Source organism: Kitasatospora sp. NPDC001225, from assembly GCF_053597855.1.
Genome location: NZ_JBSFJC010000028.1, coordinates 1 through 57,671, shown reverse-complemented (window position 1 = coordinate 57,671; position 57,671 = coordinate 1). Strand labels below are relative to the sequence as shown.

Below are 57,671 nucleotides of genomic sequence, written 5' to 3'. Positions count from 1 at the left end.
ACCAGGGTGTCGCCTCGCTGGAGGAGCACAAGGCGTACCTGGCCGGGCTGGGCGGGGCGATGGCGGAGCCGCGGGAGTTTCTGGAGGGCTTCGGCCGGGGCGCGGGCAGCCGGCTGGGGACGCGCTTCGCGGTGCCGTTCGAGGTGTTCCCGCTGCGTTGACCTCCGGCTACCCGGAGCCGGAGCCGGAGCCGGAGCCGGCGTCGGGGTCGGAGTCGGCGTCGGCGTCGGTGCCCGCGCGGCGCCGGCGCCGGTAGCGCAGCACCTGCCGGAGCAGGAGGGCGGCGACCAGCACGCCCAACCCGACCGCGAACCAGACCTGGTAGCGCAGCGCCGTGTGGTAGACGGCGCCGATGTTGGCGCCGGCGAGGTAGCCGAAGGTGCCCCAGACCGCCGTCCACAGCACCGCGCCGAGCAGGTTGAACGCCAGGAACCGGCGCCAGGGCATCTCCGTGGTCCCGGCGATGATCCCGTTGTACTGGCGCAGCCCGTCCACGAAGCGGGCGACCGCGACCACCTTGCCGCCGTGCCGGGCGAAGAAGCCGTCCGCGCGCTCCATCCGGGCCGGGGTGAGCAGCACGTAGCGGCCCCAGCGGTGGACGAAAGCGCGTCCGCCGGTGCGGCCGATCAGGTAGCCGAGGCCGTTGCCGAGCGCGGCGGCGCCGGTCGCGATCAGCAGGACGGCGGCGAGGTCGAGGTGCCCGGTGCCGGCGTACACCGAGGCCAGCACCAGGACGGTCTGCCCGGGCACCGGGACGCCGCAGTTGTCCAGCAGGACGAGCACGGCCACCGCGAGGTACCCGTAGTGGTCCAGCAGTGGCGCGAGTCCGGCGAGTGCCCCGGGCAGCGGGGTCGTGGGGGCGGACACCGCTCCTCACCACCTCGCGCGGGGCGGGGTGGCGGGGGAGTGGGTCAGCGTCCCGCCTGGCGCTGTTCGATGTTGCAGTCGGGGCCGGGGTAGATCAGGCCCTCGTGGCCGTCCTCGAAGCGGACCACGTACGGCGGTTCGCCGTCGGTGCCGCGCACCTCGACGATCTCGCCCTTCTGGTCCACCATGCCCACCGACCTGCTGTGGATGTGGAGCCGGTCACCTACCGCCGCGTGCATGGTCTGCTCCCTCGGGTCGTGTGCCGGGCCGCCTCCGCGGACGGTTCCCGCTATCCACTGTGCTGCGGGGGCGGCGGGCGCGCAACGCCTCGGGCGGGCGGGGCCCGCGGGGCCGGGCCTCAGCGGGCGGACGGCTGTTGCGCGAGGTAGCCGCGGACCAGCCGCTTGCACTCGGCGATCAGCGCCGGATCGCCGTCCGGGGCCTCCCGGAAGGCCAGTTTGAGCACCGCGTCGGCGGCCTCCAGGGCCACCCGCAGGGTCAGCATGACGGCCGTCGGGTCGCCCGCCCGGAACAGTTCGCCGCCGAGCGCCTGGAGCCGCAGGGCGACGGCGGTGTTGTTGTCCACGCCCGCGTCCAGCAGGTACCGGTCGTCCCGGACGCCGGTGGGGACGGCCGGTCCGGCCAGGCCGAAGTCCAGCTGGCCGAAGCCCGGCACCGCGCGCTTCATCGCCACGAACTCCTCCACCGCGAGATCGGTGAAGACGGCGGGGCCGACCGGCGCGGCGGCGGCCAGCCGGGCGTCCAGGCGCTGGAGGTAGTGGTCGAGGTTGCGGGTGGCGAGCGCCGCCAGCAGGTCCTCCTTGCCGGCGAAGAACTGGTACAGGGTGCCGATCGGCACCTGGGCGCGCTGGGCGACCTCCTTGGTGGTGAGCGCGGTCGCCCCGACCTCGTCCAGCAGCCCGGCGCAGGCGTCCAGGATGCGGCCGTACCGCTCCAGGCTGCGCTGCTGGACCGGGCGGCGCCGGACCGGTCCGGGGGCGGGGTGACTCCTGTCGCTCATGACCTCACTGTGCCGCATCCGCTGTTGCGGCGGCGAATCACCGGGGCGCGAACGGACCGGAGTTCCCCGTGGGACGGGAGACGACTGGTGGCCGGAGCTGAACGGCACGGTGGCGGGAAGGTGTCCACGGGTTGGCATTGGTCTTGTCGTGGACGCGAAGACAGGTTCATACTCCTGAGGCGGACTACCTTGCGTGATCAACGCATGCCTCTTCGTGGTGATCACGATTCAGCTGTGGCGGCCGAGGCGCCTGTGACGGACGCTCCGCCGCCACCCGAGGTCTGGATGACGCCGTGTGCCCCCACTGCCCGCGCCACGTCCCGTGGCGCCGATTCCCTGTGTGTTCCCCGCCGAACGGAAGGAGGGGATCGGTTCGGTGACGCCGTCCTCCGGAGGGCGTGAGGCCCTCGACACCGAGCACCGCCGCCAGTTCCTGGAGTCCGGGTACCTGGTCCTGCCCGGCCTGCTGCCGGAAGCGCTGCGCGAACGGCTCGCGCCCGAGGTGGACCGGTGGGTCGACGAAGGCCTGCGGGCCCGGTCGATCGCCGCGTGCGCCGACCCCTTACGGCACGGACCGCCCCCGCTGCTGGAACTGGAACTGCCCGCCCACGGCGAACTCCTCACCCACCCGCCCCTGTTGCGCACCCTGACCCGCCTGCTCGGGCCGGACTTCGTCTTCCACCACCTGCACAGCGACCGCCAGGACCCGGGGATCCCGGGCAAGGCCTGGCACCACGACTGCGAGCCCAACGACCGCTCCGACCCGTCGCTGCTGATGGTCCACGCGCTGCACTACCTCGGCGGACTGGACGAGAAGGTCGGCAGCCTGGCCGTGCTGCCCGGCTCGCACCTGCGCACCGTCGGCAAGTCCGCCTACGCCCACCACGGCACCGGCGAACTGCCCGGCGAGGTGGTCATCGACCGGCTGCCGCCCGGCTCCACCGTGCTGCTCAACTCGGCGCTGTTCCACACCCGCCGGCCGGCACCCGAAGGGCCGGGCCGCCCCCGGTACTTCGTCGACGCCTCCTACTGCCAGGTGGGAGCGCGCTGGCGCCCGGTGAAGCCGTACTGGCGGCAGATGCTCGCCCGGGCCCGCGAACTGGACCTGGCCGACGGCCAGTGGCCCGAGCTGTTCGCGGAGCGGCACTTCACCGAGTACACCGGCAGCGAACACGCCCGCACCGAGTACACCGGAACCGTCTGAGGAGCACTGCCGTGGAGATCGTCACAGCCGTCGCCTACCCCGAGGTCCACGACGCCTACCTGCGGGACCACCCGGTGGATCGGGCCCACGAGGCGAACAGCAACATGTACGGCGAGGAGAACCTCGACCGTGCCGACCGCATCCCCGGCGGCTGGTGGCGGATCCGGCTCTCCCGGACGGACGTCCTGGGCATCGTGCTGCCCTGGCACCTGAGCGAGGGCGGGGAGCTCGAACTGGTGCCGCGCTCCGGGCTGACGGTGGGCGAGGCGGCCGAGCGGATCCGCGCGGGCGGAGCGGCCTGGACCGCCGCCAACCCGGTCTGCGCGGCGAAGCTGCGGCTGCTGAGGTGGGCCCCGCTCACGCCCGTCTTCCTCAGCACCGCCCCGGTCGACCACTCCGACTACGGGGACCTCGTGCTCCGGTCGGGACTGATCCACCTCGACGGCCTGCACCGCATGCTGGCCTGGGAGTTGGCCGGACGGCTGCCCGAGCGGGAGCTGCTGGACGGCTACCTGGTGGGCGACCCGGGAGTGGCCGCCGGGCCCGCCCGGGCGGGCCGGACGGGGGACGAGTCGGCGTGACCTCCGCGACGCAGCACCTCCGGTCCGCGGCCTGCGGCCATTCGGCCGACCCCGCCCACCGGGCCCGCTCGCTGCCCGACCTGCTCGCCCACCACGCCCGGGCGCACCCCGACCGGCCCGCCCTGGGCGACGGCGTCCGCACCTTCGACTACCGCACGGTCGACACCGCGGCCGACCGGATCGCCGCCCGGCTGGCCGCCGCCGGCACCCGCCGGGGCGACCGGGTCGCCCTGCTCGGGCCCCGGGACGCCCGGATACTGGTGCTGCTGTACGGCGTGCTGCGCGCGGGCGCGGCGGCCGTGCTCGCCGATCCGGACTGGTCGGCGGCCGACCTGGCCCGGCGGCTGGCCTCCGTCCGGGTGGCCCGGGTGCTCGCCACCGAGGGCGGCCTCGGCGGGGAGGTGGTGGACGTCGAGGCGCTGCCGGAGCTGCCCCCGGTGGCCACCGAGGTACGGGGCGAGGACCTCGCGTACCTCTCCTTCACCTCCGGGTCGAGCGGCGAGCCCAAGGCGGTGGCCGTCACCCACGCCAACGCCGTGCACTACGCCCGGGCCCTGGCCGGGCGGCTCGACCTCACCGAGGCCGACGCGCCCCGCGCCGCCCACGTCACCACCCTGGCCGCCGACCTCGGCCACACCGCCTGGCTGCTCGCCCTGGCCACCGGCGGCTCGGTGCACCTCGTGCCGGACCGCGAGGTGCGCGACCCGGAAGCCTTCTGGGCCTCGCTGCGGCGGGCCCGGGTGGACGTGCTGAAGACCACCCCCTCGCACCTGACCGCCCTGCTGGAGGGCCGCCCGGCCGACTCCCCGCCGCTGCACACCGTGCTGCTCGGCGGCGAGGCGCTGCCCCGCCCGCTCGCCGCCGCCCTGCTCGACGGCGGCACCACCGCGCGGCTGGCCAACCACTACGGACCGACCGAGACCACCGTCGGCGCCACCTGCCTGCTCGTCACCTCCGCCCGCCAACTGCCCGCCGAGGAGCCGACCGTACCGATCGGCACCGCGATCGGCGAGGTGCTGCTGACCGTGGTGGACGGCGACGGCCGGGCGGTTCCGGACGGCTCGGTGGGCGAACTGCTCATCGGCGGCCGGGGCGTGGCCGCCGGGTACTTCGGCCGGCCGGACGAGACCGCCCGCGGCTTCGTCCGGCGCGACGGCCGGCTCGTCTACCGCACGGGCGACCTGTGCCGGCGGCGGCCGGACGGCAGCCTGGTCTTCCTGGGCCGGGTGGACCGCCAGGTCAAGGTCCGCGGCTACCGGGTGGACCTCGCCGAGGTCGAGCGGGCGATGGACGGCCACCCGGGCGTCGCCCGCTCGGCGGCGCTGCTTCGGGAGACCGCGCTCGGCAACCAACTTATCGGTGTCGTCCGGCTGTTGGACGGCGCGGACGGGACGGGGGGCCTGGACGGGGCTGGGAGCCTGGACGGGCTGCGGGCGCACCTGCGGGACCGGCTGCCCGGCTACTCCGTGCCGCAGCCGATCCTGGTGCTGCCGCGGTTCCCGGTCGGACCGAACGGCAAGCTCGACCGGCAGCGGCTGGCCGAGCTGGCGGCCGAACTGGTCGAGGCCCGGGCTGAGTCGGGCGACACCGGGTCGGACGGCACCGAACCGGACGACACCGGGGTGAACGGCGGCGCGGGGAGCGGACCGGCCGGGGAGATCGCCCGGTTCTGGGCGGGCGCCCTGGGCCTGCCCGCCGTCGGGCCGCGCGCCGACGTGCTCGGCCTCGGCGGGGACTCCATCCTCGCCATGCGCACCATCGCCCTCCTGCGGCGTTCCGGCCTGCGGGTCGCCTACGAGGACTTCTACCGGTACCCGACGGCGGAGGGCCTGGCGGCGGTCGCCGTCCCGGTCGCGCCGTCCGTCCCGGCCCCGCGCGGCTCCACGAGCGGTCGCCGACTCGCCCCGGCCCAGCGGTGGTTGTACCGGCAGCGGACGGTGCGGGACCTGCGGCACTGGAACCAGTCGGTGCTGCTGCGCTGTCGCACCGCCGTCGACCCGGAGGCGTTGTCGGCGGCCGTCGCGGCCGTCCTGGAACGGCACCCGGCGCTGCGCCGGCCGGTCGCCCCGGACGGCTGCGGCGAGGTCCGGGCGGTGGCCGAGCTCGACCCGGTCTCCTTCTCCCGGATCCCGCGCGCGGCCGGGGAGATCGCCGACACCGTCGCCGGGGTCTGCACCGAACTCCACCGCAGCCTCGACCCGTCGGCCGGCCGGCTGCTGCGCGCCCACCTGTTCACCGGCCCGCCCGGCACCGACGACCGGCTCGCGCTGATCGCGCACCACCTGGTGGTCGACGGGCTGTCCTGGCGGATCCTGCTGGACGACCTGGCGCACGCGTACCGGGCGGTGCTCGACCGGAAGCCGGTCGACCTGCCGCCGACGGCGGACTTCTACGCCTGGGCGGCGGTCTCGTCCTCCGACGCGGCGGAACCCGTCGCCGGGGACGCCGCTGTCGGGGAAGCCGGGGAGGTCGGGGAGATCGGAGAGGTCGAGGAGCCCGCCGCGCTCAGCTGGGCGCTCGACCCGGACGCCACCGCCCGGCTGATCGCCCGGCACGGTGCCGGGGCCGGGCTGGAGGCCGTACTGCTGGCCGCCTTCGCCGAGGCCGTCACCGGTGACGGCGGCCGCCCCCGGCTCGCGGTGGAGGTCGAGACCCACGGCCGGGACGCGGTCGGCGATCCGGGCGAATTCCTGGACACCGTCGGCTGGTTCACCGCCGTCAAGCACGTCGAGCTGGACGCCGGGGCCACTCCGGACACCGTGGCCCGGCGGCTGCGCGAGGCCCCCGTCCGGCCGATGGACGGGCCCGGCGGACGGCCCGCCGTCGGCTTCAACTTCCTCGGCACCTTCCGGCTGCCCGAGGAGCCCGCGCTGGACTGGACCGTCGCCGCCGAACAGGCCGGCACGGCCCGCTGTACGGGCGGCGACCCGCTGTACGAACTGCGGCTCACCGCACGGGTGGTGGAGCAACGGCTGGTCGCCGACCTGGTGTACGGCCGGCCCGGCCTGTCGCACCCCGCCGCCGAGCGGATCACCGGGCGGTTCGCCCGCGCCGTGGCGGCCGAGGCGCGGGCCGAGGTCGTCGGCCAGGCCGACGCGCGGGCCGACGCCGAGGCGCCGGAGGCCGCACCGCCCGTCCGGGCACCGCTGTCCACCTCCGGCCAACTGCTGCACCCCGGTGTCGCCCCGACGGCCCGGGCGACGGTGCGCGAACCCGCCCGGGTGCTGCTCACCGGCGCCACCGGCTACCTCGGGCGGCACCTGCTGGAGGCCTTCCTGGCACGCGGCGCCGAGGTCACCTGCCTGGTGCGGGCCGCCGACGACAACGAGGCGCTGAAGCGGCTCGGCACCGGCCCGGCGGGCACGGTCCGGCCCGCCCGGGCGCTCGCCGGGGACATCGACCGGGACGGCCTCGGCCTCTCCCCGGCCGCACTGGAACACGCCCGGGGCGCCCACCTGGTGGTGCACGCGGCGGCGGACGTCCGACTGGTGGCCTCACCCGACGAGCTGGAGCGCACCAACCACACGGCGGTGCGCCGACTGCTCGACTGGGTCGGGGAGCACGCCCCGGACGCCCGGGTCCACCACGTCTCCACGCTGGCCGTCTCGGGCGGCGTCGACGGCCCGCCGCGCCGCTTCAGCGAGGCGGACCTGGAGATCGGCCAGCACTTCCGCACCCCGTACGAGCGGACCAAGTACCGGGCCGAACAGGCCGTCCGGGCCTGGGCCGCCCGCGGGCACGCCGCCTACCTGCACCGCAGCGGCCACATCGCGGCGCACAGCCGGACCGGCGCGTTCCAGGCCAACGCCGGCGACAACCGGATCTACCAGCTGCTCCGTGGCTACCTGCTGGCCGGCACCGCGCCGAGCCGGCCGGGCACCGCCTTCGCGTTCTCGTACGTGGACACGGTGGCCGCCGGGATCGCCGCGATCGCCCTCGACCCGTACGCCGCGCCCGGCGCGTACCACGTGGAGACGCCGCACGCCGTCCCGCACGACGAGCTGGTGCGGTGGCTGGCCGGGCACGGCCACGCCGTACGGCTCACCGACGAGGCGGCCTTCGCGGCCGCCCTCGCCCGGGCCGAGCGCCGCCACCCGACGGCCGCCCGGGTGGCCGCGGCCTGGGCGGCGCAGGAGGAGCGCCGCGTCCTGGTGGACAGCTCGTACACCACCGCGGTGCTCGACCGCCTGGGCGTGCGGTTCGCCGCGCCGACCCCGCGGTGGTGGTCGGCCGCGCTCACCTGGGCCGCCGAGGCCGGCTACCTGCCGCCCGCCGGCCCGACACCGCCCACCTGCGACGACGTCCGTGACGACGCCGGCCATGACACCCGAGACGACACCCGTGACGACGTCCGCGACGGCGCCGGTCACGACCCCCGAGACGACATCCGTGAAGGCAGGACCAACCCGTGAAGGCAGGCCCCGTGTCCCAGCTCTCCCCGGCGCTCAAGCAGGCCACCCCGGTCGTCGCCGTACGCGGCGAAGGACTGAACCTCTACGACGCCGACGGCCGCCGCCACCTCGACTTCACCTCCGGCGTGGGGGTGACCAGCACCGGCCACTGTCACCCGAAGGTGGTCGAGGCCGTCCGGGAACAGGCCGGCCGGCTCATCCACGGGCAGTACACGACCGTGCTGCACGACCAGCTCCTCACGCTCACCGAGCGGCTCGGCGAGGTCCTGCCGTCCGGCCTGGACTCGCTGTTCTACGCCACCGCCGGCACCGAGGCGGTGGAGGCCGCGCTGCGGCTCGCCCGGCACGCCACCGGACGGCAGAACGTGATCGTCTTCGAGGGCGCGTTCCACGGCCGCACCATGGGCGCGGCCTCGCTCACCACGGCCGGCACCCGGTTCCGGGCCGGCATCGGCCCGCTGATGCCCGGGGTCGCGGTGGCGCCCTTCCCGGCCGCGTTCCGGCTCGGGCTGTCCGAGGACGAGGCGGTGGCGCACGCCCTGCGCGGACTGGACGAGGTGCTCGCCACCGTCTCCGCGCCCGCCGAGACGGCCGCGATGTTCGTCGAGCCGGTGCTCGGCGAGGGCGGCTACGTCCCGGCCCCGCCCGGCTTCCTGGCCGGGCTGCGCGAGCGGGCCGACCGGCACGGGATCCTGCTGGTGGTGGACGAGGTGCAGACCGGCTTCGGCCGCACCGGCCGGTTCTGGGCGCACCAGTACGAAGAAGGGGTGCGCCCCGACGTCCTGATCACCGCCAAGGGCCTGGCCAGCGGCTTCCCGCTGTCCGCGATCGCCGCGCCCGCCGAGCTGATGGGCCGCGCCTGGCCCGGCTCGCAGGGCGGCACCTACGGGGGCAACCCGGTGGCCTGCGCCGCCGCGCTGGCGACCCTGGACGTGCTGCGCGAGGAGCGGCTGGTCGAGAACGCGGCCGAGCAGGGCGCCCGGCTGCTGGCCGGGCTGCGGGCGGTCGCCGCCGAGGCGCCCGGGATCGCCGACGTCCGCGGGCTCGGGCTGATGGCCGCCAGCGAGTTCTGCCGCCCGGACGGCACCCCGGACCCGGAGGCGGCCCGGCGCGCCCAGCAGGCCGCGGCCGAGCACGGCCTGTTGCTGTTGCTGTGCGGGATCCACCTCAACACGGTCCGGATGATCCCCGCGCTGGTGGTCACGGCCGAACAGATCGACGAGGGCCTGGAACTGTGGGCGAAGGCCGTCGCGGCCGGCGGCCGGTAGGGAGGAGAGGACATGGACGCGGTGACCGAAATCGGCTGGAGCAGCCTGGAGTTGGACGCCCGGCGGGAGCTCTGGTCGCTCCCGCTGGAGGAACGGGAGCGGCGGCTGCTCTGGGCCGACGCGCGGGCCGGGCGGTGGGGCGCGGGTGAGCAGGTGCGGACCAGGCTGCGGGAGTTCGTCCGGAACGCGGCCGACTCGGTGGGCATCACCCATGTGAGCGGCCTGGTGGACGCGACCCGCCCGGAGCAGGAGATCACCGAGGTGCTCTCCTTCCTGCTGGGGGACTTCGGCCGGATCGTCCCGCAGAACGGGCGCGGCGACCTCACCTCGGTGCTGCACGACCAGGACGGCGACGGAAACACCGAGCTGGGCTTCCACTGCGACACCTGCGACCTGCTGGTCCTGCTCTGCCTGCGGCCCGCCTTCGACGGCGGCGGGCTGACCAAGCTGGCGAGCGCCCGGCACGTGCACGACCTGATCGAGCGGGAGCGGCCGGACGCGCTGGCCACGCTCCGCGAGGAGTGGACCTTCGAGCGCAGCGGCCGGGCCGGTCCGCAGGTGGTGGTCACCCCGATCCTGTACGACCGCAAGGACGGGACGATCGGGTGCTACTACCAGACCCGCACCGTCCGCTCCTCTCCCGACCGTGGCGGACCGGAGTTGACGGACCGTCAGTGGGAGGCGCTCGGCGTGCTGGACGAGGTGCTCTACCGGCCGGAGATCGCCTTCGGGCTGCCGATGGCCGCCGGTGACCTGCTGATCATCCGCAACAGCCGTGTGCTGCACGGGCGTTCGCCGTTCATCGACGAGCCGGGCCCGTACGCCCGGCGGATGCTGCGGGTCTGGGTGAACGAGGGGGAGGAGTGGACGCCGTGACCGCTGGAGCCGAGAGCACGGGAGCCGTGACCGCCGGAGCCGGCACCGGAGGCGCGCCCGCACCGCACGGGCGGGTGGCGATCGTCACCGGCGGGGGCAGCGGCCTCGGCCGGGCCTCGGCACTGGCCCTGCTGGCGGCCGGCTGGACCGTGGCCGTCGCCGGTCGGCGCAAGGACGCGCTGGAGGAGACCGCCGCCCTGGCCGGGCCCGGGGCCGCCCGGGTGCTGCCCGTCCCGACGGACATCCGCAGCCCGGAGGAGGTCGCCCGGCTCTTCGACACCGTCCTCGACCGCTACGGCCGGGTGGACCTGCTGTTCAACAACGCGGGCGCCGCCGCCCCGCGCCGGCCGATCACCGAGACCCCGTTCGAGGACTGGAACCGGGTACTGGACACCATCGTCACCGGCGGCTTCCTCTGCGCCCGCGAGGCCTTCCGGGTGATGAGCACCCAGACCCCGCAGGGCGGGCGGATCATCAACAACGGCGCGCCCTCGGCCTACGTGCCGCGCCCCAACTCCATCGCGTACACCGCCGCCAAGCACGCCGTGCTCGGCCTCACCAAGGTGCTCGCCCTGGACGGCCGGGCGTACGGCATCTCCTGCGGGCAGATCGACGTCGGCAACGTCACCCCGGTGGACGGCGGCCCGCAGCCGGCCGCGATGCAGGCCGACCGGACCATGGCCGTCGAGGCGACCATCCCGGTGGACCGCTTCACCGAGGCCCTGGTGCTGATGGCCTCGCAGCCGCCGGACACCACCATCCAGTCCCTGGTCGTGCTGCCGACCACCATGCCGTTCGTCGGAAGGGGCTGAGCCGTGCTGGTCAGCGCACGCTCCTTCGCGGAGTACCGGGCGATGTTCGCGCTCACCGAACGCGACCTGGAGCAGCGCGTCCTGGACTGCCCGGCCGGCGCCGCGAGCTTCGTGGCGGAGGCCGGGCGGCGCGGCATCGACGCCGTCGCCGTCGACCGCCAGTACGCCGAGCACCGCGAGGAGCTGGGCCTGCTGGTGGAGCGGGAGACCGGGTTCAAGCGCGAGCGGCTGGTGAAGGAGACGGCCGACCACGTGTGGTCCTGGTACACCGACGCGGACGACATGATCCGCCAGTGGACCGCCAACGCCCGGGACTTCCGCGCCGACATCGCCGCCCGCCCGGACCGCTACGTGGCCGGCTCGCTGCCCGAACTCCCCTTCGCCGACTGCTCCTTCGACCTGGTGCTCAGCTCGCACCTGCTGTTCTCGTACGGCAACCGGCTGGACGGGGACTTCCACCGGGCGGCCCTGCTGGAGCTCGCCCGGGTGGCGCGGCACGAGGTGCGGGTGTTCCCGCTGATGGTGTACGACACGCGGGAGCGCTACCCCGGGCTGGAGCCGCTGTGCGAGGAACTGGCGGACCTCGGCGTCCCCAGCCGGGTGGAGCGGGTGGCCTACGAGTTCCGGCCGGGGGAGAACGAGATGCTGGTGCTCGCCACGGCGGGCTACCGGACGCCGGCCCGGACCGCGGCGGGCGCCGCGGTGGCCGAGGACCCGGTGCGGTGGCGGCACCGGGAGGCCGGGGACTGACCGCTGCCGGTCGCCCGCTCGCGCCCCGGGCCGGAGCCGTACGAGCTCAGGCCCGGGGCGGGCCCGGTCGGGTCGGTCGGTGGGTCGGTCGGCGGCCCGGTCGGCGGCCCGCGGAAATCCGTACCGGTTCGTTGTCGTCCGTTTCCGGTGGGTGCCGCGTCCTGGTGGTATGAACCACTGTCCAGTCCGACCCGAACCCGACCTGCGCCCCGGCCCCCAGGAAGCCGCGCCGGAACGAGGGGCCCCGCCTCCACGCCGGGCCGATCCGGTGGTGCCGGTGCCGGTGCCGGTGCTGGTCGCGGTGGCGGCGGTGGCGTCCGCGCTCCTGCTCCGGGGCCTGCTGCTGCAGTACGAGTCGTCGGACTGGTACTACTTCCTCGGCCCCTGGTACCGGTACATCGCGGCGCACGGCGGATTCCAGGCCCTCGGCGACACCGGCTTCTCGGACTACAACGTCCCCTACCTGTACCTGATGGCCGCGCTCGGCCGGCTGCCGGTGCCCGCGCTGGCGGCGGTCAAGTGCCTGTCGGTCCTCTTCGACCTGGCGCTGGCCTACTACACCCACCGCATCGTCGCGCTGCGGTGGCCGCACCGGCCCTGGCGGCCCTTCGCGGCGGCGGTGACCGTGCTGTTCCTGCCCACGGTCGTGACCAACAGCGGGTGGTGGGCCCAGGCCGACGCGATCTTCACCGCCTTCCTGCTCGGCGGCGTCCACCACCTCCTGCGCGGCCGGCCCTGGTGGACCTGCGCCTTCTTCGGGATCGCCCTGGCCTTCAAGCTCCAGGCGGTCTTCCTCTTCCCCCTGCTGCTCGTCGTGGTCCTGGCCCGGCGGATGCCGTGGCGGTGCCTGCTGGCCGTCCCGGCCGCCTACCTGGCGCTCGACGTCCCCGCCGTGCTGCTCGGCGCCGACCCCTGGCAGCTGCTGACGGTGTACGCCCGGCAGACCGGGACCTACCGGGACCTCACGCTCAACGCGCCGTCGGTCTACCAGTTCGTCTCGGTGCCGCCCGGCGAGGACGACCCGGTGCGCCGGGCGGGCGTGCTGGTCGCGGGCGCGTTGGTGCTGGCGCTGATCGCCCTGGCGGTCCGGGCCCTGCGAAGCACCGGAGGCGCGGCCGGAGAGTCCCTTGCCGGCAGGTCCACGGCCGGGGGTGGACGGGCGGGGCTCACCGGGACGGGGATCCTGCTGCTGGCCACCGTCTCCGCGATCGCGGTGCCGTTCCTGCTGCCGTCCATGCACGAGCGCTACTTCTACGTCGCGGACGTCCTCAGCGTGATCGTCGCCTTCCACCTGCCCCGGCGGCTCTGGTACCTGCCGGTGCTGGTCCAGCTCGCGTCCTTCGGCAGCTACCTCAAGTTCATCGCGCCCGGCGTGGCGCCGTACCTGTCGATGCCGGCCCACGGCGCGCTGATGCTGCTGGCACTGGTCGCCGTACTCCGGGCCGCTGCCCGGGAGTTCGGCCTGCTCCGGGTCTGACCGGAGCCGGGGTGGGCCCGGCGGCGCTGCCGCACCCACCCCGACTCCCTCGCGGGTGCGGTCAGTTGACGAAGACCGCAGGGCTTCCCGACTGGCTGGTGTCCGCGACCGGCCCGTACGTCGCGGAGAAGTAGCCGTCGGCCGGGCAGAGCGTCGAGCCGCCGCTCTTGGCGAAGTGCTCGATGCGGAAGGCCAGGCTGTGCGCGGTGTTGTCGGCGCTGCCGGTGAACGCGCCGCTCAGCTGGTAGGAGCAGGTGATGGTACCGAACCAGGTGTCCAGCACGGCGGTGGCCTGGATCGTCCCGGCGGACCCGCCGGTCAGGGTGACCGGCAGGCCGGGCGCGTCGGAGACGGTGACGCCGTACGGCAGGTTGCCGACCGTCAGGCTGCGCACCGAGGTGACCCCGGTGACGTTGGCGGTGCACGAGCCGAAGGTCAGCCCGGTCAGCGACGCGGTCGCGCTGCCCGGCGCCGCCGGGTTGCCCAGCACCGAGGCGGAGAGCTGCGAGGTGGCGCAGGTGACACCGGTGGTGCTGGTCGCGGTCGAGTAGAAGGTGGCCTTGGTGCCCGGGGCGAGCGGTGCGGCGAGCGCGTCGCCGACGGCGACGGCGGTGCCGCCTGCGCTCCCGGCGGTGAGCACCGGGCCGGCGGCGAGGGGCTCGGGCGACGCGGAGGCGGGTACGGCGGCCAGCGCGAGCGCGGCGGTCGCGCAGACGGCGGCGGCGGTGGCGGGGAGGCGGCGGCTGAAGCGCATGGGAAAACCTCTTCCTCGGTGAGGGGCGAGAAGACGTCCTCTCGCGCGTTCCCGAGCGGTGGGGACCGGGGAGCGCGCGGCGTTTCCGGGTCCACAGGGTCCAGCCGTGACCGCATGCCGTCAAGGCGATCGGACGAACTTGCTGACATTTCGTCAACAAGACCGTCCTCGCCGACGACGCCACGACGCCACGGCGCCGCGACGCCACGGCGCCCGGGGCTTGCGGCGCGGGTCTTCCCTCCACCCGCCGGGAACCGCCACTGTGGTGGACGCGGATCCCTCGGACGGGGTGGGTGGAGTGGGCGACCAGCACGAGACGCACAACAGGATCAGCCAGAGCACCATCCACGGCAACGTGTTCATGGGCGGCGTCCTCACGCTGATGGGCGGCCGCAGACCGCGCCTGCGGCTGCTGATCGCCGTGCTGAGCGTGCTGGCCCTGCTGGGCGCCGGCACGACGTACTGGGCACTGACCGCGACGGAGGGCGGCAAGGGGCCGGAACTCGGTGCCCACTACGACCCCGAGCACGCCGACGCCGACTCGACCACGGTCGTCCCCCGGGTCGTCAAACCGACCGACCCGCCGGCCGTCACCGGCTGCGAAGCCGCCCGGACGTGGGCGCACGCGCAGGGCGGTACGGACGTGGGCGCGTCGCCGCTGTCGGTCTCGATGGTCGGCAACGGCCACACCGTGGCGATCGAACAGGTGCGGGCGACCATCGTGGGCGAGCCCCGCGACCCGCTGTCCGGCACGGTCGTGGACTGCGCCGGACAGGGAGAGGGCAAGAAGATCGACATGGGTGTCGACCTGGACTCCCCGAATCCGGTCGCGCTGATCGGGGCCGCCGGACCGGTGTCGTTCGCGCCCTACTTCACCGACAAGTACCTCTACCTGGAGGACCGGAAGCCCGAGATCGTCAGCCTCACCGTGCTCGCGACCCGGCACAGCTACGACTACGTGCTCACGGTCGAGGGCACCGTCGACGGCAAGCGCCGCACCTGGACGCTGAAGGACGGCGACCGCCCGTTCCACGTCTCCGGGGTGCGCAGGGAGTCCGGCACCGAGCTGTCGACCCACGGCAGGGGCTGGGAGACGAGCTACGGCACCGGCTCCGGCGAGCGCATCCGGTGCAACCCCTGCTACGACCAGGACCAGCAGGAGATCCCGGGCACCACGGTCGCCGTCGCTCCGGCCGGCTACAGCTTCCCCTCCAAACCGGGATACCAGCCGGGGGATCCGATCGCCCCGCCGAAGGACCGGCCGACCGCGCAGACGCCGCCGCTGACGGTGGACGGGCACGACGCGGAGTCCGTCGCGATCGCCTGGGCCGTCACCTCGGGCACCTTCGACACCTCCCGCGGCGACACCGGGCCGGCGGCCGTCCTGAGCCGGTCGCGCCGGTACCTGACCTCCGAACTGGCCGCCGCCGGCGGCGGGTTGACCGCCTGCGAGGAGAACGGGTCGGCCTGGCCCGCCGACCTGACCGCACGCCGGGGCTGGTCGCTGGTCAGATGGGTGGTCGCGGGGCCCGCGGCGGGCCGCTTCGATCCGCGCGACCTCACCGGCGAGGTGGTCGAGCTGGAGGTCGCCGCCTACTGCACCTACGCCGCCGCGGAGGGCTGGTTCCGAACGCCCAGGCAGTCGTACACCCCGCGACTGACGCTCCGACGCGGGCCCGACGGCGGCTACCTGATCTCCGACATCGGCAAGGTGACCTACGACATCCCGGCGCTCACCGACCCGGCCCCGCAGCCCTGAACGGCCCGACCCGGGCGCCGCGCCCCGAGGGCCTGTCTTCGAACTCGCGTCTGCGAGAATCCCGGCATGGCTGAGCACGAGAGCGACCACGGCTACCTCCTGGACAACCGCCAGTCGGAGGCGGGCATCCGCTTCGGCGCCCTCGCCGAACTCTTCGACCCGGTGACCTTCCGGCACGTCGACGCCCTCGGGATCGGCCCCGGCATGCGCTGCTGGGAGGTCGGCGCGGGCGGCCCCTCAGTGCCGCTCGGGCTCGCCGAGCGGGTCGGCCCGACCGGCGCGGTGGTCGCCACCGACATCGACGTCTCCTGGACCGCCCCCGCCGCCGGCGGCGTGATCGAGGTGCTGCGCCACGACGTGGCCGCCGACCCGCCGCCGCCCGGCGGCTTCGACCTGGTGCACGCCCGGCTGGTCCTGGTGCACGTCGCCGACCGCGCCGAGGCCCTGCGCAGGATGGTGCGGGCGCTGCGCCCCGGCGGCCGGCTGCTCCTGGAGGACGCCGACCCGGCCCTGCAACCGCTGCTCTGCCCCGACGAGTCCGGCCCCGACGAGCGCCTCGCCAACCGGCTGCGGACCGGCTTCCGCACCCTGATGGCGGGCCGCGGCGCCGACCTCGCGTACGGGCGGACGCTGCCCAGGGCGCTGCGCGAGGCGGGCCTGGTCGACGTCCAGGCCGACGCGTACTTCCCGATCACCTCGCCGGCCTGCGCGGTCCTGGAGGACGCGACCGTCCGGCAGATCCGCGGACTGCTGGTGCGGGAAGGCCTCGCGACGGACGAGGAGATTGACCGCCACCTGGCCAACGTCGCCGCCGGCCGGCTCGACCTGGCCACCGCCCCGATGATCTCCGCCTGGGCGCGCCGCCCGTGACGTCTCCCGGGCCGCCGCCCGCAGGCCTGGACGGGGCCGGGGTCGGCGCGCTGCTCGCCGAGGTGCGGGCCTCCGCCGGGCGGGTGCTCGCCACCGTCGGCACGCTGACCGACCGGCAGGCCCGCGAGCCCTCGACGCTGCCCGGCTGGAGCCGCGCCCACGTCCTCACCCACCTCGCCCGCAGCGCCGACGCGTACCGGTGGCTGCTGACCGTGGCCCGTACCGGGACCGAGCCGGGTCCGCGCGCCGGGGCCGCCGCGCCGGACCGCGCGCTGAGCGAGGGCGCCGGGCGCGGTGCGGCGGAGCCGGCCGCCGACCTGCGGGACAGCCTGGACGGGATGTTCGCGGCGGCCGACGCGATGCCCGCCGAGCGGTGGTCCACGCCGGTCACCGCCCTCGCCGGCTGGCGGCACCCGGCGTGGTTCACCCTGCACCGGGCGTGGCGGGAGCTCGAAACCCACCACGTCGACCTGGACCTCGGCCGCTCGACCGCCGACTGGCCCACCGGGTACGTCGCCTGGGCGCTCGACGGGACGGCGGCCGCCCTGGCCGCGCGCGGATTCCCCGTCGCCCGGCTGACGGCCACCGACCTCGGCCGCGACTGGGCCCTGGCGCCGTCCGGCCCCACCGTCAGCGGCCCCGGCCACGCCCTGCTCGCCTGGCTGTCGGGGCGCGGGTCGGTGGAGCGCCTGCGGGCGGAGGGCCTGCGGGCGGACGGGCCGCTGCCCGGGCCGCCGGGATGGCCGCTGCCGCCGGTGCCCGGCTGGGGCTGAGGCGGCGGGTCCGGCGTCCGGTCGCCGGAATGCGGCAACATCTGCTCCTGTAGCGGCGGTTCGGCCTCGTTCACCTCCGCGTCGGCGGGGTTTCCCGAGGGGCGGGTCCACTGGAACGGCGGCTCCGGCGGGTTCCGGCGGCGCGATGCCGCCGTCCGCCACCCGCAGGGGAGGTGGCGGGCGGCGGCCGCCCGGCGCAGACTCAGCAGGCATGACGCCCTCCCTCCCGACCACGGACCGAACCCCCAGCGCGGACCGAACCCCGACCATGGACCGACGCCCGCACCTGCTCGTCGTGAGCGGCCCGCCCGGAGCGGGCAAGACCACGCTGGCGCACGCCCTGGCCGACGCGCTCGGCCGCCCGGCGGTCTGCCGGGACGAGATCAAGGAGCGGATGGCCGCCGCCCGGCAGGCCCCGGCCGAGGAGCTGGGCCTGGCCCTGGGCCTGGACCAGGACCTGAACCAGCGGACGCTGACCGAGTTCTTCCGCACCGTCGACGGACTCCTGCGCGCGGGAACGGACCTGGTGGCGGAAGCGGCCTTCCAGGACCGGCTGTGGCGGCCCGGTCTGCTGCCGCTCGTCGGCCGCGCCGAGCTGCGCATCGTACGCTGCACCGTCGACCCCGGGACCGCCCGCGAGCGCATCGCCCGCAGGGCCGCCGAGGAACCCGGGCGCGCCGTCCACGCGGACGGTGAGCTGCTGCGCCGCATCGCGCGCGGCGAGCGGCCGATCGAGTCCTGGGTGCCGATCGCGCTCGACGCCCCCTGCCTGGCGGTGGACACCACCCGGGGCTGGAACCCGCCGCTGGAGCGGATCACGGCCTTCGCCACCGGTGCCGCCGAGGAGCCGTCCGGGCGGGCGGGGAACCACGTGTCGCGGGGCCGGAAGAGCTGACAGGACCGCGTGGTGCCGCGATCGCATCCCGATGCGTCCGGGACCTGTGCCGGCCCCTCCGGCGGCGCCACGCCCTAACCTCGACGGTATGGACGCGTTCGAACACCCGGGCGGGCAGGCCGCCGTTCCCCCGGGGGAGGAGCTGGAAGGCCTGGTACGGCTGCTGGACCGGCGCGGCGCGGTGGTGCTCAGCGGGGCCGGCCTGTCCACCGAGTCCGGTATCCCCGACTACCGCGGCGCCACCGGCCGCCGCCGCAGCGGCACCCCGATGACGTACCAGGAGTTCACCGGCAGCGCGGAGGCCCGGCGCCGCTACTGGGCCCGCAGCCACACCGGCTGGCCCGCGATCGCCGGGGCCCGGCCCAACGCCGGGCACCACGCGGTGGAACGGCTGCGCCGGGCCGGGCACGTCGCGGCGGTCATCACCCAGAACGTGGACGGCCTCCACCACGCGGCCGGCACCCGGGAGGCTGTCGAGCTGCACGGCGGACTCCGCCGGGTGGTCTGCCTCGACTGCCGCCGCACCAGCACCCGGGCCGAGCTGGACCGGCGGCTGGAGGAACTCAACCCGGGCTTCCGGCCGACCCGGGCGGAGCTGCGGCCCGACGGCGACGCGCGGCTGCCGCAGTCCGCGGTGGACGGCTTCCGGGTCGCCGCCTGCACGGCGTGCGGCGGCGTGCTCAAGCCCGACGTGGTCTTCTTCGGTGAGAACGTCCCGCCGCCCCGGGTCGAGCACTGCTACGAACTGGTCGACGCGGCGGGCTCGTTGGTGGTCCTCGGATCGTCCCTGGCGGTCCTGTCCGGGCTGCGCTTCGTCCGCCGCGCCGCCCGGGCCCGGCTGCCGGTCGCGATCGTCAACCAGGGGCCGACACGCGGGGACGAACTCGCCGGGCTCCGCCTCGACCTGCCGCTGGGGGCGGCCATGACGGAGGTCGCCCGGCTGCTCGACGCGGCCTGACCGGGCCGGTCGGCGTTCCGGCCGGCCCGGTCGGTGCCCCGATCGGCCCGGTCAGCCGGCGGGCAGGGCCGGTCGGCCCGGTACCCACAGCGGCACCCGGCCGGCGCGCGGCATGGAACGTGCCGCGTCCTGCTCCAGCCGGCCGGCCACCCGCTCCGGATCGCCCTCGCACAGCTCCACCAGCGCGGCCGCGGCGATCCGGGTGCAGCACAGCACCAGCGCCAGGGTGTCCTGGCGGCAGTGCCGCTCCCGCACGTACGCCTCGGCGCGCTCCTCGATCCGGCGGGCGTGATCCGGCCCGTCCTCGGCGGTCAGCGCCTGGACCCCGTGCCACACCAGGGTCAGCGCACAGGGCTCGGCCGGGTGCGAGGCGCCCTCCCGATGCGCCTGCTCCCGGGCCTCCGCCGAGCGCTGCCCGAGCCACTCCAGGGCCGCCGGACCGTCCTCCCGGCAGGAGCGCAGCACCAGCTCCGCGGCCCGGGCGACGACGGCCCGCAGCACCTCCGGCGCGGGCGCCCGCAACCCGGACGCGGGCCCGTCGCCGAACGCCAACCAGGCATCGGCGAACGAGGCCGCCCGCAACCCGCCCACCCAGGCCGGCGCCCCGCCCTCCGTACTCAGCCAGTCCTGCGCCCCCAGTCGCACCAGCCCCACGGCCGCCAGGCGCACCGCGTCCCCGTCCAGCTCCCGCAACCATCCATTCCGCACCAGCACACACCCCCGTCAGCGGTTCATCCCCGTGAGGCTCATCCCACCACACCGGGACGGGAACGAACTAGACAGGGGCACGTCACAATCCGGAAGCGGGCCTTCCGGGTGGTTCTCCTGCGGGGACGGCCGCGCCGCGGGGGCGGGTGGCGGGATCGTCCGGTCGCGCTGCGGTCGGATCGGCGGCGCGGCGCGGCGCGGCGGGTGCGGCGGCCGCGTGAGAGTGACCGGCGGGAGCGCGCGGCCGCGGCCCCGGGGGCGGCGGGATCCGGCCAGGGTTCGGCCGGGTGTGCGGGCCACCGCATGGGGTGGCCGGGTTTCGGTGTGACGGCCGTGGCGTGTTCGGTCGTTCGGGGTGTGGGCGTCGGGTGAGTTGGGCAGGGACGCGTCAGGACCCGGGCGGCTGTGCGGACGCCCGGTGCGTCAGGGCTGGGCCGGTCACGGCCCGCCGTCAGTGTGCCGTGAGCCCGTCGACCGGGCCGCGGGCGCCCTTCACCGATCCCGCCGGGTCGATCACCGGTAGCGGACCCCACGGATGGTGCGGGTGGCGTCCGGCGCGAGGGTGATCCGTTCGGGCCGGTCGACGCCCGCGGCCCGGACGGTGGGCGGGTGCGGCGCGGCGTGCTCGGCGAACGCGACCGGCTGGTCCGTGACTTGGGCGCCGGTGCGGTGGCCCGGGGCTTCGCGGGTGGTGCGTGCGGCCGTGCGGTCTCGATGGGCGCCGGACTCCAGCGTGCGGCCGGGAGCGCCGGCGCCGGGGAAGCGGGGGAGCGATGGGTGGGCCGGTTGCGACGGAAGGGACGGACCGAAGATGGATGTGACGACGCGGACGGCGGTCGCGGCGGACCGCGCAGCGGAGGGGGAGGCGCGACACCGGACCTCGGCGGGGGTGTTCTGGCGCTACTGGACCGGATCGCTGGTCAGCCGGCTCGGGAACCAGGTGTCCGTCGTGGCCCTGCCGCTGATCGCCGTGCTCACCCTGCACGCGACGGCCTGGCAGGTCGGCCTGGTCACCGGCGCCGGGTACCTGGCCTGGCTGCTGGTCGGACTGCCGGCCGGGGTCCTGGTCCACCGGCTCCCGCTGCGCGGCACCCAGGTGGCGATGGACCTCGTGCGCGGGGCGGCGGTGGCCTCGGTGCCGGTGGCGGCGGCCCTGGGCGTACTGGGCCTGCCGCAGCTGGTGGTGGTCGCGCTGCTGGTCGGGCTGGCGGGTGTGGTCTTCGACGTCGGCAACTCCACCTTCCTGCCCTCGATCGTCGCCAAGGAGGAGCTGACCGTCCGCAACAGCCTGCTCTCCGGCAGCAGCGCCGCGACCGAACTGGCCGGCCCCTCGCTGGGCGGGGTGCTGGTCCAACTCGTCGGCGGCGCGGCCGCGATGGTGCTGGACGCGGTCAGCTACCTGGTCTCGGCGGCGCTGCTGCGCAGTCTGCCGCGCGCGGAGCGGCCCGCCCGGCGGCCGGGCGGCGCGGGGATGTGGAGGCAGATCCGGGAGGGCTGGCACTTCGTCACCCGGCATCCGGTGATCGGGCCGTGTGCCGCCTACGCCACCGCGGTCAACTTCGTCTCCGGTGGGCTGATGACGCTCACTCCGGTGTTCCTGGTGGACGCCCTCGACGCCCCGGCCGCGGCCGTCGGCGCGCTGATGGCCACCGGCGGCCTGGGCAGCCTGGTCGGCGCCGTCCTGACGCCCCGGGTGGTCTCCCGGATCGGCAGCGGCGGGGCCCTGCGGTGGTCGGCACGGATCGCCGCGCTCGTCACCTTCCTGCTCCCGGCGGCCGGTTCGGGGTGGGCGGTGCTGCTCTTCGCCCTCGGCAACGCGGGCTTCGCGGCGGGCGTCGTGGTCACCACCATCGTCGCCCGCACCTACCGGCAGACCCACACTCCGCCGGAGCTGCTCCCGAGGGTGATGGCCACCGTCCGGTTCGTCTCCTGGGGCTCCATCCCGGTCGGCGCGCTGCTGGCCGGTGCCGCCTCCACGGCCTGGGGGCCGCGTACGGCGCTGCTCCTGCTGGCGGTGTGCAGCCTGGCCGGCCCGGTGATCCTGACGGCCGGTTCGCTCCGCCGTCGGCGCGACCTCGCCTGACCTCGGCCCTCGGGCTTCCCGGCGGTCCGCCGAGCCATCGCGAGATGTCCTGACGCAGCGTCACCACCCGGTTTTTGCAAGGGTGTTGATTCGAGTGTCGAAGGCCCTCGCGCGGCACAGCCGGGGGAGTGGAGCGGCGGGGGCCGTGTACGGATAGCCTGGGCCGCCATGATGCGTGTGTGGATGCTGCCGTTGTTGTTGGTGCTCTGCGGTGCGGCCGTCGCGGGCGGACTCGTGTTGAGCGGGAGCCGCGGAGCGGCCGTCGTGTACCTGCTGGGGTTCGCGGGGCTCGCGGCCGTGAGCTCGACCCTGGTCTTCCCGAAGTCGCTCGGCGCGGCGGAGGCGCAGCGCCGCAGCGCGGCCGACGGCCGGCCGGTGGTGTACTGGCGGCCGGGCTGCAGGTACTGCCTGCGGCTGCGGATCCGGCTGGGCCGGGCGGCCCGGCGGGTGCACTGGGTGAACATCTGGAGCGACCCGGAGGCGGCCGCGGTGGTGCGGGCGGCCAACGACGGCAACGAGACCGTGCCGACCGTCGTTGTGACCGGCCGGCCGCACACCAACCCCGACCCCGCATGGGTGCGCGGACAGCTGTCCGCCGCCACGGCGAAGCGCTGACCGGCCGTCGGCGCGGCCGTACCGACGGCGGTGGCGGGGGATTTGAGTACGGCTCAGCGCCGGCGTGACCGGAGCCGTGCGGCCAGGGGCGTTGCAGTCCGGTGACACGGAAGGCTCCATTCCGTCGACTGTTCGCACTACCTTCGAACTGCACGCGAAGCCGCCCTCCGGTCCCCGCAGGAGAGGGCGCCGCGCGCTCCTCACCCGCACTTCGCTCAGGAGAACCGCATGCCCTTCTCGACGATCCGCCGCGCGACCACTGCCCGTACGCTGGCCGGAACCGTCCTGACCGCGGCCCTGCTGGTGCCCGCCGCGACGGCCTGCTCCTCCACGTCGGGCGCGACCGGCGCGGCCGCGCCGGCCACCGCGTCGGCCGCCGCCACCGCGCCGCCCGCCGCGCCCGCCACCGAGCCTCCGGCCACGGCCTCCGCCGCGCCCACCCCGACCGGCACGCGCGGCGCCACCCCTCCGGCCGCCGCGCCCAGCGGGCACGCCGCGACCACGTCGGCCACCCCGCCCAAGGGGGGCCAGGGCGTCCGTACCGAGACCCTGGTGGACGGCAGCAAGGCCGAGATCCACGACCTCGGCAACCAGCACTACACCGCCAAGATCGTCAACGCCGGTCAGGTCCTCGCCACCATGGAGACGAAGGAGCACGACGACGGGCTCGACGCCAACGGCATGTTCGTCATGCTCTCGCTGGACGGCCGGATCCGCTCCTGGATGGGCGGCAGTCACCAGGGGCCGGGCACCTTCAAGCTGGCGGGCGGCTGGACGGCCAAGGTCACGAAGGTCGGCGAACTCCGGTACCGCGCGGAGATCCTCGGCAACGAGAACGCGGTGTACGGCACGCTGGAGGCGAACCAGCACGATGTCGGGGTCGACGCCAACGGAGTCTCCATCGTGCTCAGCGCCGGCGGCGAGATCAGCGCCCACGAGTGAGCGCGCCGGAACCCGGACACGCCGGACGGCGGAGCCACCGACCCGATCGGTGACACCGCCCTCCGGCCCTGGTCCAAGTCCCTTGGTGGCCAATGACGTTGAAAAGCAGGGTCGCTAGCGGACCTCGGCCACCAGGGCCCCGTACTTCGCCTTGATGTCCGCCTCGGCGGACTGCCACTGCGGGGTGTCGACCACGACGCCGGTGCCGTCGATGGCGAGCGTCAGCCCGTCGATCACCACGCCCCTGGTCCGCCACTCCTCGGTGTCCGCGCGGATCCGGTTCAGGACGGTCATGAGCTGCTCGCGGGAGCCCGCGGCGTCGGCGAACCGCACCTTCACCGTGGGCCAGTCGGCCGCCCTCGCGGTCACGGCGGCGTCCAGGCCGCTGCCGGGGACCCGCATCACGTAGAGCGTGTCCGTGTTCCTGTCGCGGCACGTGCCGAAGTAGTGGTCCGGGTAGTCGGTCATCGCCAGCGTCTCGATGGACTCACCCGCCCGGGTCACGCGGGCCTCCGCCGGGTCTTCCGACGACAGCGACGACGGCGAGCCCGAGCCCGAGCCCGAGGCCGAGCCCGAGGCCGAGTCCGTGGGCAGGGGCGACGGCGAGCCGGACGACGACGGGAGGCCGGAGAACGGCGTGCCTGTCGACGGGACGTCCGAGGACGAGTGTCCCGGCGGAAGGGTGGCAGGCGACAACAGGCCCAACCAAGGGGAGCCCGGCGGCGGCGTCCACGACGACGAGTAGCCCGACGAGGTGATCGCCGACGGCGTCTCCCAGGGCTGCTGGCTGGAGTGCTGGTGCCAGCCCGGTGTCCGCATCGACGTGGGCCCGTTCACACAGTTCAGCATCACGGCGGTGCGCCCCGGCGCCGTCGCCCCCGCCGTCGGAGTCAGCACGCTGAGGCCCGTCCCGGCCGCCCCCGTACGGTCGCTCCCGGGGCCGCCGCCACCGAGCTGCGTCAGCGCTCCCGCTCCGAGGACCAGTACCGCGGCCGCCGTCACCCCCCGCACGGCGGCCTGCCGCCGGGCGCGCCGACGCCCGGCCCGGTGCAGTTCGGCCAGCGGCGGGGTGCCGGCGATCCCTGCCGCGTGTGTTCCGAGCCGGGTGACCAGCTCCTCCTCGAACCTGTCCTCAGCGCTCACGGCCTACCAGCTCCCTCACGTTTTCCATGTCCTGTCGAAGCGCCTTGATCCCGCGCGCCAGGTGCGTCTTCGCCGTGGGCACCGAGCACCCCAGCTCCTCCGCCACCTGAGCGACCGGCAGGTCCAGGTAGTAGCGCAGCACCACGGCGGCCCGCTGCCGCTTGGGCAGTCCGGCCAGTGCCGCCGCCAGCTGGTCGTCCCGTTCGCCCTCCGGGGCCGCCGGTCCGTCCGGCAGCGCGGAGGTGAGCACTTCGCGTCTGGTCCGCCGCCAGCGCGAGACGTGGGTGCGGACCATCGTCCTGCGGACGTACCCCTCGGTCGCGGCCGTGTCCCGGATCATCGAACGCTTCGGGTACACCTGCGCGAGGGCGTCGTGCAGCAGGTCCCGGGCGTCGTGGACGTCACCCGTGATCAGGTACGCCCCCCGCAGCAGGGCCTGGTACCGGGCTACGACGAACTCGTCGAACGGGTCGGATCCGGAGCCCCCCGGGAGGATCGATTCGCGCTTCATGCCTTCAGGACGCCCCAGCCACGGAAAACGGATGACAACCAGCCAGTATTCACGTGCACGGGGGCGCCGCCCCGCGCCGGGGGAGGGGCACCGGACCCGACGGTCCGCGAGGCGCCGTTCCGTTTTGGTCGCACATCTTGTGCGATGTCATGATCCGGCTCACACTTCCGATTTGCGAACACGTGTGCACTTCTGCGCGCGGCACGCGATCGGGCGGCGTCGCCCCCACGAGCCTCGACGGCGCCGGACTCCTCCGATCCGCACGCGCCAACCGGGGCGGGTCGCCGCGCCCTCGGACCGCGGCCCGCCCCTCGTCGTCCGTACCTTCCCCCCACGCGAAGGAGCTTCGGATGAAGCACCCGCGCACCCCTGCCCGCTGGCGGCGGCCGTTCGCCGTCGCCGCCGCGGCCGCCCTCGTCCTGACCGGCGCGGCCTGGAACGCCGCCCCGGCCGCCGGCGCCGCCCCGTACGCCCTGACCGTCGACGGCGGCGGACCGCGCCTGCTGCAGGTGAGCGCCGACCCGTTCACCGACACCGGGACCGGAAGCCAGCACGCCACCGAGGTGGAGCCCGACACCTTCGCCTACGGCGGCACGATCGTCTCCTCGTCCCAGGTCGGCCGGTTCCCCGCCGGCGGTTCGGCCGCCCTCAGCTGGAACACCTCGCGGGACGGCGGCGCCACCTGGCGGCACGGCATCCTGCCCGGCATCACCACCCACCAGGGCGGCGGCAACTGGGCCCGGGCCTCCGACCCCTCGATCGCCTACGACGCCAGGCACGGCACCTGGATGATCGCCGGCCTGGTCATCGACGCGGCGATCAACCCCGTCGGGGTGACCGTCAGCCGCTCGGCCGACGGCCTGCGCTGGCAGGACCCGGTGCGGGCGGTCGGCTTCGACGGCCAGGGCTACGACAAGGAGTGGATCGTCTGCGACAACACCCCGTCCAGCCCGTACTTCGGCACCTGCTACATCGAGGTCGACATCCCCTCCTCCGACAACCTGGTGGTGATGTCCGCCTCCCGGGACGGCGGCGCCACCTGGTCCGCCCCGTCGGGCCCGTCCGGCGTCAATCTGGGCCTCGGCGGCCAACCGCTGGTGCAGCCCGACGGCCGGGTCGTGGTCCCCTTCTCGACCGACACCACCTCGATCCGCTCCTTCAACTCGACCGACGGGGGCCGGTCCTGGGGCTCCACCGTCCTGGTCGCCGACGTCGTGGCGCACGGCGTCGCGGGCGGCCTGCGCGACGGGGAGGGCCTGCCCTCGGCCGAGATCGACGGCGCCGGCCGGGTCTACGTCGCCTGGCAGGACTGCCGGTTCCGGGCCGGCTGCCCGGGCAACGACATCGTCTACGCGACCTCGGCCGACGGGACCACCTGGTCCGCCGTGACCCGGGTGCCGATCGACGCCACCACCAGCGGCGCCGACCACTTCCTCCCCGGACTCGGCGTCGACCGCGCCACCTCCGGGCACGGCGCCAAGCTCGGGCTGTACTACTACTTCTACCCGAACGCCGACTGCACGGACGCCACCTGCGAGTTGGAGGTCGGCTTCATCTCCTCCGCCAACGGCGGCGCCACCTGGAGCGCGCCGCGGACCGTCGCCGGCCCGATGCCGCTGTCCCGGATCGCCGCCACCGGAGGCGGCGCCATGGTCGGCGACTACCTCTCCACCTCCGTGCTCGACGGCAAGGCGGTGGCGATCTTCGCGGTCGGCAGGGCCCCGGCCGACGGCCAGGCCTACGACGAGGCCATGTACGCCGTCGAGGGCGGCCTGCCCGTCCGCGGCGGCAGCACCCCGTCCAGCACCGGTCCGGTCGCCTTCACCGCGCCCGTCCGGGAGCGGCAGCTGCCGCCGCCGGTCCGTCACTGACCCGCCACTGATCCCCGCTGACCCACCGCTGACCCACCCGGGCCCGTCCTCCCGCCCCACCGGGAGGGCGGGCCCGGCCGCGTCCCGAACCGGGTCGGCGCGGCAGCACGGCAGTACGGCGACACGGCAGCGTGGCGAATTCGACGGAATCCGGCGTGCCGCCCCAGGAGAGCACCAACCAGCTCGCCACGGGCGACTTCCCGGCCGTCATCGGCGACTGCCACGCCGTCCGCGACCTCCAGACCCACACGAGCATCGCCCCGCTGCCGGCCGAGGGAGTTCCCGCAACTGCCGGAGCTGGTCGCCCGGCACTACGCCGGCATCGTCGTAGAGGACGGCCTCCTCCTCGACGTGGGCTGCTCGACCGGTACCCTGATCCGCACCCTGGCGGAGCGTCGCCAGGGCAGCAGGGCCGGGTCCGGCCAGGCCATGACGGCCCAGAAGTACACCTGCTTCGAGGGCTTCCTGGCCGTCAAATGACAAACAGAGGAAGGTTTCTGGTGAGGCTTCCCGCCACTGGACAACTGATCGACCAGGACGTCACGGACGGGCTCGCCGAACTCGCGGGCTCGCTCGGCTACACCCCGCCCGCGGTGCTCAGCAGCGGCGTGGAGTTCCTCGTCTACCGGGCGAGCCCGCTGAGCGGCGCGGCGCACGAGGACGTGGTGCTGCGCGTTCCGCGCGCCCGTACGTTCCACACCGCGAACAACGTCGGCGTCGGCGCGGACGGCCTGCTGGAGCAGGAACTCCGGATCACCCAGTGGCTGGCCCCGGACGGCTTCCCGGTCGCCCGCGCCCTGGGCATCGAGTACACCCGGACGGGCACGCCGGTGCTGCTCTCGGCCTTCGTGGACTCCGACGCCCAGGCACCGGACTGGTCCGAGGTCGGGGCGCTGTTCGCGGCGCTGCACGCCAAGCCGGCCCCGGACCTGGCGCCCGTCGTCCAGTACGGCCGGCCCGTCCCCGACCTGCTGGCGCAGCGGCTGCCCGACCGGTTCGGCAGGCTGCTGGACCTCCGCCCGGGCCTGGGCGAGCTGCCCGAGCGCGCGGCGATCGCGGCCCGCCTCGCCGGGACGTCGGCCGAGCCCGCGCTGCTCCACCTGGACCTGCGCCGGCAGAACCTGCTGTGCAGCCAGGGGCGGGTGGCCGCGCTGATCGACTGGTCCAACGTGCTGATCGGCGACCCCGCGATGGAACTGGCGCGGATGTCCGAGTACGCGCTCATCCCGGAGAACGGCCTGGACGAGCGGGCGATCCGCCAGGGCTACGCGGCCGCGGGCGGGAAGTCCTCCGTCACCCCCGCGGCCGACCTCCTCTACCGGCTGGACGCGGCGGTGATGCTGGCCCTGGTCTTCACCTCGGTGGCGCCGGACCCGCAGCTCGGGCCGGTGCAGACGGCACGGGTGGTCGAACTGCTGCGGGAGCTCGCCGACGTGTGGTGACGGGGCCGGGGTGAGTCCCTCACCCCCTGGCCACCGGACGACGGAAGGGACCGAGGCCCTCTGCGGGGCTCCGGTCCCTTCCGTCGTCCCACTCTGGTGTTTCGGCGCCGCGCCGGTAACATGACTTCCCCTCATGTTTCCGTCAGGAGGCTGTCATGCCGGACCGCTTCGACCTGCCGGCGGGGTTCCGCTGGGGTGCCGCCACCGCCGCCTACCAGATCGAGGGGGCGGTGAACGAGGACGGCCGCGGGCCCTCCGTCTGGGACACCTTCGCCGCCCGCCCCGGCGCCGTCCGCGACGGCCACACCGGCGCGGTGGCCTGCGACCACTACCACCGGTACCCCGAGGACATCGCCTTGATGAAGGGCCTCGGACTCGACGGCTACCGCTTCTCCGTCGCCTGGTCCCGCGTCCAGCCCACCGGCGCGGGCGCCGTGAACGCCGCCGGCCTCGCCTTCTACGACCGCCTCGTCGACGCCCTCCTCGACGCCGGCATCACCCCGCTCCCCACCCTCTTCCACTGGGACCTCCCGCAGGCCCTCGAAGACCACGGCGGCTGGCTCAACCGCGACACCGCGTACCGCTTCGCCGAGTACGCGGGGATCGTCGCCGACCGCCTCGGCGACCGCGTCCCCGCCTGGATCACCCTCAACGAGCCCTTCGTCCACACGGTCTTCGGCTACGCCCTGGGCACCCACGCCCCCGGCCGCACCCTGATGTTCGAGGCCCTCCCCGCCGCCCACCACCAGCTCCTCGCCCACGGCCTGGCCGCCACCGTCCTCCACGACCGCGGCCTGGAGGCGATGCTCTCCAACAACCTCACCCCCGTCGAGCCGGCCACCCCCTCACCCGCCGACCTCGCCGCCGCCGAGGCCTACGACGCCCTCCACAACCGCCTGTTCACCGACCCCGTCCTCCTCGGCCGCTACCCCGACCTCACCGCCCTCGGCGTCCCCGACGACATCTTCGACGCCGTCCACCCCGGCGACCTCGACCTCATCCACACCCCCGGCCTCGACGGCCTCGGCCTCAACTTCTACAACCCCACCCGCGTCGCCGCCCCCACCGAACCCGGCCTCCCCTTCGACCTCGTCGACATCCCCGACGTCCCCCACACCGCCTTCGGCTGGCCCGTCGTCCCCGACGCCCTCCGCCAACTCCTCCTCAACCTCCGCGACACCTACGGCAAGGCCCTCCCGCCCCTCACCATCACCGAGAACGGCTGCTCCGTCGAGGAGTCCACCACCCCCGACCAGCCCCGCATCGACTTCATGTCCGCCCACCTCGACGCCCTCGCCCAGGCCACCGCCGAAGGCATCGACATCCGCGGCTACTACACCTGGTCCCTCCTCGACAACTTCGAATGGGCCGAGGGCTACCACCAGCGCTTCGGCCTCGTCCACGTCGACTTCGCCACCCAGCAGCGCACCCCGAAGGCCTCCTACGCCTGGTACCGCGACCTGATCGCCGCCCACCATACGAAATCCGGACGTTAGTCAAGGCCTGGGCAGGGGGGTGCGGGTCAGGATCGCGACGGGGAAGGGGGTGTCGTCCGATCCTTGACGGCCATGGGAACTCCGCCCGCCTCCGCGCGCTGTCACCTGTCCTCGCCACCCGTGCCATCGGGTGACTACGATCGGTGAGGATTCCGGTCGACTGACGTACCAGGGAGGCCCGGATGGACGCGGAACTACCGGCGCTGCGGCTGAAGCTCTACATCGAGTCGCTCCAGGTCCTGATGCCCGAGCGGCAGTTCAAGCTTCTGATGGATCTCCTGCGCGGCTATGCCGAGCTCGGTGGTGGGCGGATCGAGGTGAAGCTGGACGCAGAGGAACGGGAGCTGTTCACACCCGCGGTGCAGCGCGAACTGCTCGTTCTCCTCGGCCTGCTCGGTGCCCTGGTGCCCGGACACGAGGACCGCGCCGACGGTGTGGTGGCCGACCTCGGCGACGGCGAGCGGGCCAAGGGGGTCATGTCGCTCGTACCGCCGGAGGTCGCTTCCGATCCGGCCCGCCTGCGGGACATGCGCGACCGGCTTGACGCCGCCGAGGGCCGGCGGGCGAGCGACCGCGCGACGGTCGAGGGAATCGCGGAGGTGAGCGGGATGGCGGGGACGGAAGAGAACTGATCCGAGCGCGTTCAGCTCTGTGAAACCTCACCGGCGGTTGCCGGAGCCGGGACACAGGCCTCCCCGGAGGCCCGGGCGCACCTGCACCAGCTGTACCTGCCGCACGCGACCTGGCCGGTCGACAACCGCGTCGTCGGGCGTCGGCACGTCCGCGTACTGTGGTGCCCGGAAGACGGGGAGGGGAGCCGTTGCGCAGGGTGCCGCCGGAGATGTTCCGGTTCACGACGGGGGAGAGGGCCGAACTCTACGGTGCGATCCTTCAAGCCTTCGGAGCGGCCAACGAGCGGCTGGAGACCGCGCTCGGGCTGGACGAGGTCCGCACCCGGCTGCGGACGGTGGGCTGGCTCGACGCGATCCATGACGACGACCTCCAGGAGGCGCTGCGCAAGCTCAGGGAGTGGCAGCTGCTGGACGTCGTCCAGAACCACGCGGAGAACTACCGCACCGCCGAGGAGTACGAGCGCCGCAACCTCCAGTACTCGCTGACCCGACGCGGTGAGGCCGCGTCCGCCGGGGTCGAGCACGCCCTGTTCGTCCTCGCCTCGACGGGGGCGCTCCAGACGGCGGTGCTGGAGGCGATCACGGACCGGCTCGACGAGCTGTACGTCCTGCTGGGCGACTCCGCGTCCTCGGACCGTCGGGCCTTCACCACGCTGCAGGAGCTGGAGGGCCACCTGGAGGCGCTGCTGGCCAACACCAAGGCGTTCAACGGCGAGTTGCAGCGCCTGCTGCGCGCCGAAGGTGCGGACCTGGCGACCTTCCGCGAGGTGAAGGCCGCGACGGTGGCCTATCTCCAGGAGTTCCTCGTCAACCTCGACCAGCGGGGCCAGGCGGTCGCCACCGCCGTCGAGCGTGTGGAGCGGCTCGGGGTGAGCCTGCTGCACGCGCGGGCGCTGCGGGGCGCCGAGCTGCCGCCGGTCGCCGACGGCGATCCCGCGCCGGCCTGGCTGGAGCGGCGCCGGGCGCGCTGGGAGGGGCTCCGGTCCTGGTTCCGGCCGGCCGACGGGGCACGGCCCCGCGTGGAGCAGCTGCACGACGTGGCGCGGCGGGCGATCGTGACGCTCCTCCAGGTTCTCGACCGGATCACCGAGTCACGGCGCCGCTCCTCCAGCGCCGTCCAGGACTTCCGGGAGCTGGCCCGCTGGTTCGCCGCCGCGCCCACCGAGGACGACCTGCACCGCCTCTGGTCGGCCGCCTTCGGTCTGGGGTCGGCCCGTCACGCCCATCTCGCCCACCCCGACCCGGAGTTGGTTCCCTCCTCGGGCAGCTGGGCCGAGACCCCGCCGGTGGAGGTCTCGGCGCTGCTGCGCACCAGCGGTCGCACCGAGCGGTTCACCCGCACCGGGAAGGTGCGCGACATCGGAGGCATCAAGGCGGCCCGGGCCGAGCGGGCCCGGAAGGAGCGGGCCGAACTCGAAGCGGCCTGGGACGTTCTGGGAACCGACGGCCCGGTGCGGCTCTCCGACCTGCGCGTGCTGGACCACACCGTCTTCGAGCGGCTGCTCGACCTCCTCGGCCGGGCGCTGGCCGTACGACCGGACGCCGGCGGGGCACGTCGGGCGGTCACCTCGGACGGCCGCGTGGAGATCGTGCTCCGGCCTTCTCCCGAGGGCGGACGGGCCGTCCTGCGGACCTCCCACGGCCGGTTCGAAGGGCCCGACTACCTGGTGGAGATCCGGAGCCCGAGCGCACTGCGGGCGGTCGTCCGGGAGGACAGCGCATGAACACCACCAGGAGCGGCACATGAGCACCCTCGCCAACCAGCTGGTCCTGGCCGAGCGGCAGGACATAGCCCGAGGCATCAGACTGCTCCTCGGCCTGCCGCTGATCACCGAGCGCGGTGACCCGCCCGCCTTCGAGCTGATCCGCCGCCGTCAGGATCCGCTGACGAAGTGGTTCGACTACAACTGCGGCTGGCAGCTGGTGGTGGAGCCGCGCCTGGGGTATGCGCGTCTGCTCAAGATCCGGACCGTGCCCGACGCCTCGCGCCCCGCCCGTCGGCTGCGGTCCGGCAAGGCCCCGTTCGACCGCCGCCGTTACACGCTGCTGTGCGTCGTCGCGGCCGAGCTGCTTCCGGTCCCGGTCACGACGGTCGGCCTGCTCGCCGACCGGGTCGTCCACGCCTGTGCCACCGACGAGGCACTGCCGCCCTTCGACACGGCGAGCAGGTCCGAGCGCATGGCGTTCGTGGACGTGCTCAAGCTGTTGGAGGCCTACGGCGCGCTCCTCACCGTGGACGGCGTCACGGAGAGCTTCGTCGACTCGGCGAAGGCCAAGGTCCTCTACCGAGTGGACGCCACCGTCCTGATGCGCCTGCTCGCCGCGCCCGTCGGCCCGTCCCGGCTGGCCGTTCCGGCGCAGGACGTGCCGCTGCGCTTCGAGGAACTCCTGCGGGGCACGGTGCGCGAGAGCCGGTACGGCGGGGCCGACGCCTCCGACGCGCAGCGCAACCTCCGGCTCCGGCACTCGGTGCTCCGGCGGCTCCTCGACGATCCCGTCCTGCACCACGACGAACTCGGCGCCGACGAACTGGCCTACCTGGCCTCGCCGACGGGGCGCCAGATCGTCAAGCGCGCCGCCGAGCAGGGCGGCTTCGTGCTGGAGGAACGGGCCGACGGCCTGCTGCTCGTGGACCCGGAGGCCATCGCCACCGACAGCCGCTTCCCGGACGACTCCGCGACGGCACGCGTCGCCGCCCTGCTCCTGCTGGAACCGCTGACGGCCGCCCCGGACGGGCTGGCACCGGAACAGCTCGAGGCCGAGGCGAACACGCTGCTGCGGCGCTTCCCGCGGTGGGCGAAGGGTTACCAGTCCGAGGACGGCGCCCAGCGGCTCTCCGCCGACGCCCTTCGTGTCCTCGACGACTTCGGCCTGGCCCGCCGGATCGGCGACCGCACCGTTCCCCGGCCCGCGGCGTTCCGGTACCGCACCACCGTGACCGACGGTCCCGCAACCTGACCAGGGAAGACCTCCGATGACCGTGACACAGCCACCGCAGAGCCCCGTGCCCCCGACGGCGGCCGCAGCCGCGCGATGGCGGCCCGCCAGGGCCGGCATCCTCAACGTCTGGCGCTACTACGACGAGACCTTCACCTTCCACAAGGGCCGGCTGCTCCTGCGGGGGCAGAACGGCACCGGCAAGTCGAAGGCGCTGGAGGTGCTCCTGCCGTTCCTGTTCGACGCGAGCCTGCGACCCAACCGGCTGTCCACCTTCGGCGGCTCCGAGCGCACCATGCACTGGAACCTGATGGGGGAGGGCACCACGGGCAAGACCCGCGTCGGGTACGTGTGGCTGGAGTTCGTCCGCGGTGACGGCGATCCCGGGTGGTTCACCTGCGGCGCCAGGCTCCAGGCCAGCGTGCACACCCCCGGTGTCACCGTCGACTACTTCACCACCGGCGCGCGGATCGACCGCCCAGGCGGTCTCTCCCTGGTCAACGACGCGGGCCAGCCGCTCACCCGCGCCGCCCTGGCCGAAGCGCTGCACGGCCAGGGCGAGTTGCACGGGGCACCCACCGACTACCGCAACACGGTCCGCAGCACGCTCTTCCCCGGGCTGAGCGAGCAGCGCTTCGACGCCCTGATCACCGCGCTGCTCCAGCTCCGCACCCCCAAGCTCTCGGAGCGCCTGGATCCGTCGCTGCTGTCCTCGCTGCTCTCGCGGGCGCTGCCCCCGCTCGGCCAGGGCGAGATCACCGAACTGGCCGAGGGTTTCGAGCGCCTCGACCGCCAGCGCGAACACCTGAAGACACTGGACGACGAGGTGGCCGCGGCCACCGCCGTCGCGAACCAGCAACGCGGCTACGCCCAGCGCGTCCTGCGTGCCGGAGCAGCCGGTCTCATCTCCGCGACGACCGAGATGGACAACCTCGCCCGCCTCGCGAGGGAGAGCGGGGAGGCGCACGCGGGAGCCGTGCGTGAGCGCGACGAGAGCAACCGGACGCAACAGGAACTCGAACACGGGCGGCAGGAGATCGAGGGCGCCATCGAGGGGCTGCTCGACTCCGAGGTCTACCGGCAGGGGCAGGAGCTCGACCAGCTCCGTCGTAGGAGCGAGCAGGCCGACCAGACCGCCGCCCGGGCCCGTACCGCCGCCGACCGGAAGGTTCGGGCGGCCGACGAGGACGCGGGGCGTGCCGACGATGCGCGGCTGCGTTCCGAACAGCGGGCCGAACAGACCCGGGCCGCTCGCGAGGAGGCACGTGGCGCGGCGCGGCGAGCAGCCATGGAGTCCGTCTGCGCCGAGGTGCAGACGGTGCTCGGCACCGCACCGGGTCCGTCGGGGGAGAACGAGGAGCAGGGGCGTACGGCGCGCCGTCTGCTGCGCGGTGCGGTCGTCTCGCGGCACCACCAGATCGCCGACGTCCGAGCCGCCGTCGAGCGCCACGAGCGGTCCCTCGCGGGCCGGACGACGGCGGAGCAGCACCTCGATTCGGCGCGCGAACGGCTGACCGGGGCGACCGCGAAGCGCGAGGGGAACGCCCGCGCCTACCAGGCCGCCGTCGACGCCCACGCCGCCCTGTTGCGTCGTTGGGCGAGGGAGGACTGCGCGGAACTCTCGATCGACGACGCCGAGGAACTCGCGTCCCGTGCCGCCGTCGAGACTGATGTCCTCGTGCTGGTCGAAGCCGCGGCCCGGGCGGCGGAGAGCTCCATCACCGCCGACGAGACGACCGCCCGCGCCGGCCGGGACGACGCCCGCGCCGGGCGTGACCGGGTCCTCCGGGAACTGGAACGCATCGCGGCCGCGGCCGATCTCCCGCCGGTTCCACCACGGACTCGCACGGCCGACCGGTCGGTCCTGCCGGGGGCGCCACTGTGGCGTCTGCTGGCCTTCCGGCCGGACGTTCCGCCCGCCGATCAGGCCGGCGTCGAAGCGGCCCTCGAAGCGGCCGGCCTGCTCGACGCCTGGATGACCCCCGACGGCGGTCTCGTCGTCGCAGGGCACGACGTCCTGGCCGATCCGGCAGCGGCCGCGCCCGCACCCGGCCCCTCGCTGCTCGACGTCCTGGCTCCGGAACCCGACGGCCCGGTGCCGCCCGCCCGGGTGCGGCGGCTGCTTGCCGGTGTCGCCTACGGCCCCGCACTGACGACGGACCACCCGGCCGTCGTGGGCGCCGACGGAAGCTGGCGGCTGGCGATGGCGGTCGGCTCCTGGGCCAAGGAGGAGTCCAGCCACATCGGCGCCGCGGCCCGGGAACGCGCGAGGCAGCGGCGGATCGCGGAACTCACCACCGAACTGGCCGAGGCCGACACCGCCGTCGTCGGCTACGAGACGCGGCTGCATGCCCTCACCGACCGCCGGACGCGCCTCGAAGCCGACCTCCGCTCCCGGCCGCACCACCGGGACGTGGAGGAGGCCAAGGGCGGCTGGGACCGGGCCGAGTCCGAGGTGGGCGCTCGGGAGGACGCCGTGCGGGAGGCCGTCGAACAGCTCGCGCGGCAGGAGAAGGCGGTCGCGGACGCGCTGCGCACACTCGCCGTCGCCTCCGCCGAGCATGCCCTGCCGACCGAACGCGCCGCCCTGGACAAGACCGCCGCGGCCGTCGAAGCGCTGCGCGAACAGGCCGACGTCTGGCTCGACGCCCATCTCGCCTGGACAGCCGCCCACCAGGCCTGGCACTCCGCGCGCGGCCATGCCGAGGCATCGAGGGGGGCCGCGGCCGAGGGCCTGGCGGAGGCCGAGACCGCCGAGGCCGCCGCCCGTGGGCTCCGCTCCACGCTCCGGGCGGTCGAGAGCACCGTCGGTGAGGACTACCGCGAAGTGGCCGCCCGCATCAGTGACTTCCGGAAGTCCCTCGACCGCGTTCGCCGCGACCTCGAATCCGGCACCCAGGCACTTCTCGCGCTCGAAGGCCGCATCGGCGCGCTCGGCGCCACCGCGGCCCAGGACGAGGCCCTGCACGACAGGGCCGTCGAGGCCCGGAACGAGGCCGCCCATGGCTTCCGGCGCCTGTGCGTCCTCGGATTCGCCGAGGACGCGGGCCTCGGGCTCGTCCTCACCTCCGCGGACGGCACCCGCGCCACCCTCGAAGCGGCGCGCGAGACCGCTGCCGCGTGGCCCGACCTGCCGCACGGCACCAGGAACCTCGGTGACTCCCTGAACCGTCTCTCCGAGGCCGTCCACCGAGCCCGCCAGAGCCTCAGCAGCCGCGCCGACCTCGAGCTCGAAGCGGAGGAGGACGTCCAGGTCCTCACCGCCACCGTCGACGGCATCCGGGTCGGCGCGACCGGCCTCCTCGCCATCCTCACCGGTGAGCGTGACCGCGGTCAGGACGACATCACCGCAGCCGAACGCGGCCTCTTCGACCGGACCCTCACCGGCGACACGCGCCGCCACCTCGCCTCCCGGATCCGTCAGGCCGGTGAACTCGTCGAGCGGATGAACGGCCACCTCGAAGGGATCCGCACTGCCTCACGGGTGGCCGTCCGACTGGTGTGGCAGATCCACCCCGACCTGCCCGCCGGTACCCGGACGGCCCGTGAGCTGCTGCTCAAGGACCCGGCGCGGATCACCGAAGCCGACCGTGAGGCCCTCCACGCCTTCTTCCGGGGCCGGATCGAGGAAGCGAAGACCCGCAACACGGCGGCGACCTGGGAGGAGCAGCTCGCCGAGGTCCTCGACTACACGGCCTGGCACCAGTTCGTCGTCAAACTGGACCGCGCCAACGGCTCCGGGTGGCAGCTGCTCACCAAGAAGCTCCACGGCGCGCTCTCGGGCGGCGAGAAGGCCATCGCCCTCCACCTGCCGCTGTTCGCCGCCGTGGCCGCCCATTACGAGGCGGTGCCGGAGTCTCCGCGGCTGATCCTGCTCGACGAGGTCTTCGTCGGCGTCGACACCGTCAACCGCGGGCAGGTCTTCGGCCTCCTCGCGGCACTCGACCTCGACCTGGTGCTCACCTCGGACCACGAATGGTGCACCTACCGGGAGCTCTCCGGCATCGCCGTCCACCAGTTGATCACCGGAGGTGACGGCGACGACGCCGTCACCAGTGCCCGTTTCACCTGGACGGGCACCGACCTGCTGCCCGACGAAGCCGACGCGGAAGAACCGGCATGACGGACCGCCACCCCCTCGACCTCCCCGAGCTCCGACCCCTGTGGTCGGCCGTTCACGGCCGTCTCTCGACCGGTCGCTCCGTCAGCCGGGTACGGTGCGGACCACTCGACGAGGCGGGCCGGGAGGCACTGGCCGACCTCCTCGGGCTCGACCGGCTCCCCGGCGCCGAACCGACGATCCCCCTCGCCGGGCTCGACAGCGCCGTGCTGGACGCCTGCGGCCGACCCGTCCGAGACGTGGTGACCGCGATCCTCGGCCCGATCCACGACCGGGCCGCCGAGCGCCACCACAGGACCGGCCAACGCGAGGCCCTGTGGGCGTGGTTGGCCGGTCACGAGGTGGTCACCGTCCAGCCGGCCCTGCTGGACTGGGTCGGCCACCTGCGGGCCGGCGGCCTCGTCGACGGCTCACCCGAGCGGACCCGGGGCCTCATCGCCGCGGCGCTGACCGTCATCGCCGCGCTCCCGGCCGGTGGTGAGCCGCTACCGGTCCTCGCCGCGCGCCTCCTCGACGGCGACTCCCACGCCTTGGACGACGGGACCCGGCTCTCCTCCCTGGTCCTGCGGGCACTGGCGGTGCTGTACGGCACTGACATGCCCGAAACGGCCGAAGGGCGGCGCGCACTGTGGAGTCGAGCCGGCGTGGCCGACGACGAGCTGTCGGCCACCGTGCTCGCCGTCGGTCTCCGCCCCGGGGGAGAGGGCCCGGTGGCCGAGATCTCCCGAATCTGCGCCGGAGCGGGCCACCCCGTCAGCCTCACCCTCGCCCAAGTGCGCTCACCCGGCGAATTCACCGGTCCCACCGGACCCGTGCACATCACCGAGAACCCCAGCGTGCTCGCCCTGAGCCTGCGCCGCTTCGGCCCCCACTGCCCGCCGCTGGTCTGCACCTCCGGCTGGCCCAACACCGCCGTGATCCACCTGCTGCGCCGACTCGCCGACGACGGCGCGTCCCTGCGCTACCACGGCGACTTCGACGGCGAGGGCATCCGCATCGCGGCGCACGTCATGGCCAAGACCGGCGCAGCCCCCTGGCGGATGGCAGCCGACGACTACCGGGCCGCCGCGCCACGGGTTCCCTCGGGCCCCGACCCGGGGCGTCTGACGCCCGCACCGTGGGACCGGAGGCTCGTCGATTCCATGGCCGAACTGCGCACCGCAGTGGTCGAAGAGGTGGTCGCCGACCTTCTCCTCGACGATTTGGCAGACCACCGACACGGATAGAATGACAGCCTGTCCGACGGGCCGAGGGGTTCAATGCCGTCAACCCGGCGGACGCACCGCCGCTGCTCTGCCGGACCGTGATGCAGTCGCTCGGGCTGTCGGCCGCCGTGGTTCGGGTGCGGACCCGGAGCTGGCCGCGTGAGCTGGCCCCGCCCTCTCCGGCCTGCGCCAGCGAATCGATGCCGCCGGCAGCGCCCCCGGCGGTGGCGTCGGCGCCGTCGTCCGCGCGGTCTTCCCCGCGGCCGGGCGCCTGCTGCCGTCGAGTTGAGCGGGCCATCGAACGGTGTTTGCCTGGAAGGACAGGCCAGTAGAGGGCGCAGCGCGCTCGGACACACCGGAAACACCGGAAACACCGGAGACGCCCCGGGCCGGAGCGGGTCGGCAGGCTCGCCGATGCCGGGCTTCGGGCGGTGACCCGCCGGGTGCTGCGGTCGCCCGTGGAGCAGGAGGCGGCGGATGTCGCCGTGCGGTGAGGTCCGGTACTCGATCACCCGCACCCGGGACGAGTGGCGCGCGAGGCTGGTCCGGGCCTGTTCCCGGTGGGCGGACGAGGGGGCCGACAGGTGTGCGCAGTGGGCGGATCGGGGTGCCGGCCGGTGCGGTGACCAGGCGCCGTCCTCGTGGTTCCGCGATGCGTTCTACCGGGTGGCCGACCTGCTCGGCCAGGCCTGGTACCGGCTGGCGAACCGGGTCTGCCGCGCGTTCGCCTGGGTCCTCTACTGGGTCCTCTACTGGGTCCTCACGGCAGTGGCGTACGTCGTGTGGCTGGTCCTCTGGATCCCCTGCCGCGTCTTCGGTCCGGCCGCCCGGCCGGAGGGGCGGATCAGGCACGTCTTCGTGCTGGTACTGGAGAACCGTTCGTTCGACCACATGCTCGGCGTCTCCACCGGCACGGTCGACGCCGGGTCCGGCTTCCGGCCGGGGGTCGGGGTGGATGCGGTGAGCGGCGCGCCGACCACCGTCAACGGGCCCTCGGCGAGCCTGACGAACACGCACGACGGTCAGGTCTTCGCGGTGCGCGCCGGCGCGCCCTTCGTCATGCCGGTCGACCCGCCGCACGAGTTCTGCGACGTCCAGCTCCAGCTGGCCTCGGTGCCGATCACCGGCACACCGAGGGACGACACGTGCCACTACGGCGGCAGCTACCCCGCGCTCACCATGCAGGGGTTCGTGGACAACTACGCCAACCAGGCCGTGGCCAAGGGCGACGCCTCGGCCCTGGCGGACCTCGGGGCGGTGATGGCGTGCTTCACCCCGGACCAGGTGCCGGTGATCAGCGCGCTCGCCCGCGAGTTCGCGGTGTGCGACAACTGGTTCTGCGCCCTGCCGGGGCCGACCTGGCCGAACCGGTTCTTCCTGCACGCGGCGACCTCGGGCGGACTGGACCGCAGTCCGGACCCGCTGGAACTGGCCGCCTCGCAGGTCGACGGCTACCAGTTCGAGAACGGCACGATCTACGACGCGCTCGACAGCAAGGGGTGCGACTGGCAGGTCTACCAGGGCGACGCCCTCCCGCAGGTCAGCGCGCTGGCGGGCATGGACCTGCCCACCATGCTGGAGCGCTTCCACGGCCTGGACGAGCTCGCCGGGGATCTGCGGCGTCAGGACTTCGCCGCCTCGTACGTCTTCATCGAACCCAGCTACGGTCACGTCCTCAGCCACGGCGGCAACTTCCAGTGCGGCAACAGCCAGCACGCGATCGACGACGTCACCCGGGGCGAGGCCCTGATCAAGTACGTCTACGAGTCGATCAGGCAGTCGCCGCACTGGGAGTCGAGCCTGCTGGTGATCACCTACGACGAGCACGGCGGCTTCTACGACCATGTCGAGCCGCCGGCCGCCGTCCCGCCCGGTGACGTGACCGACCCGGCGCACAACAGCCACGGCTTCCGGTTCGACCGACTCGGTGTCCGCGTCCCCGCCGTCATCGTCTCGCCGTGGGTCCCGGCCGTCCGGCCGAGCGGACCGGACGGCCGGAACTGCAACCTGATCGACCACACCGTCTACGACCACGGATCGCTGCTGGCATCGGTCGAACGCCTCTACCACCTGCCGAGCCTCACCCTGCGTGACGCCGGAGCCAATGACTTCCTCCACCTGCTGTCCGCGGCCGAGCCGCGCGGTGACGCTCCGCTGACCCTGCCCGCTCCGGCCGACTCCGGGTTCACCTGCGACGACGACGGCGACGACGGGGCACCGGTCGGGCCGGGCGAGGGGCCGGTCGGAGTGCGGACCACCGCCGACCGGCCGATCAGCTCCACCCTGCAGGGCTTCCTCCAGGTCGCGGCGCTCCACGACGCCCGGCTCCACCCCGCCGAACGCGAGCGCATCGTCCGACAGCTCCGCTCGGTCCACACGGTCAGGGACGCCCACGGCTACCTGACCCAGGTCCTCGCGCGGCTCGACGCCGTCGGCCTCCGTACGGACATCGCCGCACCGTCGCCCCGACCGGACGGCCGTTAGCGGGCGGGCCCCTCCAGCTGGTGGCCCACCGGGATGGGAGCGTCGCAGGACGCCTGGTACCGCGACCTGGTCGCCGCCCACCGGAGGTCTGCTCGCGAGCAGTCGCGCCCCGGGGCTTCGCGGAGGGTTCCGGCGCCGGTCCCTTCAGGGGGCCATGGTGAGCCCGGCCGAGGCGCCGTCGCGGCTCAGGACGACCGACCGGATGTGGTCGAGGGCCCGGGTGTAGTCGGCGCGGTCGGGGGTGTGGCGGAGGGCCTCGGTCAGGTCGAGGACCCGGTAGGGCGGGCCGAGGTCGGTCAGCTGCGGGAGGAACTCGGCCTTGGTGACGGTCCATCGTTGCCCGGGCCCGGGCGGCGGGGAGAAGGTGAAGCGGGCGATCGAGCTCCAGTTCCCCCGGGGGTCCTCCGCGCCGGTGGGGTCGAACATGTGGCCGGCGAGCTGGTCGCCCATGCCGTAGACCGTCCAGGTGTCGTTGATCTTCTCGTACGCCTGCGGGATGTGGGCGTGGGTGCCGAGGACCAGGTCGATGTCGGGCCGGCCGGGGCTCTGCTCGGCGGCCAGGTCGCGGGCGAGTGCGAGCTGCTGCTCGTCCGGGGTGTCCTGCCACTCGGTGCCCCAGTGGAGGCTCACCACCACGATGTCCGCGCCGCGCTCGCGGGCGGCCCGGGCGTCGGTGAGGATCCGCTCCCGGTCGATGAGGTTGACCGCCCAGGGCCGGTCCTTCGGCAGGGGGATGCCGTTGGTGCCGTAGGTGTAGGCGAGCTGGGCCACCGTGGCGCCGCCCGCCGTGAGCGTCGTGGGACTACTCGCCTCGTCGGCGCTGCGCGCGGAGCCCGTGTGCTTCAGGCCGACGGCGTCCATGGCGTCGAGCGTGCGCCGGATGCCGTCCGGGCCGCCGTCGAGCGTGTGGTTGGAGGCGGTGTCGCAGGAGGTGTAGCCGGTGTCCTTGAGCGCCTGGGCGACCTGGGGTGGCGAGATGAACGACGGGTAGCCGGTGAACGGCCCGCCGTCGGCGCCGTACACCGTCTCCATGTGGCAGATGGCCAGGTCGGCGGCGCTGATGACGGGTTTGACCCCGGCGAGCATCCGGGTGAAGTCGTAACCGCTGCCCCCGGCGTCCTCCCTGGCCTGCTGGATGATCTCCGTGTGCGGCAGGACGTCCCCGGTCGCGACGAGGGTGAACGCCCGCGGCCCCGCCGGGGTGGGCGCGGCCGGGGAGCTCGGATCGCGGGGGGTCGACGGCGCGGGCTGCCGTTCCTGCGGTGACCCGCAGCCGGTGAGGGAGAGCAGCAGGGCGGTGGCGGCTGTGAGGATCTCTCGGCAGGCAAATCGCATGGTCGGCTCGTCCCACGATCGGCGGGTATGACGAGTCCGACTATGCGAGTTATGGACGGGCCGCCGTGGAACCCGCGCCCTGGGATCACCCGACGGGGCCACCGACCCGTCGGCGGGCACGGACGGGCGCGGACGGGCGGGTGCGCGGGGTGGCGCGGGGCCGCGCACCCGCCCGGCGGGCGGGTCAGAAGGTGACGGCCTTCAGGTAGCTGCTTTCGCCGCGCGGACCGGCCAGGTAGAGGGTGTGGCCGTCGGGGCCGAGGGCGGCGGTGCCGACGCCGTCCAGGCCGAAGCCGGTGAGGTCGGCGGCCGGGAGGGCGGTGTTGGTGGCGGTGTCATAGGCCAGCACGGTGGCGGAGGGCTTCCAGCCGTCCTTGAGGACGAACAGGCGGCCGCCGTCCGGGGAGACCGCCACCAGGTGGGTGTCGGCAGAGGTGGCCGGGCCGCCGAGGGTGAAGGCGGTGCGGGACGTGTCGGTGAAGGGGTCGAGCTCGTAGCCGGAGCCCTGGGCGGCCCGGCTGCCGAGGGCGTAGAGGCGGGTGCCCTCCGGGGAGGCGGTGACCTCGGTCGCGGCGGCGAGCGGCTGGACGGTGCGGGTGACGGTCGGGACGGGAGATGTCAGGTCGAGGTGGACGACGCCCGCGCCGGTGGCGACGTAGGCGTCGGCGCCGCCGTTGTGGAGGGCGATCCCGTCGACGTCGGGGTCGCCCAGCGGGACGGCGCCGGTGAAGGAACGGGTGAAGGTGTCGAAGACCAGCACCCGGCCGGGGCCGGCGGTGCCCTGCTGGGTCACGAACACCCGGGAGCCGTCGGCGCTGACGGCGAGTGCGCGCGGGCGGTCGACGGGCGTGCGGGACAGCACGGTGTTCGTGGCGAGGTCGACGACCAGCAGCTGCTCGGCGGCGAGGACGTAGATCCGGTTGCCGTCGGGGCTGAGGGCGGGCCGGCCGGCGGCGCCGTCCTGGCTGAGCAGGGTCTGCGCCACGACCGTGCGGGTGCGGGTGTCGACGGTGCGCAGGAGGGTGGGGTAGCCGGTGCCGACGTGGTCCTCGGCGACGACGTAGGCGCGGTTGCCGTCGGAGCTGACGGCGATGCCGAGCGCCCGCCAGCCGACGGCGGCGTCGGCGGTGCCGGTGGTGCCGGCCGTGGCGCCGGCCGGCACGGCGCACAGGAGCGTGACTGATGCCGCGAGGGCGGTGGTCCAACGAGCCGTACCCGTAAGCGAGTTCATGGAGATCTCCCCGGACGGTGTCCTCGCGCTGTGCGAGGCGTGGACACGCTACGGGGGAGGGGAGGGCGCGTGGACGGGGCGTGGAGGAGTTGACCGGATCGGTATTGGTCTAGTCCAAAATCCGAAGCCGCCCGCGGGGCCGTGCGGGTGGCCGGGGCCGCCGGGTGGCCGCCTCACGGGTGCGGGTGCGGGTGCGGGTGCGGGTGCGGTGCGGACAGGGCGTGGTGCGGAACCGGGCGCGGTGCGGAACCGGGCTGCGGGCCGGGCGCGTCGACGCATCACGAAACGCCTGGCGTCCGGCCGGGTGGCCGGACCCAGGTGAGCGGCCGATCGGGCTCCGGCATGCGCCCCGGAGCGGTGACGGTAGGGCCGCGGGTGTGCCGGTCAGAGTGTGAACAAGGCGGCGTACGGTGGGGCGATCCGCTCCTGTCGGGTGCCGAAGTCGACGAGGACGGCCGCGTAGGCTCCGTCCTCCACCGCGAGGACGCGGCCGAGACCATACTTGTCGTGGCTCACGCGGTCGCCCACCGCGAATAGCTTGGGCGGTGCGTCGGGCCGGGGTTTGAAGGGGCTGGTGGGCAGGGGGCGTCGGACTGCCGGTGTTTTCCTCATCCCGGTCAGTATGCTCCGAAAATCGACGGAACGGGCCGTTCCGGAGGGTGTGAATCCGTTGCCGGGTGTCCCCGGGGCGACTCGCCCCCTGGGCGTGGCGAAAAAATCATGACCGGGGCGGCGCAGAGTCCGGTGTCGCCAACTCCGGTGCGGGAATCGATCGTTGCTGTCGCTTTCGGGGCGAGACGGTCGCGCCCGGGAGGGCGGGAAGAAAATAGACGAGTGAAAATCCGCGCCGGCGGGCCGGAGTCTGCTAAGCTCTTCTTAGTTGCAGTTGTGGTTCCCATGAACTTTGTGTGCGCCTGCTTATTGTTGCGGGCGCATTTTTTGTTTTACCGGCTCTTTCCGGCGGGTTCTCATCGCGGCGACTCGAATGTCTGCATGGTGCAGACTTCGCACAGTCTCTCGAAGGAGATTTCTCATGGCTACTGGCACCGTGAAGTGGTTCAACGCGGAAAAGGGCTTCGGCTTCATCGAGCAGGAGGGCGGCGGCGCTGACGTGTTCGCCCACTACTCGAACATCGTCGCCCAGGGCTTCCGCGAGCTGCTCGAGGGTCAGAAGGTCGAGTTCGACGTCACGCAGGGCCAGAAGGGCCCGCAGGCCGAGAACATCCGCCCGCTGTAATTTTCCTGCCGCGCTTTAGCCCGGCAGACAGGGGCCCGCACCGTGCGTCACGCACGGTGCGGGCCCTTTGCCGTTCCGGGGCGGACCGCTGCTCCGCGGAACCCCGCCGCCGACGCCGGCCCGGGTGAGGAGGGCGAGGGCCGCCTCGGAGGGGGAACCGGCGGGGGCGGTGCAGACGACGAGTACCTGATCGGGTGAGCGGGCGATCGACAGCATCTGCTGCGTCACGGTGAGCGCGCCGACGACGGGGTGGTGCAGCCGGTAGGAGCGGGTGTCGCACGGCGCCACCCGGTGGTCGCCCCACAGTGCGACGAACTCCGGGCTCTTCATGGTCAGTTCGCCGATCAGCTCGGCCAGCAGCGGGTCCTCGGGGTGCCTGCCGACGGTGGCGCGCAGGCTGCCGACCACCGTGCGCGCCTTGTGCTGCCAGTCCACGTACAGCTCCCGGGCGTGCGCGTCCAGGAACAGCATCCGGCCCAGGTTCGGGCGTCGCGCCGGGTCGTCCGGGCCGTGGACGTCCACGTGGCCGGCCAGCAGGGCGTGCCCGAGGGTGTTCCAGGCCAGCACGTCCGTACGGCGGCCGAGCACCACGGCCGGGACGCCGTCGACCGCGCGGAGCAGGTCGCGGGTCTCGTCCGCCAGCCGCTCGGGTCGCGGCCGGCGCACCCGGGGGGTGTGGCGGGCGGCGACGGCGAGCCGGTCGAGGTGCTCGCGCTCGTGGTCGCCGAGCAGGAGCGCGCGGGCGATCGCGTCGAGCACATCGGCCGACGCCCCGCGGGACAGGCCCTGCTCCAGCCGGGTGTAGTACGAGACGCTGACGCCCGCCAGCTGGGCCACCTCCTCGCGCCGGAGCCCGGCCACCCGACGGCGGGGCCCGAGTTCGCGCAGGCCGACGTCCTCGGGGTGCAGCCGCGTCCGTCGGGCTCTGAGGAAGGCGCCGAGCGGGCCGGGTCCGTTCATGCCCCCCAGTATTCGGCGCCCGGAGCGGTCCCAGCCACACCCTGTGAGGGGTAGGACAGGCCGGGGTAGGACGAGCGGGGGCTGGTCGGTGCCGCTCGGAGGGGCCAGGCTCGGTCCCGACCGGAAACGGTCGGGAGCGGTCGGCGGACGGTCGACCGCGTGCCCCGGACCCGAGGAGGGGAGCCCATGCGGCGGAACCCGGAGCAGATCACCATCGGTGACGTCACCGTCACCCGGATCAAGGAGTTCTACGGCTCGGCCGGGCTGTCTCCGGGCCGGTTCTTCCCAGATAGCCCCGGCAGCACGAACGGCCCGGCCGGCCCCGACGGCTCGTGGGAGCGGCACCGCGACTGGCTGGCGCCCGACTTCTGGGACCCGGCGACGGACGAGTGCCGTACCGCGGTCCAGTCCTGGCTGCTGCGCAGCGAGGGGCGCACGATCCTGGTCGACACCGGGGCGGGCAACCACAAGGACCGGCCCCACGCGCCGGTCTGGAACCACCTGGACACGGACTACCTCGACAACCTCGCCGCCGCCGGGGTGCGGCCCGAGGACGTCGACCTCGTCGTCAACACCCACCTGCACGTCGACCACGTCGGCTGGAACACCCGCCTCGACGGCCGGACCTGGGTGCCGACCTTCCCCAACGCCCGGTACCTGATGACCCGGCGGGACTTCGAGTTCTGGGACCCGGCCAACGGGCACCGCAGCGTGCTCGGCCGCGGGAACCAGAACGTCTTCGAGGACAGCGTCGCGCCGGTCCACCGGGCGGGACTGACGCGGCTGTGGGAGGGCACGTACCGGATCGACCGGAACCTGCGGCTCGACCTCGCGCCCGGGCACACCCCCGGCTCGTCCGTGCTCACCCTGGAGTCCGGCGGTGAGCAGGCCCTGTTCGTCGGGGACCTGGTGCACAGCCCGTTCCAGATCGCCGAGCCGGACACCAACTCCTGCTTCTGCGAGGACCCGGCGCTGTCCCGCGCCACCCGGCACCGGCTGCTCGGCCAGGCCGCCGAGCGCCGTGCGCTGCTCTTCCCGGCGCACTTCGGCGGCCGGGGCGCGGTGGAGGTCGCGCGCAACGGGTCGACGTTCGCGATCAGGGAGTGGGCGGGCTTCTCCCGCATTTCCTGATGATCCGGTCATCCGCCTGATCCGCCTGATCCGCCGACGCGCCCGCTCCGCCGGTACGTCGGCCCCAGCACCGCCAGAGAGCTCCAGAACCGTCAGAGAGGAATCGTTTCCCATGCCCCGACAGGCAGATCCGGTCGTCGAAACCCCGGCAGGAGCCGTGCGCGGCGTCCGGGACGGGTCCGGCGAGCGTTACCGCGCCCTGCCGTACGCGGCGGCACCGACCGGCGCCGGCCGCTTCGCCCCGCCCGTACCGCACCCGGGCTGGTCCGGCGTCCGCGACGGCACGCGGCCCTCGCCGACGGCCCCGCAGCCGGTCCGCGCCTTCGACCGGCTCGACGTGAGCCCCTACTTCGGGCCCGGCTGGGCGCCCGGTGCGGAGTACCTGACCGTCGACGTCCACACGCCCGCGGCCGACGGCGGCCGCCGCCCGGTCATGGTGTTCGTGCACGGCGGCGGGTTCATCACCGGCTCGAACCGCGCCGCCCTCTACGACGGCGGCGCGTTCGCCCGCGACGGCGTCGTCCTGGTGACGGTGAACTACCGCCTCGGCATCCCCGGGTTCCTCGACCTGCCGGGCGCCCCGGCCAACCGGGGGCTGCTCGACGTGCTCGCCGCACTCGGCTGGGTGCGGGACACGATCGCGGCGTTCGGCGGCGACCCGGGGAACGTCACCGTCTTCGGGGAGTCCGCGGGCGCGACGCTGGTCTGCGCGCTGCTCGCGGCGCCGGAGGCCGACGGGCTGTTCCGGCGGGCGATCGTGCAGAGCGGCAGCGGCACCGGCGCGTTCACCCCGGAGCAGGCGGGGCGGGTCACCGCCGTCGCGGCCGCCGCGCTGGGCGTCGAAGCGACCGCCGAGGCGTTCGCCCCGATCCCGGACGAGCGGTTGCTGACGGTCCTGCCCGCGCTGCTCGGCCTCGACCTGCGGACGGACACCGCCACCGACCCGCTGGCCGGGCTCAGCCCGCTCGGCCTCGTCCTGCCGGTCCAGCCCGCGGACGCCCTCGCGGACGGCCCGGCCCGCGACGTCGACCTGCTCATCGGCACCAACACCGAGGAGGCGAACCTCTACCTCGTGCCGGAGGGGGAGCTGGAGTCCACCACGGAGGCCGACCTCCACGCCGTCGCCACCGGACTGCTGGCGGATCCGGCGGCGGTCCTCTCCGCCCTGCGGGCGGCGCGGCTGGGCGCCACGCCGGGCGAACTCCGCTCCGCCGTGCTCGCGCACGCCCTGTTCGAGGCCGGGACGACGCGCATGGCGGAGGCCCACGCCCGGATCTCGGGCGGCCGCCGCACGTACCGCTACTCGTTCGGGTACTGCTCGACGGCCCTGGACGGGCGGCTCGGCGCCGCCCACACCGTCGAGCTGCCCTTCGTGTTCGACCTCGCCGACGAACCCTGGCTGCACGGGGACACCGGCCTGCTCGGCCCCGACCCCGCCCCGGCCGGACTCGCCGCCCGGGTGCACGGTGCCTGGGTCGCCTTCGCCGGGACCGGGGACCCGGGCTGGGCGGCCTACGACCCGCGGCTGCCCGTGGCGGAGGCCCTCGGCGGCTGAGCGGGGCACGGAGGTCCGACCACCTGTAGCCCGCCCGCCGACCGGGCCCGGCCCGCACCGCGAGCGCAGCGGTACGGGCCGGGCCCGGTCGGCCCGTGGCGGTCAGCTCAGGGTGCGGCTCGCGGCGGCGTCGTACGGGAGCAGGTCGGCGAAACGGCCGGAGAGGACCTTGGCGGCCCACTGCGGGTCCTGGAGGAGGGCGCGGCCGACGGCGACCAGGTCGAACTCGTCGCGCTCCAGCCGGTCGAGCAGGTTGTCGAGGCCCTGGACCCCGGAGCCCTGGCCCGCGAAGGCGCGCATGAAGTCGCCGTCGAGGCCGACCGAGCCGACGGTGATGGCGGGGCGGCCGGTGAGCTTCCTGGTCCAGCCGGCCAGGTTGAGGTCCGAGTCGTCGAACTCGGGGACCCAGTAGCGGCGGGTCGAGGCGTGGAAGGCGTCGACGCCGGCCTCGGCGAGCGGGGTGAGGATCGCCTCCAGCTCCTGCGGGGTCTCGGCGAGGCGGGCGTCGTAGTTCTCCAGCTTCCACTGCGAGTAGCGGAAGATCACCGGGAACCCGGGGGAGACGGCCTCGCGCACGGCGGCGACGAGCTCGGCGGTGAACCTCGTCCGGGCGACCGGGTCGCCGCCGTAGGCGTCGGTGCGGCGGTTGGTGCCGGCCCACAGGAACTGGTCGAGCAGGTAGCCGTGGGCGCCGTGCAGCTCGACGCCGTCGAAGCCGATCCGCTCGGCGGCCGCGGCGGCCTCGGCGAACGCGCCGATGACGGCGTCGAGGTCGGCCCGCGTCATCGCCCGCCCCGTTCCCTCGGTGCCGTCCAGCCGTATGCCGGACGGGCCGACGGCGGGGGCGTCGGCGAACGGCGGGTCGCCCTGCTTGCGCGCCATGCCGATGTGCCAGAGCTGCGGCACGATGGTGCCGCCCGCCGCGTGGACGTCCTCGGCGACGCGGGCCCACCCGGCCAGCTGCTCCTCGCCGTGGAAGCGCGGGATGGCGTCGCTCTGGCCAGCGGACTCGTGGCCGACGTACGTCCCCTCGGTGACGATCAGGCCGACGCCCGCGGCGGCGCGGCGGGCGTAGTACGAGCGCACGTCCTCGCCGGGCACGCCGCCCGGGGAGAACGAGCGCGTCATCGGCGCCATCACGATCCGGTTGGGCACGGTCAGCCCGTTGATCGTGACGGGCCGGGACAGGAGGTCGGCCGCGCGGGAGGCGGCGGGCTCGGTGACGGTCATGAGGATTCCTCGCGGTCGGCGGTGGCGGTGGCGGGCGCCAGGGCGGTGACGGTGATCGTTCGCCCGTGCCAACCGCCTTGGCGGCTCCCGCATTTCACCGTCCGCGCGAAGTCCGCTGTGATCCGCGCCACGGTCCGCCGCGGGCCCCGGGACGGGGCCTCTCGACGGTTCCCGGCACCGGTCAGGGCCCGGCCGGGCGGTTCCCGGACGGGTCCGTGCGCGGTTCCGCCGTCATCAGGAGGTTCTCGGGACGGTTGGTGCTGGTCATGACGCCCCGTACCCGCGCTCCCGGGACGGGCGCCAGCCGCCAGCGGCCCGCGACGGCCGCGACCACGGTCATCATCTCGGTGCGGGCGAAGGACTCGCCGATGCACAGGTGGCTGCCGGCGCCGAAGGGGACGAACGCGCCGCGCGGGACGGGGGGCCGGTCGGGCAGCCAGCGGTCGGGGTCGAACCGCAGGGGGTGGGGGAAGTAGCGAGGGTTCCGGTGGAGGACCAGGGCGCTGAAGATGAACTCGGTGCCTCGGGGGAAGCGGTAGCCGCCGAGTTCGACGTCGGTGGTCGCGCGGCGGATCGTGATGCCGCCGGGGTTGCGGACGCGCAGCGCCTCGTCGACGACGCGGCGCGTGTACTCCAGCCGGGCCAGCCGCTCGGGGCCGAGGGGAAGGGAGACGTGGTCCCGCACTTCCTGGTGGAGCCGCTGGTCGACGAGCGGGTGCCGGCCCAGCTCGTGGAAGAGCCAGGCGAGCCCGCCTGCGGCGGTCTCCGTGCCGGCGACCAGCAGGGTGATGAGTTCGTCGTGGAGCTGGCGGTCGGTCATGGCCTCGCCGCTGTCGGCGTCCCGGGCCTGGAGGAGCGTCGAAAGCAGGTCCGGCCGCTCGCCCGTGCCGTCGGTGCCTCCGGTGGGTCCGGCCGACCCGGCGCGTCCGGCGCGTCCGGTGTGGATGAGGTGGTCGATGGCGCGGCGCAGCCGGGCGTGGGCGTCGGCGAGGCGGCGGTTGCCCGGGGTGGGGAGCCGGTGCCACAGGTCCGTGGGGTCCAGTACACGGGTGTACATGCCGCGCAGGACGACGGGCAGGGCGTGGCGGATCTCGGCGGCGGCGGACGCGTCGAGTGAGGTGGAGAACAGCGTCGAGGTGACGACGGAGAGGGACAGCTCCAGCATCTGCCGGGTGACGTCGACGACCTGGCCGGGCCGCCAGGAGTCGGCGCGCTCGGCGGCGAGCCGCGCCATGGTGTCGACGTAGTACGCGATCTGGCGGTGGTGGAACGCCGGTTGCATCAGGCGCCGTTGTCGGAGGTGGAGGGGGCCCTGGGAGGTGGCCAGTCCGTTCCCGAGGTAGGGGCGGAGCTTGTCGAAGGAGCGGCCCTTGGCGAAGCTCGCCGCGTCGGTGACCAGTACGCGGTGGACCAGCTCCGGGCTGGTCAGTACGTAGCTCGGCTTCGGGCCGAGGTGGGCGGCCACGATCCGGTCGTAGGCGGTGAGGCTGCCGAGGAACTCCAGCGGACGCCGCCACAGTTCCAGGGCGTGGCCGATCAGCGGGAGCCGCCCGGGAGCGACGGGAGGGGCCGGCGGACGGCTGGCGGTGGGCATCGTCGTTCCTCTGGTGCGGGGTCGGGACACAGTCTGCGGCCCGGTGCACCTCCTGCGAACCCTTCGCGCCGGGGCGCGCTGGTGGACTGCGCGGCGCACGGGGGCGGAGGTCGGCTCGCCCCGGTGGGCCGCGCGCGGACCGGCGAGGAGTCCACCGGCCCGCCCCGGTCGACGGGTAGAGGAATCAGAGGTATCAGAGGAAGTACAGGCGGTTCAGCGGGACCTCCTCGGCGGGGTCGGACCGCAGGGGGGTGCCGTCGAGGGTGACGAGGCCTTCGCGCGGGTCGACGAGGACCTCGCCGAGGCGGCTGTTGCGGACCATGTCGCCCGGGCCGATGCCGCGGGTGTGGCGGACGGCGACGCGGCGGCGGCGGGTGGTCATGGTGTCGTACGGGCGGGCGTGGGTGCCGGACTCGGCGGCGGCGCGGCTGGTGAAGGCGACGGAGAGGTCCGCGGGGGTGGCGCCGTGGGCGCCGAACAGGGGCCCCATGACGAGGGGTTGGCAGGTCTCGGTGGCGGCGTTGGGGTCGCCGGTGACGCCGTAGGCGGGGAAGCCCGCCTTGAGGACCAGCTGGGGCTTGGCGCCGAAGGACGCCGGGCGCCACAGGACGAGGTCGGCGAGTTTGCCGATCTCGATGGAGCCGACCTCGTGGGAGAGGCCGTGGGCGATGGCCGGGTTGATGGTGAGCTTGGCGATGTAGCGCAGCACGCGCTGGTTGTCGTCGTCCGGGCCGTCGCCCTCCAGCGGGCCGCGTTCGGCCTTCATCTTGCCCGCCACCGCGAAGGTGCGGCGCACCGTCTCGCCGGCCCGGCCCATGCCCTGGGCGTCGGAGGAGGTGATGCCGATGGCCCCGAGGTCGTGCAGCACGTCCTCGGCGCCCATGGTGCCGGCCCGGATGCGGTCGCGGGCCATCGCGGCGTCGCCGGGCAGGTCGGTCTTGAGCCCGTGGACGGAGACGATCATGCCGTAGTGCTCGGCGACCGCGTCCCGGCCGAAGGGGAGGGTGGGGTTGGTGGAGGAGCCGATGACGTTCGGCACGCCCGCCATCTTGAGGACGTTGGGGACGTGTCCGCCGCCGCAGCCCTCGATGTGGAAGGCGTGGATGGTCCGGCCTTCGAGGACCTTCAGGGTGTCCTCGACCGAGAGGCACTCGTTCAACCCGTCGGTGTGCAGGGCCACTTGGACGTCGTGGGCCTCGGCGACGGACAGCGCGGTGTCCAGGGCGCGGGTGTGCGCGCCCATGTCCTCGTGCACCTTGAAGCCGCAGGCTCCGCCCTCGGCCAGCGCCTCGACGAGCGGGGCGGGGTGGGAGGACGAACCGCGGCCCAGGAAGCCGATGTTGACGGGCCAGGCGTCGAAGGAGTTGAAGGCGTGCCGCAGCGCCCAGGGCGAGTTGACGCCGACGCCCCAGACCGGCCCGAACTCCTGGCCGATGATGGTGGTGACGCCGGAGGCCAGCGAGGCCTCCATGATCCGCGGGGACATCAGGTGCACGTGCGTGTCGATGGCGCCGGCGGTGACGATCAGGCCCTCGCCGGAGACGATGGCCGTCCCGGTGCCGACCACCACGTCCACGCCGTCCAGGGTGTCCGGGTTGCCGGCCCGCCCGATCGAGGCGATCCGGCCCTCCCGGATGCCGATCGAGGTCTTGCGGATGCCCTGGATCGCGTCGATCACCAGGACGTTGCTGATCACCACGTCGCAGGTGTCCCGGACGGCGGCGGCCTTGAGGTGCAGGCCGTCCCGGGCGGTCTTGCCGAAACCGGCCAGGAACTCGTCGCCCGGCCGCTGGGAGTCGGACTCGACCCGGACGACCAGTCCGCTGTCGCCGAGCCGGACCCGGTCCCCGGCGCGCGGGCCGTGCACGGCCGTGTACTCGGACGCGTCGATGCTGCTGCTCACGGGTGCTGCTCCTGTCCTTCGCCGCTTGTTCCTGCGCCGGCCGCTCCGCCGTCGACCGTTCCCGCGCCGGCCAGTCCTTCGTCGGCCGCTCCGAGGTAGCCCTGTTCGGTGGCCCGGCGCAGCGCCTCGCGCCGTACCCGGGGCGAGTCCAGCGGTCCGTCGACCAGCCCGGCGAAGCCGATCGCGACCCGCTCGCCGCCGATCGGCACCAGGCCGACCTCGACGGTGGCGCCCGGGTCGAAGCGCACCGAGGAGCCGGCCGGCACGGCCAGGTGCATCCCGTAGGCGGCGGCCCGGTCGAAGGCCAGCCGCGGGTTGGCCTCGAAGAAGTGGAAGTGCGAGGTGACCGAGACCGGCACCCCGGAGGTGTTGCGCACGGCGAGGGTGCGGACGGGTTCCGGTCCGGTCGCGGCGTGGCCGTCGGTGAGGACGGCGCCGGGTGCGGCCTCGCCGAGGGCGCCGCCGCCGAACGGGTCGGCGATGACGGCGAGCCGGGTGCCGTCCTCGAACACGGCCTCGACGTGGATCTCGGTGACGAGGTCCGCCACGCCGGGCAGGACGTCGGCGGGGGAGAGGACGGAGCGGCCGCGCGCGACGGCCTCGGCCAGGCGCAGCCCGTCGCGGGCGGCCTCGCAGACGGTGTCCGAGACGAGTGCGGTGGCCTCGGGGACGTTGAGCCGCAGGCCGCGGGCGCGGCGGGCGCGGGCGAGTTCGGCTGCTGTGAAGATCAGCAGCCGGTCGCGTTCGGTGGGGGTCAGCTGCACGGGGGTTCCCTTCTCCCTCGGTGCGGGGCGGCGGGGGTCAGCCGGCCGGCTGGTCGTGGGTGGAGCAGTGGATGCCGCCCCCGCCGGAGGCGATGGTGTCGATCTTCACGGGGACGATCTCGCGGTCCGGGAACTGCTCCCGGAAGACCTCCTGGGCGTGGCCGTCGGCCTTGGCGTCGCCGAAGAGCGGCAGGTAGACGCCCTTGTTGCCGATGTAGAAGTTCATGTACGAGGAGACGAAGGCGTCGCCGCGGCCGGTGATCCGGTCCGGGTCGGGCTGGCCGATCTCGACGACCTTGAGCTTCCCGCCGGTCGCGTCGGTGGCCTCGGCGAGGACGGCGCGGGCCTGGTCGGCGGAGCGGGACCAGACGTCGGGCGGGGTGCCGGGGAAGGCGCGGTCCAGGAAGACGACGCCGGGGGCGGCGAAGCGGGCGAGGCAGTCGACGTGGGCGTCGGTGATGTCCTTGCCCTTGACGCCCGCCAGCCAGATCACCTTGGTGAGGCCCAGCGTCCGCTTGAGCTCCGCCTCGATCTCGTCGCGGGTGCGGCCCGGGTTGCGGTTGTCGTTGACGACGGAGCTCTCGGTGACCAGCAGGGTGCCCTGGCCGTCGGTCTCGAAGGAGCCGCCCTCGGCGGTGAGCGGGGTCTCCAGCCGCTCGATCCCGTACTTCTCCAGGACGGTGCGGGCGATCCGGGCGTCGTTGGCGTGCTCCTGCTTCCCGCCCCAGCCGCTGAAGTTGAAGTCGACGCCCTTGACCTTTCCGCCCTCCTCGACGAAGACCGGCAGGGTGTCGCGGGCCCACAGGTCGTCCACCGGGACGGCGAGCAGCTCGACGTCCGAGCCGCAGGCGTTGCGGGCCGAGGCCTCCTGGCCGGGGCGGACGAGCAGGACCACCGGTTCGCGCTGTCCGATGGCCCGGGCCACGGTGGCGATGTCCCTGCGGACGGCGCTGAGCTGCTCGCCCCAGACGTTCTCGGAGGCGGGCCAGGCCATGAAGGTCCGCTCGTGCTTCTCCCACTCGCCGCCGAGCCGCCGGCCGCGGGCGGGGGCGGGCGCGGGGGTGGGATCGGAGGCGGGCGCCGGGGGCTGCGCGGCGGGCGGCTGGGCGGCGGGCGGCGGGACCGGGGGCATGCCGTAGCCGCCACCCGTCGGCGGCATCAGCATGGTCGCGGCCTCGGCACCCGCCGGCGCGGCGGGCTCGGGCAGGTCCGAGCCGGTGGTCCGCAGCCCTTCGGACATCAGGACGGTCGCGGCCTCGCCCTCGACCGGCGGCCGGCCGGGCACCACAGGCGCGACGGGCGCGACCGGAGCCGCGACCGGCGGCACCGACGCGACGGCCGGCTCGTCGTGCCCGGCCGGCGGCGCGAGCATGGTCGGCGCGTCCCCGGCGGGCCGGTCGGAGACCGGCGGCTCGGTCAGCACGGCCGGCCCGGGCCGCGGCGCCGCGGCGGGCGGCTCCTCGACGGGCGCGACAGCCGGAACGGGCGCGGGCGCGGCAGCGGCAGGAGCGGCGGCCGGGGCCTCCGCCCCCTGCGGGCCGGCCGGAGCCGTCCCGAGCCGCTCCGCCTCCGCCGCGATCGCCGCGGCCCCCGCCTCCTGGAGCCACTGCGGCGGGCTGAGCAGGAACGAGGTCGCCTCCACCGGCCCGGGCGCGGGCTTCGCCGCCCCCGCCGGGTTGGCCGCCACCGGCCGCCCGTAGACCTCCTCGTACTGCCGGACCACCTCGTTGACGGGCAGCGCTGGCCAGAGCGTGCTGGCGCCGGAGTCCCGGGCGATCACCAGCCGCGCCTCTCCCGAGCCGCCGCCCGCACCGCCCGAGCCGTCGGCAGGGCCCGTGGGCGCCACCGCCCAGCAGACGAAGCCCAGGTCGAACTCCCGGACCCGCACCTCGCGCTGCTGCGAGCGCGGCACCCCGCCGTTGATCCACTCCTCGGCGAGCTCCTGCGCCTGCGCGTACGTCACCACGCCCGGTTCACCCCTGTCCGCATCCTCTTCGTCCCCCGTTCCACCGCGACCACCTCGGCCACCGACACCACCGCGAGCACCACGAGCATCGCGCCCACGCGCCTCAGCCGACCGGGACGGCCCGGGCGAACCCGCCGTCCACCATCAGCTCCGCGACCGTCTCCAGCTCCGGCGGGCTGCCGGCCAGCCGGAGCAGGAAGGCGTCGAAGTCCTCGCCGCAGGGCAGCAGCAGCCGGGCGCAGCGGTCCTCCGGCGCCTCCGGGCCGCCGGCGTCGCGGGCGTCGTCGTACAGGTGGAACCAGACCGAGCCGGCCCGCTCGCCGCGCACCTTGAGCGCGACCAGGCCGCCCTGCGCGTAGGCGATGCCCAGGTAGTCCTTGGTGAGGTGGTCGCGCAGGCACTTGTTGGCGTACACGACGTCGTCGGTGCCGTACTCCTCGGTGAGCGTCAGGAACGGCTGGTCGAGCAGCAGTCCGAGCTCGGTGTCCAGCGCCACGCCGACCGGGGCGCGGCCGCCGCCCAGCTTGAGGAAGGTGCGGTAGGCGTCGGGCAGCCGGTAGCCGAGGCGCTCCTCGGCGCGCTGCACCAGGTCCTCGGGGACGCCGATCGGGTCGCCGCCGTCCCCGGCCAGCGAGAAGTGCACCGGCCGGCGCTCCTGCAGCGGGCGGGTGCCGCGGCGGGTGTGGTCGGCGGCGGAGGTGGCCAGGCCGCCGTGGTGCCGCAGCAGCGCCTTGACCTCGACCGGGACGAGCTCCATCCGCCGCCAGCCGGGGGCGGCCCGGCCGACCGCGTGGTGCCAGGTCCAGCCGGGCGGGGTGGCGACGGCGGTCGGGAGGTCGGCCCAGAGCGGGTGGCCCTGGGTGTAGAGCGCGGCGTTGGCCGAGACGTAGTCGGTCAGCCGCAGTTCGTCCACGCCGAAGCCCGCCGGCGGGTCGGCCACCTCGGCCGCGGCGGCGGCGTACGGACCGAAGTCCGGGAAGCCGTACTCGTCCACCCTGACCCCGGCGGGGTGCCGCTCCGCGCGGACCGGGTCCGGGAACTGCACCACCTGACCTGCGTACGCCGTGTTCGGTGCGGCGGCGACGCCGGGCCGACCTGTCGTCATCTGGGAGCCCCCACTGGCTGCTGCAAAATACGGTGCTTGCTGGGCACCAGCCTAGGGCCTGCCCTCGAACTCCCGTCGTCCGCCCGGAGGGCGGGCGGGGCGGCGTTGGGGTGCGTGCATCGCAAGGCGGAGGAGGGAGCCACTGCGGTGGGGGCACCTCCCGGCCGAAGGCTGGGGGCCATTGGCGACCGACG

Annotated in this window: 47 protein-coding genes (1 of these 47 running past the window's edge); 30 read left to right on the top strand and 17 right to left on the bottom strand. The window is 74.4% G+C overall.

Going from position 1 to position 57,671, the window contains the following annotated elements; genetic code table 11:
* On the top strand, positions 1–161 hold the 3' portion of the coding sequence (locus ACWDCZ_RS12595; RefSeq protein ID WP_416874465.1) for a PIG-L deacetylase family protein. It extends 580 nt beyond the left edge of the window; only the last 161 of its 741 coding nucleotides appear in the window; its start codon lies off the left edge, out of view; it ends in the stop codon at positions 159–161.
* Positions 162–168: 7 nt separating this feature from the next.
* Here ACWDCZ_RS12595 and ACWDCZ_RS12590 read toward each other — a convergent pair whose 3' ends face one another.
* The 3 genes from ACWDCZ_RS12590 to ACWDCZ_RS12580 all read right to left on the bottom strand — a co-directional run bounded on the left by ACWDCZ_RS12590 (position 169) and on the right by ACWDCZ_RS12580 (position 1,888).
* The gene (locus ACWDCZ_RS12590; RefSeq protein ID WP_449815946.1) at positions 169–867 is read right to left on the bottom strand and encodes a DedA family protein; all 699 of its coding nucleotides are present in this window, start codon (positions 865–867) and stop codon (positions 169–171) included.
* A 44-nt stretch (positions 868–911) separates the two neighbouring features.
* Positions 912–1,106 (bottom strand): DUF1918 domain-containing protein, encoded by a 195-nt coding sequence (locus ACWDCZ_RS12585; protein ID WP_449815945.1) that lies wholly within the window; start codon positions 1,104–1,106, stop codon positions 912–914.
* Between the two features lie 119 nt (positions 1,107–1,225).
* Positions 1,226–1,888 (bottom strand): TetR family transcriptional regulator, encoded by a 663-nt coding sequence (locus tag ACWDCZ_RS12580; RefSeq protein WP_449815944.1) that lies wholly within the window; start codon positions 1,886–1,888, stop codon positions 1,226–1,228.
* Positions 1,889–2,264: 376 nt separating this feature from the next.
* Here ACWDCZ_RS12580 and ACWDCZ_RS12575 point away from each other — a divergent pair, with 376 nt between their 5' ends.
* From ACWDCZ_RS12575 to ACWDCZ_RS12540, 8 genes are all read left to right on the top strand, one after another.
* On the top strand, positions 2,265–3,092 hold the full coding sequence (locus ACWDCZ_RS12575) for a phytanoyl-CoA dioxygenase family protein (RefSeq protein ID WP_375875305.1): 828 nt from the start codon (positions 2,265–2,267) through the stop codon (positions 3,090–3,092).
* 11 nt (positions 3,093–3,103) lie between these two features.
* Complete coding sequence (locus ACWDCZ_RS12570; RefSeq protein ID WP_049659046.1) at positions 3,104–3,673, top strand: DUF6309 family protein; 570 nt, start codon at positions 3,104–3,106, stop codon at positions 3,671–3,673.
* Positions 3,670–8,085: an AMP-binding protein gene (locus ACWDCZ_RS12565; protein ID WP_449815942.1), complete on the top strand. Its 4,416-nt coding sequence runs from the start codon at positions 3,670–3,672 to the stop codon at positions 8,083–8,085. The genes ACWDCZ_RS12570 and ACWDCZ_RS12565 overlap by 4 nt, the downstream gene beginning before the upstream one ends.
* 11 nt (positions 8,086–8,096) lie before the next feature.
* Positions 8,097–9,353 (top strand): aspartate aminotransferase family protein, encoded by a 1,257-nt coding sequence (locus ACWDCZ_RS12560; protein WP_449815952.1) that lies wholly within the window; start codon positions 8,097–8,099, stop codon positions 9,351–9,353.
* Positions 9,354–9,365: 12 nt separating this feature from the next.
* Positions 9,366–10,229, top strand: coding sequence for a TauD/TfdA family dioxygenase (locus ACWDCZ_RS12555; RefSeq protein ID WP_380738086.1), 864 nt, complete (start codon positions 9,366–9,368; stop codon positions 10,227–10,229).
* Complete coding sequence (locus ACWDCZ_RS12550) at positions 10,226–11,041, top strand: SDR family oxidoreductase (RefSeq protein WP_375875307.1); 816 nt, start codon at positions 10,226–10,228, stop codon at positions 11,039–11,041. The genes ACWDCZ_RS12555 and ACWDCZ_RS12550 overlap by 4 nt, the downstream gene beginning before the upstream one ends.
* A gap of 3 nt (positions 11,042–11,044) precedes the next feature.
* Entirely contained in the window at positions 11,045–11,791 is a 747-nt protein-coding gene (locus ACWDCZ_RS12545; protein ID WP_449815941.1) for a class I SAM-dependent methyltransferase, read from the top strand.
* 277 nt (positions 11,792–12,068) lie between these two features.
* The gene (locus ACWDCZ_RS12540; RefSeq protein ID WP_449815940.1) at positions 12,069–13,268 is read left to right on the top strand and encodes a glycosyltransferase 87 family protein; all 1,200 of its coding nucleotides are present in this window, start codon (positions 12,069–12,071) and stop codon (positions 13,266–13,268) included.
* Between the two features lie 61 nt (positions 13,269–13,329).
* Here the strand turns inward: ACWDCZ_RS12540 and ACWDCZ_RS12535 are convergent, their stop codons facing one another.
* The gene (locus ACWDCZ_RS12535) at positions 13,330–14,022 is read right to left on the bottom strand and encodes a Tat pathway signal sequence domain protein (protein WP_449815939.1); all 693 of its coding nucleotides are present in this window, start codon (positions 14,020–14,022) and stop codon (positions 13,330–13,332) included.
* A 298-nt stretch (positions 14,023–14,320) separates the two neighbouring features.
* Here ACWDCZ_RS12535 and ACWDCZ_RS12530 point away from each other — a divergent pair, with 298 nt between their 5' ends.
* The 5 genes from ACWDCZ_RS12530 to ACWDCZ_RS12510 all read left to right on the top strand — a co-directional run bounded on the left by ACWDCZ_RS12530 (position 14,321) and on the right by ACWDCZ_RS12510 (position 19,277).
* The gene (locus ACWDCZ_RS12530) at positions 14,321–15,781 is read left to right on the top strand and encodes a hypothetical protein (protein WP_449815938.1); all 1,461 of its coding nucleotides are present in this window, start codon (positions 14,321–14,323) and stop codon (positions 15,779–15,781) included.
* A 66-nt stretch (positions 15,782–15,847) separates the two neighbouring features.
* Positions 15,848–16,651, top strand: coding sequence for a methyltransferase domain-containing protein (locus ACWDCZ_RS12525; RefSeq protein ID WP_449815937.1), 804 nt, complete (start codon positions 15,848–15,850; stop codon positions 16,649–16,651).
* On the top strand, positions 16,648–17,424 hold the full coding sequence (locus ACWDCZ_RS12520; protein WP_449815936.1) for a maleylpyruvate isomerase family mycothiol-dependent enzyme: 777 nt from the start codon (positions 16,648–16,650) through the stop codon (positions 17,422–17,424). The genes ACWDCZ_RS12525 and ACWDCZ_RS12520 overlap by 4 nt, the downstream gene beginning before the upstream one ends.
* A 268-nt stretch (positions 17,425–17,692) precedes the next feature.
* Positions 17,693–18,319, top strand: coding sequence for an AAA family ATPase (locus ACWDCZ_RS12515; protein ID WP_449815935.1), 627 nt, complete (start codon positions 17,693–17,695; stop codon positions 18,317–18,319).
* Positions 18,320–18,407: 88 nt separating this feature from the next.
* The gene (locus tag ACWDCZ_RS12510; protein ID WP_380776960.1) at positions 18,408–19,277 is read left to right on the top strand and encodes an NAD-dependent protein deacetylase; all 870 of its coding nucleotides are present in this window, start codon (positions 18,408–18,410) and stop codon (positions 19,275–19,277) included.
* A gap of 51 nt (positions 19,278–19,328) precedes the next feature.
* On the opposite strand, the gene ACWDCZ_RS12505 is transcribed toward ACWDCZ_RS12510, so the two are convergent.
* Positions 19,329–19,970 carry a hypothetical protein gene (locus ACWDCZ_RS12505; protein ID WP_449815934.1) on the bottom strand — a complete coding sequence of 214 codons (642 nt, stop codon included), beginning with the start codon at positions 19,968–19,970 and terminating at the stop codon, positions 19,329–19,331.
* An 826-nt stretch (positions 19,971–20,796) separates the two neighbouring features.
* Here ACWDCZ_RS12505 and ACWDCZ_RS12500 point away from each other — a divergent pair.
* From ACWDCZ_RS12500 to ACWDCZ_RS12490, 3 genes are all read left to right on the top strand, one after another.
* Positions 20,797–22,068, top strand: coding sequence for an MFS transporter (locus ACWDCZ_RS12500; RefSeq protein ID WP_449815933.1), 1,272 nt, complete (start codon positions 20,797–20,799; stop codon positions 22,066–22,068).
* Between the two features lie 168 nt (positions 22,069–22,236).
* Positions 22,237–22,683, top strand: coding sequence for a glutaredoxin domain-containing protein (locus ACWDCZ_RS12495; RefSeq protein WP_375875316.1), 447 nt, complete (start codon positions 22,237–22,239; stop codon positions 22,681–22,683).
* Positions 22,684–22,911: 228 nt separating this feature from the next.
* The gene (locus ACWDCZ_RS12490; protein ID WP_388046208.1) at positions 22,912–23,625 is read left to right on the top strand and encodes a hypothetical protein; all 714 of its coding nucleotides are present in this window, start codon (positions 22,912–22,914) and stop codon (positions 23,623–23,625) included.
* A 114-nt stretch (positions 23,626–23,739) separates the two neighbouring features.
* Here the strand turns inward: ACWDCZ_RS12490 and ACWDCZ_RS12485 are convergent, their stop codons facing one another.
* Both ACWDCZ_RS12485 and ACWDCZ_RS12480 read right to left on the bottom strand, forming a co-directional pair.
* Positions 23,740–24,768, bottom strand: a complete 1,029-nt coding sequence (locus tag ACWDCZ_RS12485; protein ID WP_449815932.1) for a hypothetical protein — start codon at positions 24,766–24,768, stop codon at positions 23,740–23,742.
* Positions 24,758–25,279 (bottom strand): SigE family RNA polymerase sigma factor, encoded by a 522-nt coding sequence (locus ACWDCZ_RS12480; protein WP_449815931.1) that lies wholly within the window; start codon positions 25,277–25,279, stop codon positions 24,758–24,760. The genes ACWDCZ_RS12485 and ACWDCZ_RS12480 overlap by 11 nt, the downstream gene beginning before the upstream one ends.
* A gap of 350 nt (positions 25,280–25,629) precedes the next feature.
* Between ACWDCZ_RS12480 and ACWDCZ_RS12475 the strand changes: the two genes are divergently transcribed.
* From ACWDCZ_RS12475 to ACWDCZ_RS12430, 10 genes are all read left to right on the top strand, one after another.
* On the top strand, positions 25,630–27,150 hold the full coding sequence (locus ACWDCZ_RS12475; protein WP_449815930.1) for a sialidase family protein: 1,521 nt from the start codon (positions 25,630–25,632) through the stop codon (positions 27,148–27,150).
* A 351-nt stretch (positions 27,151–27,501) separates the two neighbouring features.
* Positions 27,502–27,630, top strand: a complete 129-nt coding sequence (locus ACWDCZ_RS12470) for a hypothetical protein (protein ID WP_255357452.1) — start codon at positions 27,502–27,504, stop codon at positions 27,628–27,630.
* 20 nt (positions 27,631–27,650) lie between these two features.
* Positions 27,651–28,592 carry a phosphotransferase family protein gene (locus ACWDCZ_RS12465; RefSeq protein ID WP_449815929.1) on the top strand — a complete coding sequence of 314 codons (942 nt, stop codon included), beginning with the start codon at positions 27,651–27,653 and terminating at the stop codon, positions 28,590–28,592.
* 155 nt (positions 28,593–28,747) lie between these two features.
* Positions 28,748–30,088, top strand: a complete 1,341-nt coding sequence (locus ACWDCZ_RS12460; RefSeq protein WP_449815928.1) for a GH1 family beta-glucosidase — start codon at positions 28,748–28,750, stop codon at positions 30,086–30,088.
* Positions 30,089–30,270: 182 nt separating this feature from the next.
* Positions 30,271–30,720, top strand: a complete 450-nt coding sequence (locus ACWDCZ_RS12455) for a hypothetical protein (protein WP_074004610.1) — start codon at positions 30,271–30,273, stop codon at positions 30,718–30,720.
* A 209-nt stretch (positions 30,721–30,929) separates the two neighbouring features.
* Complete coding sequence (locus ACWDCZ_RS12450; RefSeq protein ID WP_449815927.1) at positions 30,930–32,444, top strand: TIGR02677 family protein; 1,515 nt, start codon at positions 30,930–30,932, stop codon at positions 32,442–32,444.
* A gap of 19 nt (positions 32,445–32,463) precedes the next feature.
* Entirely contained in the window at positions 32,464–33,678 is a 1,215-nt protein-coding gene (locus ACWDCZ_RS12445; RefSeq protein ID WP_449815926.1) for a TIGR02678 family protein, read from the top strand.
* Positions 33,679–33,694: 16 nt separating this feature from the next.
* Positions 33,695–37,780, top strand: coding sequence for a TIGR02680 family protein (locus ACWDCZ_RS12440; RefSeq protein WP_449815925.1), 4,086 nt, complete (start codon positions 33,695–33,697; stop codon positions 37,778–37,780).
* Positions 37,777–39,003, top strand: coding sequence for a TIGR02679 family protein (locus ACWDCZ_RS12435; RefSeq protein ID WP_449815924.1), 1,227 nt, complete (start codon positions 37,777–37,779; stop codon positions 39,001–39,003). Before ACWDCZ_RS12440 ends, ACWDCZ_RS12435 begins: the two co-directional genes overlap by 4 nt.
* A gap of 456 nt (positions 39,004–39,459) precedes the next feature.
* Entirely contained in the window at positions 39,460–41,466 is a 2,007-nt protein-coding gene (locus tag ACWDCZ_RS12430) for an alkaline phosphatase family protein (protein ID WP_449815923.1), read from the top strand.
* Positions 41,467–41,610: 144 nt separating this feature from the next.
* Here ACWDCZ_RS12430 and ACWDCZ_RS12425 read toward each other — a convergent pair whose 3' ends face one another.
* From ACWDCZ_RS12425 to ACWDCZ_RS12415, 3 genes are all read right to left on the bottom strand, one after another.
* On the bottom strand, positions 41,611–42,801 hold the full coding sequence (locus ACWDCZ_RS12425) for a CapA family protein (RefSeq protein ID WP_449815922.1): 1,191 nt from the start codon (positions 42,799–42,801) through the stop codon (positions 41,611–41,613).
* Between the two features lie 184 nt (positions 42,802–42,985).
* A complete protein-coding gene (locus ACWDCZ_RS12420; RefSeq protein WP_449815921.1) occupies positions 42,986–44,032 on the bottom strand; it encodes a YncE family protein in 1,047 nt (348 codons plus the stop codon).
* 384 nt (positions 44,033–44,416) lie between these two features.
* Positions 44,417–44,548, bottom strand: a complete 132-nt coding sequence (locus ACWDCZ_RS12415; protein ID WP_375875341.1) for a hypothetical protein — start codon at positions 44,546–44,548, stop codon at positions 44,417–44,419.
* Positions 44,549–45,065: 517 nt separating this feature from the next.
* Between ACWDCZ_RS12415 and ACWDCZ_RS12410 the strand changes: the two genes are divergently transcribed.
* Positions 45,066–45,269 (top strand): cold-shock protein, encoded by a 204-nt coding sequence (locus tag ACWDCZ_RS12410; protein ID WP_049649849.1) that lies wholly within the window; start codon positions 45,066–45,068, stop codon positions 45,267–45,269.
* A gap of 15 nt (positions 45,270–45,284) precedes the next feature.
* Here the strand turns inward: ACWDCZ_RS12410 and ACWDCZ_RS12405 are convergent, their stop codons facing one another.
* On the bottom strand, positions 45,285–46,229 hold the full coding sequence (locus ACWDCZ_RS12405; RefSeq protein WP_449815920.1) for a helix-turn-helix domain-containing protein: 945 nt from the start codon (positions 46,227–46,229) through the stop codon (positions 45,285–45,287).
* Between the two features lie 186 nt (positions 46,230–46,415).
* On the opposite strand from ACWDCZ_RS12405, the gene ACWDCZ_RS12400 reads away from it, so the two are divergent.
* Both ACWDCZ_RS12400 and ACWDCZ_RS12395 read left to right on the top strand, forming a co-directional pair.
* Positions 46,416–47,360 (top strand): MBL fold metallo-hydrolase, encoded by a 945-nt coding sequence (locus ACWDCZ_RS12400; RefSeq protein ID WP_449815919.1) that lies wholly within the window; start codon positions 46,416–46,418, stop codon positions 47,358–47,360.
* Between the two features lie 112 nt (positions 47,361–47,472).
* A complete protein-coding gene (locus ACWDCZ_RS12395; RefSeq protein ID WP_449815917.1) occupies positions 47,473–48,915 on the top strand; it encodes a carboxylesterase/lipase family protein in 1,443 nt (480 codons plus the stop codon).
* Positions 48,916–49,017: 102 nt separating this feature from the next.
* Here the strand turns inward: ACWDCZ_RS12395 and ACWDCZ_RS12390 are convergent, their stop codons facing one another.
* The 6 genes from ACWDCZ_RS12390 to ACWDCZ_RS12365 form a co-directional block, all read right to left on the bottom strand.
* Positions 49,018–50,145, bottom strand: coding sequence for an NADH:flavin oxidoreductase (locus ACWDCZ_RS12390; protein WP_375875346.1), 1,128 nt, complete (start codon positions 50,143–50,145; stop codon positions 49,018–49,020).
* Between the two features lie 181 nt (positions 50,146–50,326).
* On the bottom strand, positions 50,327–51,739 hold the full coding sequence (locus ACWDCZ_RS12385) for a cytochrome P450 (RefSeq protein WP_449815915.1): 1,413 nt from the start codon (positions 51,737–51,739) through the stop codon (positions 50,327–50,329).
* Between the two features lie 193 nt (positions 51,740–51,932).
* A complete protein-coding gene (locus tag ACWDCZ_RS12380) occupies positions 51,933–53,642 on the bottom strand; it encodes an urease subunit alpha (protein ID WP_449815914.1) in 1,710 nt (569 codons plus the stop codon).
* A complete protein-coding gene (ureA, locus tag ACWDCZ_RS12375) occupies positions 53,639–54,406 on the bottom strand; it encodes an urease subunit gamma (protein WP_388046162.1) in 768 nt (255 codons plus the stop codon). The genes ACWDCZ_RS12380 and ureA overlap by 4 nt, the downstream gene beginning before the upstream one ends.
* Before the next feature lie 37 nt (positions 54,407–54,443).
* The gene (locus tag ACWDCZ_RS12370; RefSeq protein ID WP_449815951.1) at positions 54,444–55,538 is read right to left on the bottom strand and encodes an agmatine deiminase family protein; all 1,095 of its coding nucleotides are present in this window, start codon (positions 55,536–55,538) and stop codon (positions 54,444–54,446) included.
* Between the two features lie 937 nt (positions 55,539–56,475).
* Positions 56,476–57,477 carry an SMI1/KNR4 family protein gene (locus ACWDCZ_RS12365; RefSeq protein WP_449815913.1) on the bottom strand — a complete coding sequence of 334 codons (1,002 nt, stop codon included), beginning with the start codon at positions 57,475–57,477 and terminating at the stop codon, positions 56,476–56,478.
* Positions 57,478–57,671 lie beyond the last annotated feature (194 nt).

Excerpts from the sequence above, each read along its gene's own strand:
- ACWDCZ_RS12585 (WP_449815945.1), bottom strand. The coding sequence starts at position 1,106 with ATGCACGCGGCGGTAGGTGACCGGCTCCACATCCACAGCAGGTCGGTG.
- ACWDCZ_RS12580 (WP_449815944.1), bottom strand. The coding sequence starts at position 1,888 with ATGAGCGACAGGAGTCACCCCGCCCCCGGACCGGTCCGGCGCCGCCCG.
- ACWDCZ_RS12555 (WP_380738086.1), top strand. The coding sequence starts at position 9,366 with ATGGACGCGGTGACCGAAATCGGCTGGAGCAGCCTGGAGTTGGACGCC.
- ACWDCZ_RS12535 (WP_449815939.1), bottom strand. The coding sequence starts at position 14,022 with ATGCGCTTCAGCCGCCGCCTCCCCGCCACCGCCGCCGCCGTCTGCGCG.
- ACWDCZ_RS12525 (WP_449815937.1), top strand. The coding sequence starts at position 15,848 with ATGGCTGAGCACGAGAGCGACCACGGCTACCTCCTGGACAACCGCCAG.
- ACWDCZ_RS12515 (WP_449815935.1), top strand. The coding sequence starts at position 17,693 with ATGGACCGACGCCCGCACCTGCTCGTCGTGAGCGGCCCGCCCGGAGCG.
- ACWDCZ_RS12510 (WP_380776960.1), top strand. The coding sequence starts at position 18,408 with ATGGACGCGTTCGAACACCCGGGCGGGCAGGCCGCCGTTCCCCCGGGG.
- ACWDCZ_RS12500 (WP_449815933.1), top strand. The coding sequence starts at position 20,797 with ATGGATGTGACGACGCGGACGGCGGTCGCGGCGGACCGCGCAGCGGAG.
- ACWDCZ_RS12495 (WP_375875316.1), top strand. The coding sequence starts at position 22,237 with ATGATGCGTGTGTGGATGCTGCCGTTGTTGTTGGTGCTCTGCGGTGCG.
- ACWDCZ_RS12490 (WP_388046208.1), top strand. The coding sequence starts at position 22,912 with ATGCCCTTCTCGACGATCCGCCGCGCGACCACTGCCCGTACGCTGGCC.
- ACWDCZ_RS12480 (WP_449815931.1), bottom strand. The coding sequence starts at position 25,279 with ATGAAGCGCGAATCGATCCTCCCGGGGGGCTCCGGATCCGACCCGTTC.
- ACWDCZ_RS12475 (WP_449815930.1), top strand. The coding sequence starts at position 25,630 with ATGAAGCACCCGCGCACCCCTGCCCGCTGGCGGCGGCCGTTCGCCGTC.
- ACWDCZ_RS12460 (WP_449815928.1), top strand. The coding sequence starts at position 28,748 with ATGCCGGACCGCTTCGACCTGCCGGCGGGGTTCCGCTGGGGTGCCGCC.
- ACWDCZ_RS12455 (WP_074004610.1), top strand. The coding sequence starts at position 30,271 with ATGGACGCGGAACTACCGGCGCTGCGGCTGAAGCTCTACATCGAGTCG.
- ACWDCZ_RS12450 (WP_449815927.1), top strand. The coding sequence starts at position 30,930 with ATGTTCCGGTTCACGACGGGGGAGAGGGCCGAACTCTACGGTGCGATC.
- ACWDCZ_RS12445 (WP_449815926.1), top strand. The coding sequence starts at position 32,464 with ATGAGCACCCTCGCCAACCAGCTGGTCCTGGCCGAGCGGCAGGACATA.
- ACWDCZ_RS12440 (WP_449815925.1), top strand. The coding sequence starts at position 33,695 with ATGACCGTGACACAGCCACCGCAGAGCCCCGTGCCCCCGACGGCGGCC.
- ACWDCZ_RS12435 (WP_449815924.1), top strand. The coding sequence starts at position 37,777 with ATGACGGACCGCCACCCCCTCGACCTCCCCGAGCTCCGACCCCTGTGG.
- ACWDCZ_RS12430 (WP_449815923.1), top strand. The coding sequence starts at position 39,460 with ATGTCGCCGTGCGGTGAGGTCCGGTACTCGATCACCCGCACCCGGGAC.
- ACWDCZ_RS12425 (WP_449815922.1), bottom strand. The coding sequence starts at position 42,801 with ATGCGATTTGCCTGCCGAGAGATCCTCACAGCCGCCACCGCCCTGCTG.
- ACWDCZ_RS12420 (WP_449815921.1), bottom strand. The coding sequence starts at position 44,032 with ATGAACTCGCTTACGGGTACGGCTCGTTGGACCACCGCCCTCGCGGCA.
- ACWDCZ_RS12410 (WP_049649849.1), top strand. The coding sequence starts at position 45,066 with ATGGCTACTGGCACCGTGAAGTGGTTCAACGCGGAAAAGGGCTTCGGC.
- ACWDCZ_RS12405 (WP_449815920.1), bottom strand. The coding sequence starts at position 46,229 with ATGAACGGACCCGGCCCGCTCGGCGCCTTCCTCAGAGCCCGACGGACG.
- ACWDCZ_RS12400 (WP_449815919.1), top strand. The coding sequence starts at position 46,416 with ATGCGGCGGAACCCGGAGCAGATCACCATCGGTGACGTCACCGTCACC.
- ACWDCZ_RS12395 (WP_449815917.1), top strand. The coding sequence starts at position 47,473 with ATGCCCCGACAGGCAGATCCGGTCGTCGAAACCCCGGCAGGAGCCGTG.
- ACWDCZ_RS12390 (WP_375875346.1), bottom strand. The coding sequence starts at position 50,145 with ATGACCGTCACCGAGCCCGCCGCCTCCCGCGCGGCCGACCTCCTGTCC.
- ACWDCZ_RS12385 (WP_449815915.1), bottom strand. The coding sequence starts at position 51,739 with ATGCCCACCGCCAGCCGTCCGCCGGCCCCTCCCGTCGCTCCCGGGCGG.
- ACWDCZ_RS12370 (WP_449815951.1), bottom strand. The coding sequence starts at position 55,538 with ATGCCCCCGGTCCCGCCGCCCGCCGCCCAGCCGCCCGCCGCGCAGCCC.
- ACWDCZ_RS12365 (WP_449815913.1), bottom strand. The coding sequence starts at position 57,477 with ATGACGACAGGTCGGCCCGGCGTCGCCGCCGCACCGAACACGGCGTAC.